Origin of the sequence: Mahella australiensis 50-1 BON (assembly GCF_000213255.1) — a bacterium.
Lineage (GTDB): Bacteria > Bacillota > Clostridia > Mahellales > Mahellaceae > Mahella > Mahella australiensis.
On sequence record NC_015520.1, the window covers coordinates 2,648,180 to 2,705,850 of the forward strand.

Genomic DNA, 57,671 nt, shown 5'->3' on the forward strand with positions numbered 1-57,671 from the left:
TGATGTCCATTCCATCGGTACATCTCCAGCGTGTCCAACGCCACTACTGCTGGGTAGGTAATACCTACTCTCCACAGATACTTTAATACGCGGCACCTTGAATATTTTACACAGCAAAGGATTACTTGCTGCAACCGCCAAATATTCAGTTTACAACGTAGGACATAATGTACTGTAGCTACCTTGCCATTTTGCGCAACATGTGAATATACGGTACACCATTCCACATGGCATACACCTGTGTACAGGCTACAAGACTACACCTTGATTATACCATAATATGTTTTTGATGGCAAGCAATTAATGCCCAGCGAAAACGGCTCTCATCTCTCCAATAAATTGGAGAGGATTCCCGCCGCACATCCTAAGGCCTGCTCGTATAATGAAGATGTCCAAAATTTCATGGAATTTGGAGTAGCGGTTCCTGCCTCTAAAGGTATATAATATACTTATATCAGAGAAACAAAATGAGGAGGAACCGTTTAATGGAAGTATATCACAAACTAAAGTAGTTGACAAGGGATCTTTCACCTCAAACAGAGATTTCGCATCTTTTCCTCAATTGAAAAAGTAACTTCCACCCCTATCACATCCAATAGTGGAAATTAATCTTACAAATAAAAGGATAGACCTTAATTATACAAAGTGTTATACTATATTTGGCATTTGTCCATACAGTAATACCTGCCTGTATTTGAGGAGGTTTTGTTATGCCCAAGTCTAAACATCTTACTCTCAGTGAAAGAATCACGATTGAAAAATCACTTAATGATTCTATGTCATTTAAGGCAATTGCTAGATTACTCGACCGTGATTGTACTTCTATTGCTAAAGAGGTCAAAAAACATATCGTATACAGAAAAGCTGGCTGTTACGGTAAGTCATTTAATGATTGCATACATCGTTTCGATTGTCAGCATTCCTACATCTGCGACAGCTCTAGCTGCAGAAACCGCTTCTGCCGGTTTTGTCCTAAATGCTATACAGTATGTCCTGATTATGGGAAGTATGTATGTCCCCTTCTGTCTAACCCACCTTATGTATGCAACGGTTGCAGTAACTTCAGAAGCTGTACTCTTGAGAAGTCCATGTACATTGCAGCTGAGGCTCAAAAAGAGTATAAACTATGCCTTTCTGAGTCGCGTAAGGGTATTTCTACTGATGAGCAAGAGATCTTACGTCTGGATAAAATCATCACTCCCCTCATCAAAAAGGGTCAATCCTTACACCATATTTGCTCTAATAATAGGGATGCTATTATGCATAGCGAGAAGACCATTTACAACTATGTTAATTGCGGCCTCTTTGCTGCCAGAAATATCGACCTGCCCAGAAAGGTAAGATACAGGCTCAGAAAGAAGTCTGCCACCAATTTCAAGGTTGATAAATCGTGTAGGATCGGCCGTACTTATGATGATTTCCTTGCTTTCATAAACGATAATCCGGATACCTCTATTGTTGAGATGGATAGCGTGGAAGGCTCAAAGGGTGGAAAAGTGCTTCTGAGCATACATTTTACTGATTCTCAGTTTATGCTGGCTTTTATTCGGGAGGCTAACACCTCTCAGTCTGTTATAGATATATTTGACAACCTCTATTAACGACTGGGGCCAGATACCTTTCGGGAACTCTTTCCGGTCATCCTCACTGATAACGGTAGTGAGTTTTCTAATCCTTCTGCTATCGAATTCGATAAGGACGGCAAACGAAGGACACGTATCTTTTACTGTGAGCCTTCCTGCCCATATCAGAAAGGCGCTGCAGAGAATAACCATGAGTTAATCCGGAGGGTTATCCCAAAAGGTCATAGTTTTGACATGTATAAGCAAGAAAACATCACCCTTATGATGAATCATATCAATTCATATGGCAGAAGGAAGCTAAACGACCAGTCACCGTACTCGGTATTCAGCTTCCTTCATGGAACTGATGCCCCCAAGAAGTTAGATGCGGACTATATCTTACCAGACGATATTATCCTAAATCCTACACTTCTGGGAGCATAAAACTAAATGGGCAGGTATCGCTGTTAGGTATTACAAATGCCGTTATATAGGGCTCTGTATAGGGTGGAATTTACTTTTATAAAAAAAGCGGTTATTTTTCACCTTCTATTTCCTATACCCAAAAAACGGATAAAACCTGCTCGTTTCACTAATAATTATATCAAATCTACCACAAAATAGTAGAATTAAATGATTCTCATTTCAAAAAAATTACCCTGACCCCTATGCTAGTGGAAGTTAATCCTACAAAGTGGACGTTACTTTTTCATTTCACCCTAAAATGCCCAGTACCGTTAATTAATATCCGTTTCATGAAAATATTTACCCGCGGAGACTCGCTACTTGAGTTGCGAGAGGAGCGGGTTCCTCCTTTCTTTGTCGTATTGCCAACCAGAGTTTCTCTGCAGAACTTGCATATATTTCCATGATACCCCTTGACAGAGACAATTGCCCGTACTGTCTTTGATGTCGAAGTACCCACTTGATCTTACAGCAACGCGTCCTGTAAAGTTACCCTGATATTTGCCATTTGGTATGTTAGCTTTAACTATATCTCCTGTTTGGAACCCAAAGTACTGCTTCCGGTTTTTACGGTAGCCCTTTGGGAAACCGTATTTGTCTGTCCTGCACATCTGCCTAGTGCCTCTTCCTATGGCTGACCATATTGAAACATATTCTGTTGAAATTGTTATTTCATCAGATGTGCTGGCGCCGACACAGCATGCATCATAATAATGCGTTTTAGGCAGTTTGTGCGCTAGTCGCTGTTTCTTTGTCATGGCACCCGTGCCGCATTCAACCGGCAAACCAAACTTTTTCAGATTGTCGTACAATGCCCATCTGGTTGCATTCATCATTGCAGCGTCTTTAAGCGGTTGTTTAGCTTGTTTTTGTATCTCTGGATAGCCGAATTCTTCTGCTGTCATATTACCTTTCTTTTGGTTACATTTATGACAGGCTATTGTTAAATTGCTTATCCTGTCAGTGCCGCCTCGGGATTTAGGGATTATATGCTCTACTTCCAGCGGTACATTCTCTTTGCCGCAGTAAGCACATTTACGCCCCCATTTCTCAAGCAGATACTCTTTAACCTCATAGCCAAACAATTCTCCATGCTGGTACTCCACATCGTTGATGTCCGGGTTTTGCATTAACTGCGTATCAAACTTAACATGCTCTGTGCTGATTGCTGTTATAGGCAACAACTTACACAGTTTTGTTACGCAGTTAATCGTCTGATTAACTCTGGCCTGTAACGACGGAGGTAAACGCTTTTCACGATACCCGTTATCAACATAGTTCCTTGCTTTTTGGCACGGCCTGCAATATCGGCTGCCATGTTTTGCGTTTTTACCACATGCAACGCATTTCGCAGGATGCCTGTTGTTAAAACGTGCCTGCCTGTATCTTGTCTTGCGATTACGTCTGCTGCTTCTCAACGCACGTCTGTCTTTAAGTTTTTTCTTAATATTGGATTTATGATGTATTTCTCCTAACCATATGGCCTTAGTATCATCTGCCAAAACAGCTGCACCTGTCGCTTTGCTGCCAGGGTCAAGTTTCAATCTTAAGGATTGCAACTGACTTTCTTCTTCCGTCCTGTCTTTAAGCCGTATTGTAAACGGTTCTTTTTTGTGGACAACTGCTCTGCTGCGTTCAAGCAATAATCTCGCTCTTTTCTCTGAACATGGCATTAACGGCTTCTTGTGTTTATCTAGTACAAATACCATAATTTTCTCCTTTCGGAGCCCCTTACGGGGCTAGTAACGCTGCCTTCCGGCAATCTCTCCGCGCCAATGTTATATAAGCTTTTTGCGCTTAGCACACTGCCCATACCCTCGGAACTGTTTAATGCTGAGCGATAGATCTACGGACTGGAGAAGCATCCATAGGTATCATGACTTATATAACGTAGTCAGTTAAGACTTAGGCTGGTCAACCAGGCTCTTTTACAAGCCTACCTCTTTAGAGGTGGGTAGTTGACATTCAACTTTAACGGTATCTTTAGGCACATACAGCTTAATCTGAGGACTTAACGAACTAACGTATAATGTTTCCTCAGGTTTAAGCGAAAGCTTTTCTGCCAGCGGCTTATACTCTGGATTATCAGTATTATTCTTAACAATTGCATATGTTTCCCCATTAACTTCATACCTGAAAAGCCTATCGGGTTTATATTTCACTCCATTGATATTAATTGCCTTCGACTTACCCTTAACTACGAAATACTTGTATTGATACACCATTCTTGGTTGGCTATTATTTTCTACAAGATAGACCTTTTGAGCATCGAGTTTGTCCAGCAGATATTGATCCGCCCCGGTTTCTTTATATACATAATAATAAGGGTGCTCACCGATAAAACCATACCCGATCCCAAATACAGCTGTCCCTTTGCCTGATATCTCGTTTCCCAGTTCCATGGATTTAATATTAGCTACCTTGATTTCTACTGTTTGAATTTCGCAGTTAGCTACAGGCAATGTCAGTTGATAAATCAGAATAGCCCCCGAAATTATTGTAATCACTATTATAATTGTGGCCATAACCAAGAAATCGTTTCTCATAAAGCTTTCTCCTTTCTTTTTTTTGAAAAATAAGGAGGTAAGATTTCGCTCTTACCTCCTATATTCTATCACTTTGCGGCAGCGCCTGCAAAAAAGGGTAATAAAGACAGCAATTGCAACATTATTGCTGTCTCCAGACCCAGCGAAGGCGCCAATTACCGTCGGCAGAACGGTTTACCCATGCTTGGCTGGGATAAATCTCAAACTCTTTGCCCTGCCGGCCGGCAAGAACAAGATATCTTTTCTCATCTTCGGCAAGCACATCAAGCACAAACCAGCCGTCAACAACAGCTAATCCGCGACGGTATACACGAGCTAACCAAACAGGCGGAATAGTAACAGTAATAATTGTTTTTTTCTGTGTTACGGCCATACCGCATATGTCCGGCTTACCAATACGGATCCGGTCAGTGTTGCCAGGCCATTCTTGACGTTTGTATGCACACTTTCCCAGTGTTATATGTGCCAGTGTTGTTGCCTTTTCTACAGTACGCTCAAATATCGGCGTATCGAGCGGATCACAATTGTATTTATTACTCGCTCGTTGCCACAACTTTTTCATTCTTTTGTCAAACGCCGGGCGTAGCGCAGGCGGCAGTGTTGCCCGGTCTTTTTGTTTCCATGCCTCAAGTATTGCAAGGCAGCGTGGAAGCTTACCGCCAAGGGCTACAAGAGCACGCTCGGTTATCAGATCGGGATGGTCGTGCAGCACTAACGCCCCGCTTTCTGTCAGGGTTATGGTATGCATGTGCCCGCTGCACCGTACCCGGCATTGCACTTCTTCCATTGTTTTTACTCCCCTTCCTTTTTAACTGTTACTATGCTATTTCCCCTCGAAACCCAGCGAAGGTGCCAATCACCGTCGGCAGAACGGGTAATAACGGCCGGCCATAAGTTAACTTCAAACCCACGGCCTTGTCGTCCTGCTAAGACAGTAAACCCCTTCTCATCTTCGGCAAGCACATCAAGCACAAACCAGCCGTCAACAACAGCTAACCCGCGACGGTATACGCGGGTAAACCACGAAATGGGAACAGTAGCGCTGACGTATGAATTTGTGCCTGTCCACTTGCCATTTTCACTCCGTACCTGTTCGGAACCGCCACATATATGCGGTTCCCCGACCCGGGCACAGGCAATGTGGTTACCCCCTGCCCAGCGGCTTTGAGACCGCCGGTATGCGCATTTTTGCAGTAGATCCTCTGCTATCTTTTTAACCCGTTCTTCCGCACGTGTGCGGAATGAAACAGACAAAGGATCTGTAAATGTGTTCCTCATCACCCGTTCTTTTGTCTTTTTCTGGGCTTCGTTAAGCGCCGGGTGTAGTACAGGCGGCAGTGGTGCCCGGTCTTTTTGTTTCCACGCCTCAAGTATTGCAAGGCAGCGTGGAAGCTTACCGCCAAGGGCTACAAGAGCACGCTCGGTTATCAGATCGGGATGGTCGTGCAGCATTAACGCCCCGCTTTCTGTCAATGTTACAGTATGCATGTGCCCGCTGCACCGTACCCGGCATCGCACTTCTTCCATCTTTCATTTCTCCTTTCTTTTTTTAGAGAAATAAAAAGGCAGCACAAACACAACTGGCTTGTACTGCCTTTTAGTCTCAAGCTCACCTTTAATTTTTACCGCCGCAATATAGGCATATTCACACCTTTGCTGACAATTAGGCTATTTTAATAGTCTTTGCCCAGGCCGGTGCTTCTTGGTCGCTCATCATGCCAACTATTACTTTGGCTTTTTGTGGCGGTATGCCGGGCCATGGTGTATAGCCGTCAGTAAGTACTATTACAACCTGCGGTCGCGGTTTAAGCTTTAATGCCGCTTCTATTCCGCTGCCCATATTTGTACCGCCTCCGCCTACCAAGTTCACCTGCTTTACGTTAAATACTTTTTTGCACGTGTGAACACTGGCATCTGTGGCTAGTACAGTGACTCCACGGGACCCGCAGCTTTTGAGTACTCCTGATACCTCGGCTAACGCTTTGGTTAGCATATCGTTTGATATACTGCCCGATGTATCCACCACTATAGCCACCTCGGGTATTGGTTGGCATAGCGACGGGAGTATTATTTTGTTATCACGAAACTGCCCTTGCCGCCTGTTTGGCCTGTTGTAACTGTAGTCTACAGTACCGCTTACCTGTGCTACAGCGTTTCGTACAACAGATGCCATCTCACGCCTCCAGTCTACCTTAGGCTGTAGTTTGGCATTTGCCCAGCGTACCAAGTGCGCCGGTATGTTGCCACAACTTTTTGATGCATGGATTATTTGCACAGCGGTATCCCGGCGTATAAGCTCCGCTTCGGCTTGATTTATACCATTGCTCGAGTCAGGAGGATCGTCTTCCCATGACTCCTGCTGACCTGTTGCGCATGAACCGCATCGGCCGGCACAAGGCGCCGGTGTTTGCATTCCGGTCTTGTTCTCATCAGCCGGGTTGTCGCACACACCAGCTCGCAGCAATGAGATATGTTCCGCCTTAGCTTCTAAAGCAGCGTAATATTCTTCTGCCAACAGGTTGTCAGGCTGTCTGATACTGGCCGGCGTAACCGGATTTTCAGGCAGTTTCACACCTTCATGAATCAAATCGTCGTTTATTTCCGCATCTGTCGCGATATTTGCGATAGTGTGATCGAGATTTTTCATTCGTGAAGCATGATCCCTGATTAGATGGCAGATCTCGTGGTAGAGCACACCGGACATTTCTTCTGCTGTCCAGTGCTCAACTACCACCGGATCATAATACAGCCGCCAGTACTGGTCTACTGCCATGGTTTCCAATCCCGGTTTCTCGACCGGATGAAGCGCCAATGCAGCGGATGCCAGGTATGGACGCTCTTCTACTAACCGCAGGCGAGCAGCCTGCAGGTCTTCCGGCATAGGCATTATATCAAACCTCCCTTCTTAAGTAGTGGGATAAATTCCCGTACCTCTTTTTGCGGTAACGGGAGGTTTGGCTTCCGTGCTTCTACTAAGGCTTTTGCAGCAGCTGCTGCAATATCTTTTGCGCCCTGTTCAGCGGCTTGGGCTAGTATCTGCCATGCTGCTATCCACCGCTTTTCAGTCAATTTATTGACTGCCGCCACTACAACAGCGGTTAATACGGCGAATGCCTGGTCACCACGGAGCGGTACCTGAAATTGATCGTGATGTTCCAGCAGATCCTCCGGGTCGGGCAAATCCAACGCTTTCTTCCACGAAAGGAATTCGAGCGCGGGACCTGTACCGACACAGCCGGACAGGAGTGTTGCTTCTGCTTCTTCGCCTACATCAACGCTTTCTGCTGCTGCCAGTAGGCGTGCAGCCATGTCCCAACTCCGAGGGCTGGGCCAAGCTTTGCCGACCAGACTATCCTCATTAGGCATTTGAAGCAGCAGATGTGGCCTGTGCCGGATAAAAGCCGCTATCGCAGCTTTTGCCTGCGGTATTTTATCCTGCCAGTCCTCTGGCAGTTCCGGCATAGGTTTATTTTTAAACCCGCTTACCATGCCGTTCACCCATTCGGTAGGATTTAATTCCCAATCCAAATGACAGAATCGGTTAGCAAGCGGTGCAGATAATTCCCATCCGCCTGCTGCCTGCTCTGGCGGATTGGCTGCTGCTACTATGGCCACTTCGGCCGGTAGCGGTTGATCGCCCACCACTTTATCTAACACTACTCTCAGCAGAGCGGCCTGAACGGCTGGCGGCGCAGTTGATATTTCGTCCAAAAACAAGATACCCTTGCCTGCTTGAGCTAGGCGTTTGGCCCAGGCAGGAGGTTCTAGATGCACCCCGTCATCTCTAATAACCGGGAGCCCGGAAAAATCACTGGGCTCCCTTATAGACGCTATAACGACTTCAACGGGCAGACCCATTTGATCCCCCATCGCCTGTATAGCGGACGTCTTGCCCGTTCCTGGGGCTCCCCATAAAATAACGGGTACTTTCGTTTGGATGGCTATTGCCATCGCTAATACTTCTTCCATTGTTTTAATTCTCCTTTCTTTTTTTAACAATCATACATGACACCATGGCTATTAGTCTTAACCCAATAGCCGCTATTGCTGCGGCCTTCCAGTTCTATTGGCCGCCGTATGTTTGTAGTTGCTTCTTTATATGCCCGGCGAGTGGCTTTTCTCATTAGCCTCTTCGTACGGGCATAATTTTTTTGAGACAAATGAGAGTTGTGCTTAAATCTTGCCAGTTTCATTTTTTCTCCTTTCTTTTTTGAAAAAATAAAAAACGGTCTAAAAGCTTTCTTTTTTGCTTTTAGACCGTTTCCTTCTTATTTTTTAGATAAAACTGCGGGGAATCGAACCCCGGTTCCGGGTTGTGCACATCGGCCTTTTCACCCGGATGAAGCCTTTCAGCCCCTAAACATAAAAAGGCAGCACAAACACACTGGCTTGTACTGCCTCTTTAGACCTATTCCTTCTTCATCTTCACCGGCAGAATGTCCGGCATTAACATAACACCCCTGCTCCTCGCATGGCGTTATTTGCTGCCATCCGTATGATACGGACCCGCATTAGGTTGCGGCGTTGGACAGCTCGGGCTTCCAAAGCTGATTCAGCTTTGTTATCCCAAACAATACTTTACACTTGTAGTATATCACGCTTTCTGAATTTTGCAATTGTTTTAAAAAAATGTTATTATTCTATGATATTGGTACTCAATTGAAAATGTAAAAACCGCTGATTATTGCATTTAATCTATTAGTGGCATATAATTTTATATAGAATTAAGGATGAGAGAAGAAACGGGAGAAAAAAATGGATATAATAATCATTATATTGGCTGTTGTTTCTGTTGTTATGGCTATTGCTGATTTAGTTGGGGCTGCTGTTACTTTAAAACCATGGTTTTATCCTTTAGATTCTATTATATTAATATTTTTTGCCATCGATTATTTCTTTCGTTTATTTACCGCTAAAGATAAAAAGGATTTCTTTAAGCGTAATATCTTTGATTTAATTGCAATTATTCCATTCGGGCCGTTATTTTCGTTTTTCCGTGTATTCCGCATATTCAGATTGACCAAACTTGTTAAGCTTTTCAAAATAGTTCGTTTTATCGGCATAAGCGGCAGATTCAAACAAAGAATCGACGCTTTTTTACATACCAACGGATTGATTTATGTTATTTATATTAATATTGCGTGTCTATTAGTCGGATCTATAGCAATATATATAACTGAAAAAGGTCTTACTGTCCAATCATTCGGAGACGCTGTGTGGTGGGCGTTTGTAACTACTACTACTGTAGGCTATGGCGATATTTCTCCTAAAACGGGTATAGGCCGAATTATTGCTGCTGTTCTTATGATGTGCGGTATAGGATTAATTTCTATGCTTACAGGAACTATCGCTACTTATTTTACGGCCATTGCTAATCAGGATGCTAAAACAAAAAAGATGGATGAATTAAAAACTATTGCTGATATCCTCACTGCTGAGCAACTTGATGAATTGATAAACTTTGCCAATAATATATCTGCCCGAGATAAAATTGTGCAGTAATCTACATATTGATCGCCGTCACATTCTCATCATTTTACTGTAAAATATTTATAAGCTAATAATTGAAATCTCATGCTTTTCCTAGTTTCAATGGTATATAGTTTTATAGCAATAACATAATTTAATATTTCATCTTCATCTATAAAAATCGTTATTCTTCCTCGATCATTTCCGACAGATAATTCTGACAATAAACCCTCCACTGAACCTTGTCAAACCCGTTTGGCGGAATAGAATAAAACTCAAATGCGGCTTTTTCTCCGGAGCGCACCTCTTTTGCATACCATCCGGCAGGCCATGTAGTTTGCTCGTCTATCTTAACATCATCGGCATATATTTCCAATACTATAATAGGTGAATATATTACGGTATCATTATCATTGGTTGCTACCCCTGTTATTGTTATTACGCCATCTTCGTATTCTGCTTTTGTTTTTAGCAACACCTTTCCTGTACGCGGCGGCATTGACGGAAAAAGTTCTTCGGGACCGTAATCTTTAGGTTCAGGTTTTGCAGTTTCAGGCGGCATCGTTTTGTTTAAATACCAATTGCCTATCATTCCTAATACTATAAATACTATTACCGATAATATAAAAGTTAGACAGCCATTTCCTTTTTTTCTCTTCTCCCCGGGAATTACAACCTTACTCATTCGCAATCCGCCTTTATATTATTGCCTTGTAAGCAACATAAAGTCATGTTTAGTTATTTCCCTTGTACTTTGTACAAACCATGACCATTTTTTAGAGGGATCACGACCTTGGAATGCATCCAATTGTTCCCTTAAATCTGCGTCCAGAACGACCGGATTTTCGGTATAAATATTAATTGATTCTAATTCAATAATATACGGGTATTTGTCGCTTGGGCCTATTAGAGGATGAGTGCCTTTTGCAGGAGGCGATTTTACCTGCGCATGAGCAATTATACCCTTCCCGGCAGCATAAAAGCATACCCCGTCTCCTTGTTTGATTCTTCGTAATGAAGAACGCTCGCTTGTTGCATAAACTTTAGCGTCGAGAAGCTTTTCTATCCATTTATCAGCACTTTGATCGTCATGCGATGCACCCAGCGCAAGATAATATTTTGTATTATCATTTTCAGGAGGTTCGGGATTCGGTTCATCCCCTTCGTCTGGAGATTGTACTTCTACATCAATCTCTTGTGCAACCAAAGAAGATATTAATTCTACAAGAGAATCTATTGTAGGCCCCATCGGTTGTAATACGGTTAAAACCGCTTCATGTGCCATTTCATAATCCGCTAACAATTCCGCTAGCGAAAGAAGTTTATCAACTGTAATAATGCGTAATTTATCAGTGCGTTTTTCTGCAATAATAGTGTTCTCCAGTTGTTTTATCCCATAATCGTTGCGGCCGATAACATAAAGACCAAGAGCATGATCCCAATCCGGTATTACATGCTCGGATATTAATTTGTCTATATAGCCTATTAGAGTGGAAGTATGAATAGTATATACATCACTGGTTTTAACCTCTATTACTATATAAAGGCCGGAAGGCGATTTCCATATACCGTCATATCCGATTTCCCCTTGCACACCTCTATATCTGCCAAAAGTTACACCAAAACCGAGCAAACGGCCTAAATGATTGACAAGATCCTGCAAGGCTTTATTATACTGATCTCGGGAGTACGCAGGCATTCTTCCATATAGTCGCGCATATCGCCTATTTGAGTCAAGTTTTCAGACAAGAAAGTCCGAAACCGTTCTCTCGCCGGATTTTGTCCTTGTGCGTCATCAAGTTCTCCTACCAGCATTAATACTTGCTTCAGTGGTATTAGTTGTTCCATAAAATATCTCCTTCGTTATTATTGTGGCGGGCCACACACTTTACAAGGCGTATACCCCTTAGCTTTGGCCTCTGATAATTTTATCGGGATTTTGCTTTTTTTCAAGTATCTGCACCCATCTTTATGGTATTTTTCCCCCGAATCAGTGATATAAACTGTCACATCATTTTTAGATGGTTGCAACGGTGCAGGTGTTACTTTTTCTTTAGATGGCGCAGGTACAGGTACCACAACCGTTTTATTCTCCGAGCCGGAAGATGATTTGGATGCGGTGCCGGAGCTTACGGGTGGTGCCTGAGGTTTAACCGGCGATGCTTTTTTGTCTATTTTTATCGTGTTCCCGTCGGATGTTATTACGATGGTTCCGGCTTCATCTGTTCTGTATATTTGTACTCCGGTAGACGCTAACCCGGCTAGAGTTTCCGGTGCCGGATGCCCGTAACTATTGCCTGCCCCAACACTAATCACTGCGTATTTTGGTGATACTGCCTTGAGAAACGCAGGTGTTGTTGAACTGTTGCTGCCGTGATGACCTACCTTGAGCACATCGGCTTTGAGATTATATCCTTTAGCCAGCATTTCCTGCTCTGATACATCTTCCGCGTCGCCATCCAGTAAAAAAGATGTCTTGCCGTATGTGAGCTTAATTACCGCTGAATAGTTGTTCAAATCGTCATAACTGCTGCTGTTGGGTGCTAGTATATCCGTTTTTACAGTCGGGTCAATGTCTATGGACATACCTCCTTTGGCCGCCGTTATTTTTAAACCCTTTGATGCTATGGCATTTAGTACATCCTCATATGTCTTTGTTGTAGTAGTGGCCCTTGGCATGTATATCTTCCCTATCGGGAAGGCGTTTATTACAGTATCCATGCCTCCGATGTGGTCTTCGTGCGGATGTGTACCCACCAACACATCTATTTTCTTAACATCTTGGGTTTTGAGATATGACAGCACGGCATTACCGTCTGCGTTATTGCCGGCATCAACCAACATCGTTTTTCCTTTTGGCGTCTGCACCAGTATGGAATCGGCTTGGCCGACATCTATAAAATGGAGTTTTAACACTGAATTGGAAGATGTCTCCACCATAGTTTCAGTTGCCGCCTGCGGTTTTTCTTCCGGTACAGGTGTTACTGTTCCGGGTTGGTCTTCAGGTTTTTCTTCCGAGACGGGTTGTACTTTCTCAGATTCCGTCTCCGATACTGGTTCGGTTTTCTGTGCAGGGTTAACCTCCTGCTTGTTCGCCTGTGTTTGTATTGAAGCGGTATCCGTCGGCGCTGCATCAGGCATGTTGGCTAATCCAACCGTTGCCACAGCAAGCGACAACACAAGCGGCAATAACGCTTTGGTTAGCGTAAGACCTTTCTTCTTATGTCGAATTACGTCAACAAATGAGAAGAAAATAAAAGGTGCGGCTAAAAACAATAAACCCATACCCCAACTGCTTGTGAACATAAGTAAAGCAATTAGGTAATACAATACAGCTATTATCTTTTTCCAGCGCACGTTAGACCTGAAACCAGGTATGTATCGTAATATATTCATGACCATATCTCCTCTGCACCATTATATCACTGCGTATGCATATAGTAATAACATTACCTCACATATTTTATCGGCAAATTCCGTTTTCTTATTTCATTCATAGCTTTATCATAAACCGAATGGCTTAGATAAGCCGTGTTAAACAGCACTACGTCAGCATTATCGAATACTGCCGTATCAAAGTTTTTAGCATCCGCGCTAATAAATATAAAATCAGGATATTTCTCTTGCAGCCGCTTTTGCCACCTTTCTCTGCCACCTATCACTATGCCGCGATTGTACTGCTCCGATATTTGCTCTGTTCTTTCGATCTCTTCTTCTTGACTGAGATTGAATACGAACTCTCTTAACGCAAAAAGCTCTCGTTCGTTCAGTTTAACTTCTGCAAGCTGTTCCTGCAAGTTTTTAACTTGGTTTTGCAGGCTGCGTATTTCGTCTTTATAAGCCGCTTCGGCTTTATCATACGCTTCTTCAAGCCGGTTTTTTAGTGTATCGTTTTGTATAGACAAGAATTTATTTTGCGATTCAAGCTGCGCGATTTTGTCGGCTTGATTTTTCATCTCAAGATACATATTCTCTTTGTTGTTTTTAAAGAAATATTCTTTAACTTCTTTATACGCCTTAATCAGACCTTTAATTATAATTCCTGGTATAAGGAATTTTATCGTTTCATCCACATTCTGGTTTTTATATATCAAAAAGTACGATGCCAGTATCTCGTTGATATCCCTGTCGGTATAATCAATGTTTTGCAATATGGTTGTGGACAAAAGTTCAGTATCAAATAAATACGTATAAACTGTAAATACATCTCTGATTTCTTCATTTTCTGACATATCGATATCCATATACCCTTTGATAGGATATTTAGCATCATATATGCGCTGTTTCAATGATCTCGCCTTTTGCTTAATCTCAGGACTTAATGTATTCCACGTAAACCTTGTACTGTCATCGAAGTAAAACCGTTCGCGCAGTACGAGCATACTTTCCAGCACTCCCAGGGCATGGTTATTAACCACTTCTTTGTTAAATATATGAGCAAAGAAGTACAATACGGCTAGTTCGGAGTTTAGCTCATCATCCGTCATTCTATCTATATCCAGATAATTGGCAACATATTCCTCAAAATCAACTTTGTCTGCGTTGTTTAAATAAGCATAAACCTTTGGCCACCCCTCCTTCATCACATTTATAAGCGCATCTGTCACTTCCGCATCTTCTGTCGCTTGTGCGTACTCCAATATCCCTAATGCTTTGCGGGCATATTCTTCCTTGTATATGTCACCATCCTTTATAATCGGATGGTCATAGCATTTTGATTCTTTAGCGTATTTATAAAACACATCTTTGTGATTAGAATAAAGCCTGTCAACATCTGCCCGTATATTCTGATTGGTGCCGAATGCTTCTACCAAAAACGGCAATAAATTTATCATTGTTCCCATTTTTTTTGCTCCTTTAACACCTCTTCCACTGATTTGCCGTCACCATACAGCCACTCTTCATCGTATCTGGTTATAGTTATTATTTCTATCGGCTGCGGCACAATAGTATCCGGTATTATTTTATACCAAAAATACAAATCGCCTACCCTTTCACCGTCACGCATCGGCACCGTCCATAATGCTCTATAACCCGTTATGATTTTGCTCCAATCGAGTTGACGCCACAAGTCTATTCTTTGCAGCAATGCATCTGTATCATAATTGGCAAATAACGACTTTATTACAGCATCGGTATACTTTTTTAATGATACATCCCCTGCTATAACTATTTCTGTATCATACCCCACATCTGTTTCGCCCTCATCCAACGGTTTCCAATAATCTTTCAACACCCAAAATCTTTTATCGAGTAATAATTCAACGCCTTGATACACATCTTGCGGACGCCCCGGAAGTATAGTTGTATCAACTTGAGGTTCGCCCCATATATCCGGATCGGCAAATGTGTCGTCATGCACTACATCAAGCTGCAAATTCCACCGCCCTCCGCTCGGTTGTATCCATGGCACACCAAATTCCAACGCTTCTAATCTCATTTTATTCCGTGTATAAAGTCTGTAATCTTCCGGCGACAAACTGTTTTCAGCTATAGTAAATAATTCCTTATTATTTTTCATTTGCCGTTCAAGCTCGACATCTACGGTAGAAGTAGCATCTATTATAACTTTTTCGGCACTTTGGTCTACAGGATGCCCCATAATAAATGCTATTACGGCATCTATATCTCTGGTTATCCCGATAGGGATTTCTTCAAATTCAAACACATCTTTTTGCGGAGTATATATTGATGAAAATAAAGGGCGTTGTATATGTGGTTCATCTTGTGATTGTTCCACTCCTGCATCTTGCAGTGCCGCATCTTGTTTTTGTGATATTTCATTATCCTGTAAAACAATATTTTGTTCTTGAGGAGCCGCCTGTTCTGCCACATCTTGCTTATGCGCATCACCTGTCATGTTTTGTTGCGTATCTGTTTTATCTTGCTTTTGAAGCGTTAAGGTAACAGCGTCTTGAGACGAAGATATATTGTTTTGTTGAGCCTCTTTTTCATCCTTGACGACCGCATCTGGTACTGTGATCCTTGGTTGATTAGCTAAACTTGTGCCAATAAAAGTACCTGCTACAGCCGCCAGAGATATTAATATTATTGGCATTAACTTCTTCATTCGTATCTCCTTCTAACCACCCAATATTATTATTTTATTATAATTATACTGCATAACGCATAATTTGCAAAGAAATTTTTTCCTCTTTTCCCCTCGCGGGAGTTCGACAGTTGTAGATGAATAAAATCCTTACAAAAGCTGAATTTATCATGTTTTCTTGTCAAAATTTTTTGATTTTTTTGTTGTATGGTGTTGTATTTTTTATATATCCGTGATATAATAGAACATATAGAGAGGATGGCATACGCATGAAATTATACTATGATAGAAAATCCAAGGACCCTACATATTTTATCCAGATGGGATTCCGCAATGGCAAGAAGACATCAACCAGGAATGTCAAAAGAATTGGTAAGCATTCTGAGCTATTAGCAATTTCCCCTGATCCTCTTGCTTATGCCAAGCAAGAGGTACGCAAGTACAATGAGGCTTACAAAAGCAATAAAGCTGAATTAAATATAAAGATCGATTTTGATGAGAAGTTATCAGCTACCAATTATGTTGCCTCCAAGTCAACCCTCTTGAATATCGGTTATTTTGTTCTGCAGAAAATCTATCAGGACCTAAAGATATCGGATTTCTTTAAAGATGTTCAGATGGATAGCAAGGCCACGTTTAGCTGCAATGATATAAATAGGTTTCTGACCTTTGCCAGGATATTAGATCCTAAGTCTAAATGGGGAACATTCGATAAGCTGGATACATATTTTGAGCAGCCATCCTTTGAGTATCAGCATATATTACGCTTTATGGACATATTGGAAGATAATTATGATAGTTATCTGGAGCATCTTTATTTAAACAGTGAAAATATCATGCCCAGGAACACCTCTGTATGTTATTTTGATTGTACAAACTATTATTTTGAAACCGAGCAAGAAGACGACGATTTTGTAGATGAGGTAACGGGTGAGATACTGAGAGGATTTCGCAAGTATGGACCTTCAAAGCAGCATCAGCCCAGCCCTCTTGTGCAGATGGGGCTTTTCATGGACGGTAACGGGATTCCCATCTCAATGTGCATTAATCCTGGTTCTGATAATGAGCAAAAATCCGCTATACCGCTTGAGAGAAAAATCACTAAGATGTTTAAGGGAAAACCGTTTATCTATTGTGCGGATGCTGGGCTTGGTTCTCTTAACATCAGGGAATACAATTCTTTCGGTGGAAGGACTTTCGTTGTAACACAATCCGTCAAGAAACTCTCAGAGACACTGCAGCAGGCTGTATTCAATGATTTTGGGTATCATAGGCTCTCAGATGATTCCCTTGTTACAATCCACCATATGAAGGAATTCGACCGATTCAATAAAGATAACTTGTCTTTGTACAACGATGTAGCTTACAAGGTAATAGATGTCGACAGTGCGGTAGATGTTGGCCTGTATGAGGAAAGAGTATTCAAAAATGGAAACACAAAAAAGGTAAAATCCAAAGCAATTCTTAAGCAGCGCATCATCGTTACCTTTTCCAGAAAAATGATGGAATATCAGCGGAGCATAAGGAATGCACAGATTGAAAGAGCTAAAGACATCATTGAGCATAAGGCTGTGGAGGATGTGAAAAAGGGGCCGCACGATGTGACTCGTTTCATAACGAGGATATCGGTGGGAAAGAATGGTGAAAAGGCTTCTGATTATTACAAGCTCGACCATGCCGCCATCGAAAGGGAAGAAAGATATGACGGGTACTATGCCGTAGCAACAAATCTTGAAGATAGCGCAAAATCAATATTAGAAATCAATTCAAGACGCTGCAAGATTGAAGATTGTTTTCGGGTATTAAAAACCAACTTCCGTGCCAGACCGATTTATCACAGGAATCAGAGTAGGATAATAGCACACTTTATGATTTGCTATACTGCTTTATTGATTTACCGGTTATTAGAGAACAAGCTGGATCAATACAGCAAGCATTATACTACCGAAAATATTCTGACAACGCTGCAGAACATGAATGTTGCAGATATGAATGGTATGTACTATATGGCAACATACACAAAAAGCGAGGTGTGTACTGCTTTAAACAGCATATATGGCATGCGTCTGGATAACAAAACCCATGCTCCGAAGGACTTGAATAAAATAATCAAAAAAATTACCAAATAGAGTTCCCATACAACATTTTTATAGAGCTAAAAAAGTCTTAGAATCCGCTAAAAATAGCGGATTCCATATGTCATATTCTCTTGCAACTGTCGAAAACGGGATTATATAACATATAGTTATATAATGCAATTAAAAAATTAAGCGCTCCTTCCCATGGCTAAAGCCAGGGGCTACCGCGCTTGCTTTGGCTTCTGGTGTAAATATACGTATACCGCATGATATGGCCGATTGGCTAAGGGCTTTTGCAAAAAGTCATGATACTACCGTATCGGCTATATTAACCGATTATATAGCATATATTCGCGAAAACTATGATTACCGCCGGTGCGGGAACTGTTCGATGTATGCTGCACCAACAGCTGGAACACGCGGCCAGTGCATGGGCAATAACCTGCTTTCCGAACCCGATCCTGAACGTGATGTATGCCGGTATTGGAAACCCAAAAGCGGTATACTGGCTCGCCTTGAGAAACCCCGGCCGGTTTAAGAGCCGGCTGCTTTGCTTTCTTTTAACCCCTCGTAGAAGGTACATATACATAAATGAAGTTTTCAGGCAGCACTCGGATTCTTCCTTTTAACCCCTCACAGAAGGTATGTATACTTATAAAAGCAGCTATTCGCGGTCGCCTTAAGAAGCTCTTTTTAACCCCCTCATAGTTGGTATTTGTACCCGTTGCTGACTTCTCCCCGCCACAAGGCGAGGCTTTCTGCTAAGTCATGATGTGCAATAGCGCTCTTTGGCCAGTATTTCGATAACAAATGCTTAACTATTCTATTAATTGGACTGCCGGCTCCTCGCATTCCTCGATAAAACCATTAATAGTTTCCCATAGCTTTTTATCAAACCGGGATTCGGGTGTTATAACCTTAAATTCGCTGTCCCAACCGCTGCCGATTAGCGTTATGCCGGGACCGCTGCAACGCGATAGGGCGGTATACAACATATTGCGGCTGCATTTGCCGGCTTCCGGTTCTATAAATATCACATGCCTGCTTTTGCCCCCTTGGGCTTTGTGTACTGTCATGGCATATGCCGGCTCTATATACCATAAAAGCTCTACCTGATTGTATTCGGCTGTTATTTCCCCGACCGGTGTTTTATACCTGACTGTTATAACTTCGTCACCCAATGCTGTTATCATACCACGAGTACCGTTAAATATTGTCGGCCGGTTACCACGTTCTTTCTTGATTGTCTCAAACTGTTTTTTTAATGCTGATGGTATGCCGGAAACCGTGATGTCTTCATAATCGTTTCTTATCGCGATCACGGGGTCTCCAACGCTTATCCTGTCGTTAGATGGGTTTATAGCCTGCTTGAGTTTTTGGTTCAAACAAATAGTGCCTTTCCTTATGTTCCCCCTGTTGCGCGCTAAAACAAGTATGTCATCGTACGGCACTCCTGTCCGTACAAGCTCTGTCACTGCTTCTACAGCTTCATCTGCTGCATCCTGCCATGACTGTACTTCTATAATCTTTATACCATCATTCGGCTCAAGATACCCGGTATCGCGCAGTATATTGGCTGCATAATTTATATTATCCTTCATACGGTAGCTGCTTTCCAGGTCAATATGTGCTATGTCGCAATCTTTTGCTGCCCTGATTAACGCATCAAATACCCCGCCCGGCCCGATAGGCGGAAGCTGGGCTGGATCTCCGGCCAGCACCAGTTTTGATGTTGGCTTTATAACTGATAAAAGCGCTGAAAATGTATTAACTGTCATCATACTCATTTCGTCTATTATTATCACTTCGGCAGGTTCTTCTGCTTTCCCGGATAACTGCTGATCGAAAACACTGCCGTCTATTATGCCGGCATATCGGTGGACAGTATAATAATCACTGCCGGTTTCCGCCGCAACACGCTGGGCAGCTATACCGGTCGGCGCAAGTACGGCATATTGTATACCCGTCATTTTTAAAGCATATAATAACCCTTTTACTGCGGTGCTTTTGCCACTGCCAGCTTTACCGGTAAGAAGAGTTATTTTATGTTCTGCCACTGCTTTTATAAAGTTTGTTTGTTTTCCATCCATCGGTGTGTTAGCAGCTTTTCCCCATTCATTCGCAAATGATATTAGCTTATCTGCATCTATAGATATAGCTTCCTTTGTTTTTAATATCAATGCTATCTTTTCTGTGGCGGTTTTCTCCATAAAATATACCGGTGATATATATACGGCTGTTTTGTTGTCTGCTGCGCCGACTGAATCTCCTTTTTCCTGAGTTAAAAATTTTGATTCGTATAATGCCTGGGATATCGTGTTTAGATCTGTTTTCAGGTATGCCGCCGCCCTGGAAACCAGCAGTTTCCTGTCTATATATGTACTGCCATTTTTCATTTCCGCCATGCAAATACCGGCAAGACAGCCTTCTATCCTTTTTGAACCGGGTATTATATTAAAGGTTTTGGCAATACAGTCACAAATATGCAGCATATCGGTTACCCCAATATCCGGTATTCTATGCAGTATCCATGGGTTTTGCAGTATCAGTTCTTCTACAGTTTTCCTCTGCCTTGCAGCTGTGCGTTTAAGCTGGTCTATTATATTTATCGCATCAGTTATATCCAGCCCTACGCCACTTTTTATAAACATATTGTAGACATTCAGTACCTCGGAATCCCGGATTATGGTACTTAATGCGGAAAAAAGCTGGTAGGCCATATCTTCACCGATTGCAGATGCTATTTTATCTTTCGCATCTTCGTCGGTATATAGTTCATATACCGTATTTACGCCAGCAGCCTCTATTGCTCTTTCAATTATATCCTGCGATATACCTAAGGCCGCTACATCAGTTGCAGCAATTTCCTTTACTATACCATTGGCTTTATTGACTATAAAGGTGTTGTCCTTGCTAAAGTACCCCATCAGTCTCACTGCCGTATTATACCTGATCGGCGGCATTATGCCTGCCAATGCTGTAAAATTGATTTCTTGTCCGGCATTATTCCCTCTGGTTATATATACTTTGCCGGTACGCCTGTCTTTAGACATTTTTGTTATCTTGCCATAAATATACATTGTTCTTTAGAAGCCTGATCCTTTCGGCTTTTCCTCCTTTTTGCTTTTTTGTTGCCATATGCATTTCGGCTCGGATTAATTTGCCATATTTAACACGATAAAATGGCCGAATATGCCTAGTGCAACTATATAGGCATCGCCAAAATCCGTTCTGTATATACTGAAAAACAGATAGTTGGACAACTTAGTTGATGTATGCAGATAGTTGTTAATGATACTTCTGGATACTAATCCAGTGATTGAATCTAGAATAGAATTTGGATCCATCTCTTGCGCCATTTCTTGTTCAGCTACATCCTGTGCCCAATTTATATAATCCTGGCGTGATGGATTTGTGAAAATAGCTATCAGCATAACTGCTATTATGCATAAGATAAAAATATTAAGTTTATTCATTAAATTATCATATCTCCTAATTAATAGTTATTGTTTTTATATTGTAATGTATATATCTCCCATTCCCCAGGCTTTCTTCATACCAACCCCGCATATGGATGCGGCCTCGAGAAAATATAATATTAGCAGTTTTAGCTCGGGCGGTGTTGATAGTTTAAATTGCAAATATACTTTGCCTTTGAACCCTGTTACCATTAACTCTTCAGTCAGTCGGTATTTGCCTTTTTGTAAGTCTGTTGCTGTAAACCGGATGTATTTTAAAATATCACTTGTTGAAAATTCGGGACAGCCAGGGATAATCCTTCTATAGCTTTCTGTTATACTTTTTATAAACACCGGCCCATAAAACTCCGGCACGTATCCGGTATTGTATTTAAAAGCCGTAGGCGTCCGAAATTGTATTGTAACACCTTTTAACCCGTAAAGCGGGGGTAATTCGTTCTGCGGCAGGTATATGGGCTGACCAACCGTGTGAAATCCTTTCGTTTTAAGCCGCTCGGTCACCGTGTCTGTCGGCAGCGCCAGATATGAGGTTATGGCAAATCCGTTCATGTTAAAATCTTTTATCGCAAACGGCGGCGCTTCTTTTGCTTCGTGCGCTTTGTTAACCGTTTCTATGTCACGGAATATATCATATACTGTAGCTAAAGCATTTTTGGGGTATGGTACGTGCCCCTTTACTTGAATCTTTACAGCTTGCGGCCGTGGATACGGATAACCTGTCATTGGTCTTCACCTTCTTCCGATATAGTATCAGGTTTTTTGTTATGTTTCAATATCTCTTTTAAGACTTCTGCCGGTTGTTTGACAGGCCACCAGTGCCAGCGTGGCGATACATAGCATATCGTCGCTTCTTCATAGTCCCAATATGGCGGTTTATATGTTCCTCTTTGTACCGGCCAGCGAATATCTCCTTCTATTTCGTCAACGGGAATATTCCGAGCCGGATAACCATCTTCCGCTATTAGGCTGTAGTCCTTTGACGGTTCAATTGTTATTTTCCTTACTTGGCCGTAACCCGCATTTGCACGCACACCTATGCCGCGGCCTATGAGTTTTTCCAGCGTGTGTTTAACTGCCTGTCCGTCTCCACAAAAGTAAAAGTATACTTGTGGCGTGTCGATTAAGTGGAGATATCCGGCAGATGATTTATATACCCCTTGGCCGTTCCTTATCTGTTTGTTAAAACTGTCGGGAAATAATACGCGACCGTAGTCCAGCCATGTCTGTGTTCCCATCCATGGTTCTCTGTATACTTTGGCAGGTGGTTTTATCATCATGGATGACGCTTTATATATCATTTTGGTTTTTCCCCATTTCTCCAGCGGTAGTTCTATGTCTTCCGCTGTTAGTCTGCTGTAATCAAAAGACCTGGCTTCTTCCGCCATTATTCTGGTAAGCAGTCCGTCGAAATGGATCGGGAATATCTCGTTTTTGTTGGCCGGTATCGCAATCGGTATATCAAGATATACCGTTACAATATAGTTTTTATATAACATTTATCTTTTTTATTCCTCCTTATCGCTGCCGACTTCTCCCCGCTACAACCGGCGGGGCTTTCTACTAAGCTGCGGGTAATTCACCTGTGACAGGATATCTATACGCAATGCGTGGAAGGATTATGTATGTCTTCAGTATGGTTTTTAACCCCTCATAGAAGGTATCTGTACAATCCGAGCGCTGCCTGAAATTTTCATTTATAGTGAACTTTTAACCCCTTATAGAAGGTATTTGCACTCGGCGCATCACACAGCAATTTACTTTCCCATTCATCTTTCAACCCTTCATAGAAGGTATCTGTAACAGCGGAGATATATAGGCACCTAATTCGTCAAATACTTTTAACCCCTCATAGAAAGTATTTGTATCTAGTCGTCCTAAGTAGGAAGCAAATGATGGGTAAAGCTTTTAACCCTTCATAGAAGGTATCTGCACCAACATCGGCCTATAAGTATTCATCTTCATCCATCTCCCTTTTAACCCCTCACAGAAGGTATCTGCACGTGCGAGTGCCCAAGAAGGCGTTGTTGGAGTGGCTACGACTTTTAACCCCTCACAGAAGGTATCTGCACCGGCATAAGGAGGTGTTCTCAATGCAGGTAGCAACAGCTTTTAACCCCTCACAGAAGGTATCTGCACCCGTTAACAAATGCCTGTCTCATGCACAGTTGACAGCCTATATTACTCTTTTTTGTCGTCGATGTCCAATAACGTATTTTTGCCGGTATATCGACGACATCTTCTGTTTATTGAGAAGTAGATGACTCCGTTAATGCATCGTCTCCCGTACCGTTGTTCTTTTTGTTCTGTTTGTTCTTTTTGGTATCACTGGGTTCATTTTGTAAAATGTTGTCCAGCCCCAGCAGTGTTTGTTCTATCTTTTCTTTGTTGCTTTGTATGCTTTCCCAAAAAGGCAGGCCTCGTTCCCTTATTTCGTCTTTCTCAGTTTTTGTTCCGTTGACAAGAACCATTGCATCAAATTCGCCGCATCCTTTTGCAAATGCAGCGCCTAAAAAGCCATCATCTAACAAGGTGCTGAGAAAGGCATAATAACACGATTCTGTTAATGGTGACGCTGTCGGTTCATTCAGCACTATGCGGCTTATCAGGACAGTCCCTATGGGCATAGCCTGCATACCGTATATCATTTGCCCCGATGCACTCGATTCGGTTTCATCGGTTAAACCTCTGGTGCCCTCTAATGCGTGCCGTGCATACATTATGACATTGTTGTTTATCGCTTCGTTTAACGATAGCAGGTCAGGATATACATCCGGGTCTGTATTCAGCCCCAGTTTGTCCATAACCTTGCTGTGGATGGGCAGGGTTTCTTTTGTGACCGGCAGGCCAAAGCCTACTCCCATGCGGCCACCTAAAAAATGCCCTTTGTAACTGCCTCCAAATAAGTCTATGAACGGCAGGGTCTGCCTTAGCTCGGCATATACGTTCTGACCTACCGGTTTGGCTTTGGTATTGCCTGTAGTGCCCCCCGCCAGTATGAAGTATATGGCGTCTAGCGGTAGTGTGATGTCATTTAACTCTTGCAGCATTTTGTATCCTTGTACCCTGCGTTTGGAACAGCGTATGCTGTTGCCCGATACGGCCGGCAGCTGAATCAGCTCTCCGTATGACGTGATAAACGGTATCTTCCGCAGTTCAGTTATGTTGCCGCGTTTTCCCTCTCCCTGTACGTCCGGCGTACTGTGCGCCAGAGGTGATCTTAAAGTCATTACGATATCGGCTTTAATCATGATTTGTTACTCCCCTCTAAATATGGCATTGTTTTATAAAGTTTCCCTGCTTTAAGATCAGCCAACCAAAAAGCTAAAGCCCAGTATGGATCGGCCAAGCATAAATCGCGGAATTCCCGGATATAGAGCTCGTCTTCGTGCTTTTTCAGCGTTTCTGTCAGGTCAAGCAGTTCTGTTGGCTCAAAGTCTACTGTATATATTTCTTCACCGGCAGGGCTTATTTTGATGTATTTGCCGGGTGTGTTGGATGCTATGCGTATCTTACGATCCCTACCCATTATCAGGCCCGCTCGCACGTGTTTGGCTGAATATGACACAGGCAACACAAACGGGTAGTTCGTCCGGACATATGTGAATGCTATTGTCAGGACAAAAGGCGGTTCGGGCAGGTGTGCTAAGGCGTTCATTATATCCTGTTTCTCCACGAACGGCTTAAATCCCGCCGATATGGACGCAATAAATCCTTTGTTCAACTTAAGATTGCCTCTTGCGCTTATGGCGCTGCGTAGATATAAACAGGCTCCGCATACTTGGTCGGAATAAAAAGCCCGCACGGTGTTTTCACTATTCCAATTACCCCATTCGGACTCGCTGTGCTTTCTTGAGCCGCCTATCAGCGGTCCGCCACATATCCTGCATGTCCCGGGCTCGGTCGTTATGTCACCTGTTCTGGATATATATATTACCTGAGTGGCCGATAACGGTTTCCCCATTTCTGAACCTCCTTTTTCTGTTTGGCCTTTAAATGTCGAGTATTTCTACCATTCGGCCTTCTTTTTCACGTGCGGTTTGTACTAATCCTGCCGGGATTTCGATATACTCGCCATCTTTTGTTTTTATCATGTTGTCAGTGCCGGGCAACTCGTCTAAGATATAATATTCCGCGTAACTGCTCTCGTTCTGCCACCGCGACCAAACCCGGCGATAAACGACGTATTTGCCTTTTTTTGTCAGGTATAATTCCCAGTCCACGCCCCTATCGTCACGGCTGTTGGTTTGACCTTTAAAAAGCGTCATTTCTCCCAGACTTACGCCTGTAAACGCCACTTTCTTTGTATTGCTGTCCCCATGGTTGGGCCATGTGCCTATTTCGAGGATTATTTCCCTCATCCCTGAATCTTCTGATTCTTTACGCCTGACATAATCGCGTACCGCATCGGTTATGATGGATGATAAGCTGTCTCCCGCTATCTCGGCCGCACGCTCAAATATCGGCATATCCTCTTCTTTCACGTATATTGTTTTGGTCGGCATGTTCTTTTGCCACTCCTTTTTATATAATATACATATAATATGTTATACATATAATATAACATACGTATACGATTTGTCAATAGTTTTTTTGCCAATTATATCAATCCCGAATACTTCTCAAACAAATCCGTTAGTTTCTTGATGATCTTTTGTTTTCTCACGGTCCTGTCATCGCTGAAACGGGATATGGGAGGCATGAATCTGTCAATAGCCGTACCGGTTGTTTTAAGTATTCCATCCCGGAAAGCGTTGTTGATAAACCGGCGGGCTTCTTCAGGCTTTAGTTTTTCTTCTTCTATAATCGCCTTTATATCCGCTTCTTTACGCTCCTGCAAAAATCTATACCATTCCTCGTCTATCTCGGTTGAGGCATCAACTTGATCAATAAAACTGTTAATAACATCTTTCTTGTTGCGGAGTTCAATGCTGGAATTAATGGCTTTATCAATAGTTGTGCGAATGGTTTTATCTGTACAGTTGGTTTTTTGGTATTTGGCTACAAGCTTAAGAATATAATCAATGTTTACCTCTATCTGTTTAACTAACTCTATCTCAAAGACTACGTCATCATTGATAGTTTCTTTATTACCTTCGGCACTTTTCCTGTATTCCTGATACAGATCAATATAATCGCTTTGATAATCCTGAAATTCCTTCTCGGATAAAATCTCTTTCCCGGCAAACTCGTCGAAACAAGTCAGAATATTTATAAGCCGAAGGATTGCCCCATATAACTGTATAAAGTCTTTTTGAGCCGTTTCTCCAATAATCCGTTGGCCACGGGGATACTTTGTTATAAGAGTCTGAATTAATTCTTTGTAGCCCGGCTTATGCTCACCTTTATCGTCATAACCGTTATAATATTCGTTGAATGTTTTTAACAGCACAATACTGCTTGCGTCTTTATTGCCGAATAACGCAATGGCTTGGTCTGTTTCTTTTCTCAAGTCCCTGAAGCAGACAATATTGCCATAGGTCTTAACACTGTTCAAAATACGGTTTGTTCTCGAAAACGCCTGCATAAGCCCATGCTGCCTGAGGTTTTTGTCTACCCATAATGTGTTTAGGGTTGTGGCATCAAAGCCCGTCAGGAACATATTGACAACAATCAACATGTCAATCTCCCGGTTCTTCATACGACGAGAAATGTCTTTATAATAGTTCTGGAACTTGTCCGGGGAAGTATCATAATTGGTGTTAAACGTCTTGTTATAATCCTGGATAGCCTCTTCAAGAAAATCCCTGTAGCTTTGGTCAAGGTTTTCCATACTGAAATCTTCGTCAGGCAGCAGGCCGTCCGGTTCTGCTTCATTAGCGCTATAACTGAAGATGGTTGCGATGATCAGGTTACGGTTCTGTTCCGATATCTGTTTCTTAAACTCTTTATAATACTTGATTGCCATCGGGATAGATGCAGTGGCAAATATCGAGTTAAATCCGGCAACCTGCCTTATCTCGCGTTTTTCTATTGTCTGTTTGGGGGCTTTTTTATCCGGTTCATCCCATTTCGCAGAGAAGGTATAATAACTGTTACGCTTTGTCTTTTGGTCGAAATGTTCGAGCACATAAGACACAATCTCGCTGATCCGCTGCGGATTGGCTAATATGTTCTCGCGGTCGATGGTACGGGGCAGTTCGTCTTCCGTATAACCGGGCACCTTAATGGTGTTTATAAAATCTATCATAAACGGCAGAACATTCCCGTCATTAATGGCGTCTACAATAGTGTAAGTATGCAACCTGTCGCCAAAAGCCTGTTCGGTTGTACGGAGTACCGGGTTGCCGTTCGGATTGGAGTTTACAGCAAAAATCGGTGTTCCCGTAAAACCAAAGATATGATAATTCTTAAAACTTTTAGTGATAGCCCGATACATTTCCCCGAATTGTGAACGGTGGCATTCATCAAAGATTAGCACTACCTGTTTCTTATAAATTTCATGCTGTTTGTTCTTACGGATGAACATATCCAGTTTTTGAATAGTGGTTACAATGATTTTATATTCGTGAGGGTTTCCCTTTTCATCCTTGTCTTCCAATTGCCTTTGGAGAACCTTTGTAGACGTATTACCGTTAGCAGCTCCCTTTTCAAAACGGTCGTATTCTTTCATAGTCTGATAATCCAGGTCTTTACGGTCAACAACAAACAGCACCTTATCTATGCCGGGTAAGGCAGATGCTAATTGAGCCGTCTTAAAGCTGGTTAATGTCTTACCGGAGCCTGTCGTATGCCAGATATACCCACCAGCTTGGGTTGTACCCATTTTCTTGTAGTTGGTTGATGTTATAATGCGTGATAAGATACGTTCCGCAGCAGCGATCTGATAAGGACGCATTACGAGCAATAAGTCCTCAGACGTAAAAACACAGTACTTTGTTAAGACATTTAAAAGCGTGTGTTTGACAAAGAATGTTTTAGTAAAGTCCATAAGATCGGGGATGATCTTGTTATTTGCATCCGCCCAAAAGCTTGTGAATTCAAAGCTGTTGCTTGTTTTTTTGCTTCCCGGATATTCACGGCGGTTTTGCTCTTTTATATGGCAATCCCTTGTGGTGTTGCTGTAATACTTTGTATGGGTACCATTAGATATCACAAATATTTGCACATACTCAAATAAACCCGATGACTCCCAAAAACTGTCGCGCTGGTATCTGTTTATCTGGTTAAATGCCTCACGGAGAGCAACACCGCGCCGTTTTAACTCCACATGAACTAACGGCAGGCCGTTTACGAGGATGGTTACATCGTAGCGTGTTTTATGTTTGCCGCCCGTTTCTTCGTACTGATTGATAACCTGCAAGCGATTGTTATGGATATTATTTTTGTCGATAAGATAAACATTCTTTGTTGTGCCATCTTCACGTTTTAGATTCTGGACATAGTCGTCCTGAATTTTCCTTGTTTTTTCAACAATCCCCTCGTTGATATTTGCAATATGCTCTGAGAAAAAATTTTCCCATTCACTGTCAGTAAAGGTGAAGCCATTAAGCATTTCAAGCTGTTTCCGCAGGTTGTTTATCAAACCGGCCTCATTATGGATTGTCAGATATTCATACCCTTGCGAAACCAACTGTTGGATGAATTCCTTTTCAAGCTCTGCTTCAGTCTGATACTTGCCTGAGCGGCCGCTCTGTTCCGCTGTGTATTCAGATACAACCGTTGCTTCGTCAGTACTGGCAATGATGTTATACATGCTCATGCGGTTGCCTCCTTAAAAGATAAAAGCTTATCCCTGTAATATTCATACTGTTTTTGCCGTGCTGTAAGCTCTGCTGTAAGATCTGTTGTAAGCTCTGTTGTAAGCTCTGTGAAGTTGTCTAATATGCGGACAATTTCCTGCTGTACAGGCAGAGGAGGGACGGGAATAATAATATCAACAAGCTTATCCGGTGTAACCTCTATCACCTTTGTTCCGTGTGCAAGTTTAACCTTTTGCTGATAGAACAACGAAGAAGATAAGAAATATACAAGATACTTAGGATTTAATAAATGATGAATAATGGCCGTGTGACCACCTACTGCTATTTTCCCTTTCCCAAGCCATGCGATACATTTGCATACGTCATCAATGTTTTCACTTGTAACCGCCATGACAATATCATTTGTTTCAGCAAACTTCTGCTTCTTTGCTGTTTCTTTGCTTATATAGCTTATGGTTTTGTCTACAAACAAGTTATAGTAAGTGTGTATCTGACCATAATGGATGCAAGGAACTTCGCCATCTGCCACACAGTCCTTTTTCTGGAAGTTTCCACCTCTCGAAATAGTTGCAACGTCTCCAAGCTTCCTGTATTCCACACCATCCGGGCAATATTCAGCAATCAGTTTGTCTAACTTACTCATTTTTGCCCACCTGCCGCTACCTTCTTGAAAGATAAAAGTTTATCCCTGTAATATTCATACTGTTTTTGCCGTGCTGTAAGCTCTGTTGTAAGCTCTGTTGTAAGCTCTGTTGTAAGCTCTGTGAAGTTGTCTAATATGCGGACAATTTCCTGCTGTACAGGCAGAGGAGGGACGGGAATCGTGAACTTCGAATATCTGCTTATCCATTGCCGTTCGTGCTTTGAAAAGTCTGGTTGATAGCGAGTGTTGCTCATTGCGTAGTAAAGATAACGGAAAACGGCAATGTTTGTATTCTTAGGTGTCAATATTTTTATTGCTGACGACTTTACTTTAAACTCAAAATCAACCCAATGTAACGATGTTGTGAAATCGTCAAAGATTATCACGGGTTTTTCTTTACTTGCACGATACAAGCCATCGGTTTCGTCTGTATAGCCAAGGATAAACGACTGTCCTGCCGTTAACACGGGTATCTTGTAATTGTTATCGTAATCGGTACTACTAACGATGTATTTGGTCGGCTGTTCGTAGTCGATAACCTCGGCAAAAGATACATATTTTACTCCATCCGGGCAAAGCTCCTCAATTAGTTGTTCTAACTTACTCATTATTCCACCTCAATTTCTGCGATAATTTTGTCTATTTCATATCTTAATACCTGCTCTCTGGCAACAATTCTTTTTATCTCAGCATTAAGGGCAGTAATATCAATTTTTTCTCTTGTGTCTTCTTTTTCTACATATGTCGAAACAGACAGGTTGTAGTCTTGTTCAGCAATTTTACTGTTCGGTACGAGCTTAGCCAAATACTCAATGTCTTTTCTGTCTTTAAATGCGTTAAGGATAGTCTCAATATTTTTCTGCGTCAGCTTGTTATTATTCGTAGCCTTGACAAATTCCTTTGAAGCATCAATAAACAATGTGCTGTTATCCCTTTTAGACTTTTTCAGTACCATAATGCAGGTGGCAATGCTTGTGCCATAAAATAAGTTATCCGGTAACTGAATAATGCAGTCGATATAGTTATTGTCGATCAAGTACTGCCTGATTTTCTTTTCTGCGCCGCCGCGATACATAACGCCGGGAAAACAAACAATAGCTGCTGTCCCGTTTGCCGCTAGCCAAGCCAGACAATGCATAATAAACGCAAGGTCTGCTTTGGATTTGGGAGCTAATACTCCCGCCGGCGCGAAACGGGGATCGTTAATTAAAATCGGATCACTGTCGCCTTTCCAGCTAATGGAGTATGGCGGATTTGATACAATAGCTTCAAATGGTTCGTTATCCCGATGCTTTGGGTCTGTTAATGTATCCCCAAGGGCAATATTGAATTTGTCATAATCAATGTCATGCAGAAACATATTGATCCTGCACAGGTTGTAAGTTGTGATGTTGATTTCTTGGCCGAAGAAACCAAGCCGTACATTGTCTTTCCCCAGGATTTTAGCAAACTTTAAGAGCAAAGACCCGGAACCGCAAGCAGGGTCATATACTTTATTGACTTCTGTTTTACCCACCAGCGTAAGGCGGGTAAGCAGCTCAGAAACCTCCTGCGGCGTATAATATTCACCACCGCTTTTCCCCGCATTGGACGCGTACATACCCATCAAATATTCGTAGGCATCGCCGAAAGCATCAATGGTATTATCTTTATAATCACCTAGTTTCATTTCCGCAATAGAATCCAGTAACTGAGCCAGCTTTTCATTGCGCTTTGCCACAGTGCTGCCCAGTTTATTGCTGTTGACATCAAGATCGTCAAATAAGCCCTTGAAATCTGGTTCGCTTTCTGTTCCTTGTGCGGATGCTTCTATATTGCGGAAGACCCGTTCCAGTGTTTCATTCAGGTTTTCGTCGTTCTTCGCACGCGCTCGGACATTCTCGAAAAGCTCGCTGGGCAAGATAAAAAATCCTTTTGCCTCCACTAGATCTTCCCGTATCTTTTCTGCTTCTGCGTCGGATATCTTTGCATAATTAAATTCCGGCCGGCCGGCGGCCCATTCGCCGGCATTAATGTAGGCGGTAATGTTTTCTGATATGTAGCGGTAAAACAGCATACCAAGAACATATTGCTTGAAATCCCAGCCGTCTACACTCCCTCTCAGGTTGTTCGCTATATTCCATATGGTACGGTGTAATTCTGCACGTTCTTGCTCTTTTCTGTTATCTTCCATTCTCTTTTGTTCCCTTTCTCCTTCCATGCTTTGGGTCTGACTCTATGCCTCTGCTTATTATGCGTATAATATAATATACATATAATATTTTGTCAATTGGTCTTTGCCTTATGCTTTGTTATCGAACCTTTTTGCCATGTTTCTGCCTATATTAACAACTCTCTACAATGCGGGCAGGAAACGGTGGTAATGGTAAATTGGAGATAAGCAGTTCTTGCCCCTGTGTACGCACTTTGGATGCGCAGGTATAGTCCAAGAAAAACGGCTGATATTGAGCGCCAGTATTACTATATAATCCGCAAATAAATGGTGCATCATCATAGCTGATAATCCAGTCAAGGCGATGTACGTCACGGACATAATGAGCAAGAGCTATATGGTCTTGATTCGTATAATAGTGCCTGTAAATCTCTGATCCTTTTTCGTAGTACGGTGGATCGAAATAGGCAAAACAGTTTTGACGTAGGAAACGGGCGTTTTGGGTTCGCATAAATTGCAACGCATCATTGCAATTTACTTCAATCACATCTCTGTACGCTGATAATCGAAGTATGATTTCAATAATCTTTGCTTTATTAAAGCGACAATCAATACCGTATCGAGATGTTTGGTTTATGCCGCCGATAGGATTAGCCTTAAGGATTCCAGAAAAATTAGTTCGATTGAAAAATAATCCTGCAAAGGCCAAATCCAAAAGGTCGGCTTGATCTAAAGAGACGACCTCTCGATACTGATTTTGTTGTTGCCATGTCTCAATAGTAATTGGCGTATCTTGTATCTTATTGCATAAAGCATCTGTGTCTCTAAAAACACACTCCCAAAATGCATAAAGCAAAATATCCTTTTCACAGAGTACTAAGCCGCCAATATGCCCCCGCTGGAGCAATTCAAGACCAACCACAGCACTCCCTGCATAAGGCTCGAAAAAAGTACAGCCTTGAAGGTGATTCGCATCCAAAAGAGCATCAATATAATTTACCAAAGATCTTTTTGCTCCGGGATAGCGAAGTGGATTTATTGTTTCTGGCACAAAACCACCCCCTATACAATTAAGTTTATGATTCCTTGAATAAGCGCATACATGCCACCAGCCGCAATTGCCTCTAATGAATCTGCCGTAACATTAATGTTGCCCGGATAGTGTATGTTTGCATTCAAAAAATCACGATGCGTTGCAGCAATAACGCGGTCATAAATAATAATCATACCTTGATCAGGAAAAACGGTTGCCTTGTTTGTATCAAGATTTATGAAATCTTCCATAGTTTTGAGCGTAGGCAAAGCCCCATTTCTTAGTTGGCAATACGCCCCCCAAAGATTGACTTGCATCAACCGGAGACGTAATGCCTGTTCATAAACAGTTCTCAGAATCATGCCCGTGGCAATCGGAAAAGTTCTGTATGCTTTTTGTCTGCCACAGCTTGTATTAGATAAGGCATAAAGTTCATTTATCGCATACAACAAACCTTGATGTTGTTGATTGGTAGGATTGAGTTTATCACGCCAACTTATCGTTTCAAAAAACGACCTTGGAGGCGGCCCACCGGGGCGAGGTCCACCGCTTTGATCTCCATTATCATCACCAGTATTCCCGTCCTGCCCAACTGCACTACCTCCATTGGCACCGCCTTGTGGAGGATGTTCTCCATTGCCACCATTTGCGGGCGGCTGCTGAGTACCATTCGCTCCTGCTGCAGCACCATCTCCAGAAGATGTATCTCCATCGTTTGGAGGACTGACATCTATACTATCCATGACGGCCTGTAAAAGAGGGCGAATTTCTTCTATGTCGGACAGAACATTACGGGTTGTGATTCTCTCTTCTACAATAGATTTCTCAAAAACCAGTTGAGTAATCTGTTCAAATAGTGCTGGGGGAAGTGCGCTGACAGTATTAAAAGTATCATCATAAGAAATCTTAAGGAAGTCTTTGGGATTTACTTTCATACCGACAGGATATTCAAACTTTGCCTTAAAGATACGCCAAAAAGGATCAATTTTGAGTACGATAATTTCCTTATCAAAATCTGGATGAGCGGCACAATATTTTTTGTAAACATTGAAGAAAAACTTATAATCACGGATGTCCTCTTTAATGTCTCCCTCTTTAATGCCGGTAATTCTTGATAGGTTTTGCACGCTCTGTCCATCTCCATCATTATAATTAGCAGCAAAAAACTGCTTTTTTGCGAGTGGCTTCCACTCTTTAACACCTTGAATATGACGCTTTGTCATCAGATCAAGAGCCGAATTCCTATCAGGTAATACATCAACTTCAATGCGGTGGCAGTTTTCAAGTATTTTTGCGGATGTATGTGGTATGCGATGAGCAAACCCATCGGGAATAAGATTACGGGACAATAGTAGTTGTAATGAGCAGGTACGGCGATTCCCTTCAATAACAACATACTTTTCGTTTTCCTGTAAAACAACTATCCTTTCACCGGGCAGTAAACTGCCATACTCATTAATAGCTGCCGCGAGTTGACAGACATCTTCATATGTAACCAGATATTTTCGAATGTCCACTTGTTCTCGTCTTGCCAAGATAACAAACCGGGGATTTTGAGTATCTAATACTAAATCCAAAGGGGATATGGTAATTGACATAAAAAATACTCCTCCTCAAGCATAGAATAAAGCTTATTATAAATATACCATATTATATCGAAAAACAGAAGAGTTTTTTGTTTCTTCGGGACAAATTGGAGATTGTAATATTAAATGTCGTCCTAAATAATGGCAATCCCATATAATGTATCGTACAATGTCCGTAGTTGGTGGACGTCAAGGGTGAGCAAAGCGAGTTCATCTTGACCCTTGACGTCCATACACTATATATCCTGGTGTCTTCCGGTCTGTTATGCTAGGCCGGTTGCCTTCCGGCGAGGACGGGGTTTGGGGTAGGATCCCATCGTTTAATTATCCGGCTATTTCGTCAGGTGTCTTATAACCCAGTATCCTCCTCGGATAATTGTTCAGCCATCTTTCTGTTCGCTTTATCTCATCGTTACTCAATTTCCCTATCTCTGTTCCCTTGGGCACAAATCGCCTTATCATTTTGTTCAGATTCTCGTTCGTACCCCTTTCCCATGTGCTGTAAGGATGAGCATAGTATATTTTTACCCTCTGTACTCCTGGGCTTGTTGTAGAGCGCTCTAAGCCCTTAAAATCCAAAAATTCGCTCCCGTTATCTACGGTTATGGTCTTAAACTTTTTGCAGAATTCTTTCCCATATTCTTCTTCGAGGGCATCCATTGCCTTCCCCACAAATTCTTGCGTCTTAGATGGTATCTTGATTATTATCTCTTGCCGACTCTTTCGTTCGCTTAATACCAATAATGCCGCTCCACTGCCACCCTTTTTGCCCAATACACAGTCCATTTCCCAATGCCTGTATTCTTCCCTTTTCTCAATATCTTCAGGCCTTTCTTCAATGCTAGTTCCTTTAAGGTTTTTATAGGCTATCTTAACCTTTCGATAGTCGCCTTTCTTCCTGTATTTCTTCACCTATTTCTTCACTGGTAAGTCTTTATTGCTAATATTAGCAAATACTCCTTTGTCTAGGTAATTATATAACGTCTTCGTACAGATACTGGCTTTAAATTTTAGGCCTTTAGCCTTTATTTCCCCAATCACCGCATCCGGTGAGTATTCGTCTTTAATAATTCTATCTTCAATATACTGGGCCAGTTTATGATCGTTGCCTATTTTTAGATCAGGCCCTTTATTTTTGCCTTTTTCGTTGTGTATTCGCTGGCCGGCATCGGCGCAATATTGATCGCGATAGGTTAAATCGCTATTGAGGAGCTTAATAGTACCTCTTTTTACCTCCCTTTCAATAGTTCGTTTATGGCAACCAAGCTTCAGCATTATCTCTGAAGGCGCTTTCCCATCTTGTAACAATGTTTCAATTGTATACCGCTCACGTTCTGTAAGATGTTTACCTTTCCTCTCGTTGATGTTATAATAATCTTGGCTCATGGTTTACTCCTTTATAATGTTTTTGGTTTGTGTACAAACATTATACAACGGATTTGCCATGAGCTGCAATTTTTTATCCCTTGCGGCATTTTATTTTACAACTTGCCACCCTTGACGTCCATACACTATATATCCTGTTGTCTAAATTATCAAACATATTTGACTACCTTCTTTAATTCATCCCCACCACAAGTGGCGAGGCTTTCCGCTAAGCCTGGCTGTAAAAATATTTCTTTCCGTGAATTACATCGCCAATAAATCGGCAAGTTTCGAATTGGCGATGAAACTATAGTCATGTACTACTTGTCTTTGAATTCAAACAATATGCCCATGTTTTTTGCCACTTCCCCTCCTCTTTTTGGATGGACAGCGGCTTGACCCCCTAATTTCGGAGATTATGCACTAAATGCTTCGATATTCACAGTATTGCTCATGAATGCTTCATAAAACTTGTTTGGAGCCATGTATTTTATACTGCCATGCCTTCTTCTTTCGTTGTAGTATCTCATATATTCCGTTATAGTTGCATATGCCTCCATAAAGCTGCTAAACTCGTATCTGCTGTAGCATTCATTCTCCAGTATAGCATGAAATGATTCTATGTGAGCGTTCATATTCGGCGTTTTAACCGGTATCCTTTCATGCACCATACCTAATTCCTCCACAATGTCGCCAAAGACCTTAGAAATAAACTGCGGGCCATTATCTGTCCTTATCTTAGGCAGCTCCATCCCCTTTCCAATCCCTCTTTTTGCTAATGCGCTCTTAAGCACTCTGCAGGCATCTTTGGCCGTACAGGATAAACCTAGATGATAGTCTATTATTGAACGGTCAAATACGTCTATAACCGACAGCTGGAAGAAGAACTCATCTGTACCTGCTATATAGCCGTATTTAATGTCCATTTCCCAGAGTTGATTGGAACCATCCACTGTATCCATTTTAGCTAAATGTTTAGGATGCCTTGAAAGTATTCTTCGTTGAGGCCTTAAGATCCCCATCTCATCACATAGTCTGTATACCTTTTTATGGTTTATCGCCATGTTATAATCCTCTTTAAGGCATACTGTAAGCTTACGGTACCCATATGGGAAGCCGTCACCCTCGCTAAGCTACTCCTTTATTTGTTCATCGGATACCTTTCGGCCGCCTTTGTCCAATGAATATCCGGGTATTGGCCTGCCATGTTGATTATCTTCAGCTTCTTGAGCTGATTCTTCATGTTCTACGGATGGTTTATTCTGTCTGCTAATATTCCCGTAATAAGTGGATGGTGTTAAACCGACAAAGTCCAGTATAAGGCAAGCCCTATACCCCCGTGCAATCCACTTGCTAGCTATTTTAACTTTGTCGGCTACCGAGGGTTTACCGTATCCCTCAGTTCTCTTAAAACAGCTAATTCCAGCTCTTTTTCACCTAGAAGCCGTTTTAAGGTAGTATTTTCCTTGCTCGTGCTCTCCAGACGCTTTTCGATCTCCGAAAGCCTCTTAGCCTCATTTCTGGGCAAAGGTTTAACAGAACCCCTCTTTTTGGTGGCGCTTATCCAGCCATAGATTGTATTTGAGGATATGTCGTGCCTGCGGGCCACCAGGGATACATTTCCAACATCATTGCATTCTTTTATCACTTGTTCCTTGAATTCCTGACTATACTGCTTTTGTGCCATATTTCATTTACTCCTTCCCTAACGCTATTTATATGTTATCATATACAAGGACTTTATCCAAGTCCGTTAGGGGGCTAGATAGGAATGAAGATGCTGGTTGATTATATCTATCAGGAGAAGTACACCAACAAGGTTAAACGGCTGATGAAAGGCGCCCACTTCCGCATCCCTGCAGCCGATATACACGACATCTACTATGTTGATCGCAACCTTGATCGGGAGCAGCTGATGGAATTGGCCACGTGCCAGTTCATCTCCAATTGCAGAAATGTGACATTCCAGGGTTTTACCGGATCGGGGAAGAGTTTCCTGGCTTGTGCCTTAGGTAAGGAAGCATGCAAACATGGCATCCGAACCTGCCACATCCGCTTCCCAGATCTTTTGCTAGCATGGGAAGAAGCGAAGCAGGAGCAGTACGATGTCTCCAAGTTATTGAAAAAATACAGTGCCTGCACGCTTCTGATCTTGGACGAATGGCTGATCCAGACACTTTCTGAGGAACAGCTCCACTTTATTTTCGAACTAATTGAGCGCCGCTATGATGAGGGCTCAACAATATTCTGCACCCAATACAAAAATGAGGATTGGCATGCCAGACTCGGCGGCGGCATCCTGGCTTATTCGATTCTAGACCGGGTGGTTCACCGAACAATCCGTGTTTATTCCGGTGACACAAATATGCGAGAGTTCCTTGTCACCCACAACCTATAAATGTTCTGATTTCTGGGCCTGTGGTGTGCCTTATGCAATCACCGTGGGTAACCGGTATCCAATGCTGTATCCGCAGTATCTATTTCCGTACTGGCAGTATCATTACTGTGAACCGCCAGTACGGAAATCATGAAATATTCAGTTTTTTTTAATACTATTATATTCACTGCCTGTAATAAACCCTCTATTATATGCTTCTAATAATTTTTCTTTACATACATCTAAAGCTACTACCTCTTCGATAAACTCTGTACCTTGATTAGAAAGTACCTCAATTAATAAATTTATTAGTTGACTTACTAATGTTGCTTTTTTTGTGTTACCGTCTATAACTGCATACATCTCTTTACATATCTGCATACACTCAGTATCATCTATTTTTATTTCATTGTTCATTTCTATACCGCCTCCCAACCTTAAGCTCTATTACATCTGTATGCTGCTACCTATAATTAAACTTCACGCCTTCTTTTAAGAAATAGCAAAACCTGCCACACCTTTACAAAAAATAAGCTAGATACTCATAAATAGAATACCTAGCTTGTAAAATACCTTAACAATTATAATAACACTTTCTATAAAACTTCTATAAGCAACTATTTACTCTAACTAAAACTAAAAACATAATTTACCATTAATAGTAATACTTCAGTAACCTGCTCAAACCAGCTTTTTTCAGTATCCGAACTCTTTGTGTCAACTTTATCATTCTCTATTTCAGCTTTATCATCACCTAAATCACTTTCATCTATTTTGCTTTCGGTTTTAGTTGATACCTCTGTATCCTCTTGCTTGTCCTCACTATCAAAAGTATATACTTTCTCTGGCACATTAAATGAATACGTGTGTATATACCACTTATCTGTATCTATTAATATCCGTATATAAGTATATACATAACCTAATTTAGTATAATCAATTGTACAATCACTATTAAAATCCTTCCAATCTGCATTATTTATATCATCATTAATAGGCACCTCTGTATAGGATATAAAATATTGCTTTTTAAGCTTACTATACTCACCAAAATCATATTTTATCCTAGCACCTTTCTCGCCATTTGGTAATGGTAACACCTCATGTGTCAACTGCTTAAGCATATCCAACACAAGTACCACCACTGGGTCAGTTTCTTTTACTGTATCTTGTACAGAATCTGTAACTAGTTTACTTCCATTTGCAGTTGACTTACTTCCATTTGATGTGGTTGACTTAGAAGAACTACTTGATTTTACATCCTGCTGTGCTGAGGTTTTATCTTGTGCTGGAGTTTTATCTTGTACTGGTGTTTTGTCATCTGATTCCTTCTTTGGCTCAGTAACTGGTTTACTAGTAGTTGGAGTATTAGCTCTAATCCAAGCTGGTATTTTTTCTGGATGTTGTGTCAAATCCTCATTCATGGTAAGCTTATTATTAACAACTCCATATACTTCTACTCGATGCGTCTTTATATTATAAACCGCAGCTATATTAACATTGTCTGGTGCTTGATTTGCAGCCTTATAAAGTGGATAAGCCTTAACTGCCTTAAAATAATCTGACATACGATTACACGCAACATTCCACTTATCATAAGGAGATAAAGTTGCTTCATAAATTGTACTCAAGTTAAACTTCTGCAATGCCTTACTTACATATATTCCCCATATTGCTTTACTTGGTATAAATGAAAGCAAAGTAACAGTTACATCATACACATGCTCTCCATCAGCTGCAGTCCAATTAATATTATAGTACATTTCTATTGATACGTTTTCACTATCGCCAGAATACTTTCTAACACGATTCGTAACTATCACATCATAAGCCTTACCAGCACTCCCACTAAGTTCTCCGTAGCGAGCATCTTCTAAATATGCCACATTATTAAATCCATCTAAAGTCTTATACTTAACTAAACTTTTAATATTAAATGGAATCTTTACATCTGAATCTAAATTAAATATAAAATATTGACAACCATTTGCATTCCACTTAGCCAAAGTTGAACTAGCTGCACTTGCACTTACACCTCCAAATAAACCCACCAGCAACGCTGCTATTATTAATGATGAAAAAACCTTTTTCATATATCTAACACCTCTTTGTACTAATTTGAGTACTTTCGGAAACTCCGAAAGCCCTTGAAACCTACGTTCTAGGCTCGACTGTTTATGTCTTACCTCTAACATTCACCATATATACCCATCTTTATTCCCAGGTATTTATTACCTGCAGCTCTTACCTGTCCTTTGTCCTTTAAACTTGATTAAAAGTTTTCTTTGCATTTTTACCTATTATATCTCATTTATGTCAGCATTCTATTTTGACTTTTTCAAATCCGCCCAATAATTGAATTGGTCTAGTAGACAGGTCACCGTTTGGCGTCACCTTCCGGTGCCTGTCCCTCACAGAACCGTACGTGCCCTATTTAGGTATATGGCTCTTCAGAGGAACTTTGGCTTGGATTTCCACCTATACCTTTACATTTCTGTACCCAGCTTCTTTGTGCTCCAAGCGCACTCGCTGTTTCCTTGTAAAGGAATGCTCTCCTGTCCGCTCCTTCCCTCCACGGTCATTACTCGCCTCTTCGGTATTATGAGCGAATCCGACTTCTGACAGGCCTTTGGTTAGCGCTCCGTTTATAAAACGTTATCGCTTAACCTACCTTTGCGGAGCCTCTCAGACCTCCCAGGTACGTGTGTATTACCTTTATATGTTCGCCACGCTCTCCGACCCCGGCGGAACCTGCATGCTCTCGCGCTATCGAGCGATACATTAATGCCTGCTACTACTATCAAAGCATCGGCTTCCGCATATCAGTCTAACGGGGCTCAATCGCTTCACACTTTCGTATTGCAGCTTTCATACTCCCATGCCTACGCTTAAAACTAGCCTCGCGGCTTCGGCTCCAAGGCTTGTACCGGCTGTTCGCTAAACTTTACCGGGTTGGGTCTTTCACCCAACTATATTACACACGCCGAACTAGCGCACGATAGTTTGCCTGAGAATCATCCTGAACGTGTGTTCGAAGAGCTGCTTGCACGCTCTGTTGTCGATGATTCAATGAAATTGGGCATATTGGGCAATCCTCAATGTTTTGCTGTAGCGGCGGATGGTACTCCTTTTTATTCTGGCGGTAATCCCGGAGGTACCAAGGTTTGCGATTGTAAGTCCCCCAGGCGTTATTCTGATATGGACGCACGCTGGGGTTGGAACAGTTACCGTGATCAGTGGTTTTACGGCGATAATCTCTTTTGTATCGTTGCTGCTGACAGTCCTTATGATCTCCCTGTCTATCTGCGCATATGTCAGGCTTCTCGCCATGATAGTGTGTTATGCATTTTCGCTCTATCTGAGCTGAGAGAGCTTTATCCTGATATGCGTATTGCTGAGGTTATCGCTGACGGTGCTATGGATAATTACCCGACTTATGAGCTTCTCCATAGCTGGAATATCACTCCGTTCATACTGCTTGATTCTAACGCTAAGGCTAAGTTCTCAGGTGAGCTGCCATCGGGTGTTTTATGTCTTGATGATAAGGGTAATCCCGTTTGCCCTGCCGGTATCCCTTATCAAAACTGTGGTTATTCGCATCCTAAGGGTATCAAGTACCGTTGTTGGTTTGCTTGTAAATGTACTGATTCGCCTTATGGCAGAACCGTTTATCTTAAGCCCGGGGATGATTTAAGGCTTTATCCGCCGGTACATCGTGATAGCAAGGCTTTCCGCAAAAGGTATAAGAGGCGTACTACTGCTGAGCGGGATAACAAGAGGCTGTTTATCGATTATGATATTGAGGCATATGGTAGCAGGAGCTCTAAGATGAGGTTTGCTTTAGCTACCATGGCTGCGATAAACATCCACTTGGATGCATGGCTTAAGTTTACCGGCTTCAGTATCATAGACCTGCTGGATATGGATTCTGCAGCGGCATAAACAGCATATAAGCATAAGCAGTAAGGCATTAAACTGTATACCGAAATCTGCCTGTATTAGGTGGGTTAGCTTTGCTATGCCCTTTTTCAGCTTATTTTTGAGCCAGTCACGCAATTATGAGGTTGTCAATGTACAATTATGCCAACATATGGCATGCCGTGTTAGGCTTTGACCTTTCGTCAACCATTGTTTTTATGCTCTATAGCTCATGCTGGAAATTTGTTGAATTCCCAGTTAGTTTCGAAAGTACTCTTATATTATATACTTAGGCCAATTTGTAGTGCAAGTTTTATGCGATTTCCTCATGTACGGATATTAGCTCCGTATTTTTGCATGTTTTTAGCCTGTATAACTTTCTCCAAACCATTGAAATCAGTGTCCTGCCGCTGTATCATACCCGCTACCCACTTGTTCTTTTTTACAGACGATTCGGGCAGGGGGTACTGCTCTTCCACCGCTTTTATAAAAAACCCCACTGTATTGGTTATGTTCTCTGCCTGGCAAAATTTGCCGAAATTAGCCGCATAATACCTTATACGTCCTTCCCCGCAATGCTCAAGCAGTTTGGTTACCGCTTGCTTTGTGATTTTCCCGCCCGTCGCTCTTTCTATCACCTCTTTTATCTCTTCAACCGAGCTTTTCTCTTGGCCCTCCGGAATCTTTTTTTCGCCCGATTCTTGACAACCACTCCCGTTTTGTGCTACCATATCGGTAGTTGAATAAATTTGTGGTTGTCGACGCGGCTCTGTCAGTGTATTTGGCGAGCCGTTTCTTTTTTGTGTCGGTTCATCTCCTGTTGCTCCTTCGCCAACAACAGCATCGTCAGTAATCCTGTATTTGCTTTCAGCATGGTCTTGGCTTCGTGAAATCTCATGAACAACAACATCGTTATTGGTTCTCGTTCTTCTGTTGTTGTTGATATCATTATTGTTAAGATCATTATTAGTATTATCTTTATTTAGTAGTGGCGGGTTATCTTGAATTAGGTTTTCTTGATCAGGAAAACCCGGAAGTAGGTCGGATTTTTCTATTTCCGGATTTTCCGGAAGTAGGTTTTCATCTTCATACGGCACCTCTGGCACCTCATAAACCGTATATTCCCAACGCCCTATCCGGCCGTTGACATATATACGCTCGCGCTTGACATATTTGTACTTGATTAATTCGTTCAATCCCGAATAGACCGAATCGCGCCCATCGGTGGATTGATTAATCAAATCCGATATCATTACTTTCCAATCGTCCGGTCTGGACATCAGATATGCATGCAGCCCTTTCGCTTTCCAGCTCAGCCTGTTGTCGGTGAATATCGTCTTATTGACGATTACATATGGATTACTCGCATCGTGCTTAACCCTTATGATTGTGTTGCTGTTATTTGTCATCTTTATCAATTCCTCCTCGTTTTTTCGGTATATTAAAAAACCGGAGGCATCTCGTTCTTTTTTTCAGATGCCTCCGGGACTTCGGTTTTTTAATGATGCGGTTTTTTGTCTGTACTATTGTTCCGTTTCTATATTGCCGTTTCGCATAACATAAAACGTGACCGGGTCAATGGTGCAGTACCTTACCGGTATATTTATATCAAGCTGCTTTATGCTGTTTATATCTTCTACTGCAGCTATTATCCGTTCTACATGCTGCGCACGGTTTATTGCCGCGCTCATCATGGCCTCTTCTCCGCTTTTTATCAGCGTTACGTCAAATGTCTTATTGTGCATGTAAAACGTGATGTAAAACGGGAAGTCCGCTCTTAAGTGCCACTCAATGTCTTTCTTGAAGTGTATCAACACAGCCATGGCTTTGATCATGTTCATGTCCGGCTGATGGCCTACGTAGTACACATCCCCGTCTTTTTGTATACGATGGGTATGAGTTATCCTGTCTAACAGCTTGTCCGAGGCCCCGGTAAAATCTTTGATTTGCCGGGCTGTTACGGTCCGGTATTCTTGTATGAATGATATTATGCGTTTTTCTCTGTCGGATTGTACGTATACCATCTTTACGACCTCCTGATCAATCTTACCAGGTTGCCGTATATCCTTCTTTTGTTCATGTTTATTTCCCGCACCTTGACCAGCACTTTATTACCGGTTGCTATCTCGTCGCCTGACCATGCCGGATTGGGGCACAGGACAGATACTCCCTGTTCTAACTCCGCAAATATGCCGAATGGCGGTGTTCCTGTTACCGTAGCCAGGTATTCGCCGCCCAGCTTATATTTGTTCGGCACATGATCAAACGGATCAGGTTTGGCGTCTTTCAGCGATAGTTTTACTTTGGGTTCGTCTCCCGTCAGATCTATTTCTTTTATGACGGCTTTTACCCTGTCTCCTATCTGTACGTAATCACCCGCATTGCCTACATATCCGTAGTCTATCTCGTTCCTTGCTATCCGCACTTCCAAGCCGTAGCAGTCTACTATTACAGAGTTTCTGCCTACACCAACTACACGGGCACTTATTATATCACCTGCTTTGTGTTTCGGCAGTTCCAATGTACGCCGCAGCTCCTGTGCAGCTTTGCGGGAGGCGGCTACCACGCCTTCTTCCGTGTCTATGCCGTACACGATGAAGTCTATCTCGCTGCCTATCATAGAGCGTATTACCTGCCAGTCTTCTCTTACACCCATCTCATCGGCCGGGATTATTACTTTTATATCATTGCCGTAAAATACTACTCCGCAGTTGCTCTCTTTGCCGTTTAGCTTGTACTTCTCAATTGCCGATAAAATACCGGTCAGTATCTTCCTGCTCTGCCGCGATGCGTATATGTCGCGCCAGCTGTCATTTACCAGTATAGTTTCTGTTATTGCCATGTCGTTTTTTCTCCTCTCTTATTGTTTGTGTTACCAAAATTTATTATTTTCATGCCCTGAGCCTGCATCGAGCATGGCTGGACTCTCTGATACCGGCGTGTTGTCACATGCCCATTCTTTCTCTGTAGCTTGTTGCGGTACCAGCTTCTTTGCCAGAGGGTGTTTTGTGTAATCCATCTTATCCAGCAGAAGCGGTCTTTGGCCCCGCAGAGATAATATGGCTTTCTCCGGGGGCAGCCGTAATATCTCGTCCGCGTTTAGCAGATTGCGTTGCGAAGTACCGTATGAAATGTCTCCAAAATCAAACATGCCTTCCAGTCCGGCTTTCTTGCGTGTGTTGATTGTCCTGACGGTGCTCTTGCCCAGCAGATCCGCCACAAATTGCGATGTCATCACATCCGTTGCTCCTAAAAACAGTCTGCTGTCGCAGTTGCCTATTATCTCCTGCCATGCGTCGTTCGGATACCTGTTCTTCAGCTGCGCTATGTTCTGAAATATTATGCTGGCATGTAATCCCCGCGACCTCATGGTGCTTATCTTTTTGGTAAAGTCCGGTATGGATCCGATATTCGGAAATTCGTCCAGCAGAAAATATACTTCCTGTTCTCCTTGCCCGCCTTTCGCATCCGCATATCTTGTCAGTTTCATGAACAAGAATGAGAAAAATAAGCCGGCTAAAAAGTCGTATGTGCTGTCCGTATCCGGAAATACCGCGAAATATGCGCATTTCTTCTTGCCCGGTAATGTTATGTCCATATCGCTCGTATCAGTCAGCCGTTGTACAAGTTTATTCTGGAATACCTGCAGCCTGGTGCCGAGCCCTATCACCACACCGGTTCTCACCTTATCGTTTGCCTGGGCATATATGTTGTACGGCATCTTGGCCGGATGGGCCGTGGGCAATTTTTCGAAGATTTTGTTTAGCTGTTTCGGATCAGCTGCCGCTAGCATACCGTATACCGATGCCAGATGCCTGTCCCGAATCGGCATTTCTCTGACCACGTACATCACCAGCGCCTTAAGCAGGTTCTGCTCCGCCCTGTCCCAGAACGGATCGCTGCCTTTTGTCCCGGGCATCTTTGTATTGGCTATTACTACTTCGGTGAATGTCTGCGCGTCCGTATCGTCCGTCACTTCCGCTATCGGGTTCCATCTGTCCGAGCATGTCATGGCTACAAGATTGAACGCTTTGACGTTATATCCCGATTGCCTCAGAAAATTGCCCGTGTCGCGCAACAATTCCCCTTTCGGGTCGGTTATTACCATGCTGTGCCCGCAATGCGCTAATTGTAATATGTTTGTCCTTACATATGCCCTGGATTTCATGCTGCCGCTTGCGCCGAACACCGCCACATGACGGTTCAGGTATGTCGTATCCGGCAGGCTGACCGGCCGGCCGTCAAGCGTGCCGAATATTATCCCGTTCGGCCTGCCTAAGTTCAGTATCTTCTCTGCCTCGCTCTTCGTCATAAACCCTGCCGTTCCATGTGTGCCGACTTCCGGCAGGTACTCTATACCGTTTTTATCCCTGTACGAATAGGCCATTATCCCTATGCCGCCTAATATGCCTAAACTAATTATCAGCCACGGTACGTACAGCCTGTCCTCCACCAACACAGCCAGACATAAAAACGGGTCTTTGTACAACGTCATAACATATGACAGATCCGGCAGTTTGCCTCCCGGAGCTTCCGCGCTTGCTTCCTTCAAAATGTTGTACCCTTCTATAAGCGGTACGAGCAGCCATATACTGATGAACAGATATGCTGCTATACCCAGGCCGATTAACCATACCTTTTTGTAGTTAATTTCTCCCATCCTTAATCTCCTTTCACCTAAAGCGATGCAGCAGTACTTTCCGTTTCCTCCCTTCCGTCAGATTCGCCGCCGGTTTGCAAAGGTATCTCCAGTGCAGCCGTCATCGTTTTCGCTCTCATGCATCGTTGTTTACCCCCTCTCCGTCAGTTCGTGTAGTGCATATGTAACATATGTTGCTTACATGTAACGTTTATTGTAAGTAACATTATACAGCATATGTATCATATAGTCAACAGATACGAAAATAATTTCGTATCTGTTGACTATATGATACGAACGATGTAAAATTACAATAGAAGGGTTGGTGAATCTTGTGGCTGAATTTGACAAAGAAAAGTTCGCCGAATTGCTGAATACCGCAAAGGGTAATAGAAGCATAAGAAAGTATGCTGATGACAGCGGAATCAGCCCGGCTCATATATCACGGCTGCTCAGAAAGATAACCAAAGTTTCCCCCGAACCGGATACTATCAGAAAGCTGGCAGAAGCTGCTTATAATAACGTAACGTATGAGGACTTCATGATAGCTGCGGGCTATATTGATGCTGCTCCATCGACCAGCCGCGATAATATTCCTTCTATTCCTGCAGAAGATATCGAAAAATACAAGATATCAAGACGGGATATTAAGCAATACGAAGACGTAATGCAGCATACACGTGCCTTTTTCATGAATGACAAGGTTTCAGACGAAGATAAAGAGCAGCTTATGTACAGTCTCATGGAAGTCTTCCTTCACAGTAAAAAAATAAATAAGGAAAAATACGGCAAAAAACAAAAAAGGATAATAAGGAGTGAGGTGTATACCGCATGGTTAATATTCGCATCCGAGTGAAAAACCTTATACGCAAATACGATACGAGAAATCCGCTGAAAATTGCAAAAGAAACCGGTATACAGGTCATCTACTGGCCATTTCCCGATCAGACCAAAGGATACTCGGTTAAAATGCTCCGTAATAAGTTTATAGTTATAAATAGCCTGCTGGATGATGTAAGCAGAGAGGTAGTGGCCGCTCATGAACTCGGCCATGCCATATTGCATTCATCCTGCGATACATATTGCCTGCGTGAATATACTTTGTTCCCCATAGGACCGTATGAACGACAGGCAAATATTTTTGCTGCGGAACTGTTAATCGATGAAAAAGATCTGAATGAATACATACTCTGTAATATGTGCAACGAGGACATTGCGTCTTGTTTCAATGTCCCTGTTCAACTTATCGAATATAAGCTGGAATCTTTACGTTAATGTTATAGATCAAAATTATTATAATGGAGAGGTGCCCAATGAGAGATTATTCACTTGATGACGGTGCAGTATCAAACGCATTGAAAGATGAGCCGGAATTACTGAAGTTTTAGAATAATATTAAAAATACAAATAATTTTTACCTTCATCTTACTCTGGATGATAATAGTGTTTTAACTCCAAAAGATATTAAAACTGTTATTAGTCTTATAAAATCTATTGAAGACAGAGAAGGGCAAACATCCGGCGCACCAAACAGATATTAATAATAACAACATTATTTACAAGGAATGAGATAATATGCAGTATTGTTTGTACCTTAGAAAATCAAGAGCCGACCTTGAAGCAGAAGCCCGGGGTGAGGGCGAAACCCTTAAAAGACATGAGCAAATATTGCTGGAACTGGCAAAAAAGCTGAACCTGAACATAACAAAAATATACAGAGAAATCGTCTCGGGCGAAACTATCGCCGCACGTCCTGTTATGCAGCAACTCCTTGTCGACGTTGAACAAGGAACGTGGGACGGCGTACTGGTCATGGAAATAGAACGTCTTGCCCGCGGTGATACTATCGACCAGGGTATAGTCGCTCAGACATTCAAATATTCAAACACTAAAATCATCACACCCATGAAAATTTATGATCCTAATAATGAGTTTGATGAAGAATATTTTGAATTCGGTTTGTTCATGAGCCGCAGAGAGTATAAGACCATAAACCGCAGGCTTCAAAACGGACGCATCTCTTCTGTTAAAGAAGGCAAATACGTGGGGAGTATTCCTCCGTATGGCTATGTTCGCAAAAAGCTCCAAAATGACAAAGGCTATACGCTGGAGCCCCTTCCTGCACAGGCTGATATCGTCCGGCTGATTTTTGAACTTTATACTAAAGGCGAATTGCAACCGGATGGGAACTATAAACGCCTTGGTACCAGTCTTATTGCACGAAAACTTAATGATTTGCATATCCCACCCGCAAAAGCCGACATATGGGTTACTTCTTCTATACAAAGCATATTGCGCAATCCCGTATACGCCGGTAAAATACGCTGGGATTGGCGACGGACGGTAAAAAAAATGACTGACGGACAGATAGAAAAAACACGCCCCAAAAACGGGCCTAATGAATATTTGTTGTTTAATGGCATCCACGAAGCACTCGTGGATGAACAAACATGGAACCTCGCACAGAAATTTCTTTCGAATAATCCGGCTAAACCTGCGCCTAAGGGTATGCCCATCAAAAATCCACTGGCTAGTATAGTGGTATGTGGCTTTTGTGGCCGCAAAATGGTGCGCCGGCCTTATAATAACAGTGAGCAGGCCGACACCCTTATGTGTTATTCTACCGCATGCCCCAATGTAAGCGCTCCGTTACATCTTGTTGAGGAACGGGTGTTGCAATCTCTGGAAGAATGGCTAAAGAACTACAAAATTAAGTGGAGCACAGATAAAAATAAAACTGCTGAAACTACCCAGTTGGAAATTAAAAAGTCTGCCGTTAATAAGCTGAATGAACAGATCAAAACTTTGGAAAAGCAAATGAACAGCCTGTATGATTTGTTGGAGCAAGGCGTTTATTCAACAGACGTATTTTTAGAACGTTCCAAAGTTATCAACGATAGACTCGAAAAAGCACAAAAAGACCGGGATGCTTTGCTCGATGACTTAAAACTTGGCCAAAAGATGGGGGAAGAGAGTATTGCCATACCCAAAATCGAGAAAATCCTCGAATTGTATAAGTCTACGGATGATCCCGCACTTAAAAACAAGCTCTTGAAAGAGGTGCTCGAGAAAGCGGTTTATACAAAAACCGTTAACGGGCGTTGGCATAATAGTCCCGGTGATTTTGAACTCGTATTATACCCCAAATTACCCAGATAGTTTATCATTGATAACATATCGGCACCAAAGAGCTCGCCCATTTTGAAATGATAGGCTCCATGGTATATCAGCTCACAAAAGACGCCAGCATAGAACAGATAAAGGCCAGCGACACCGGTGTCTATTATACGGATCATGATAAGGGCATATACCCCAGCACCGGCACAGGCGTGCCCTTTAACGCAGCCTATATACAGTCCAAAGGCGATCCGATGGCTGATATACACGAGGATATGGCTGCCGAGCAAAAGGCGCGGGCCACATATGAGCATCTGCTCGATCTAGCCGATGATCCGGATGTTATGGACCCGCTTAAATTCCTGCGTGAGAGGGAAATAGTCCATTTCCAGCGTTTCGGCGAGGTAATGGATAAGCTGCAGGAATACCTCGACTCAAAGAAATACTTTTAACACACAGCCGGTACTCGCTTTAACGAGGCCGGCTGTTTCTACAACGCTTTTTATCTAGGGCTGTTCAGCAAACTTTTGCACCCTTTCCCCGAATCTCGGGCTAGCTGAACTGCTGAAAAATAGACCACCTATCAAAGATAAACTTCGCTTCTCCGGATCTATTTAAAACAGCTAAATTGTAAGTTAACCCTCTTTATCCTCGGTTTGACGTCTAGCTTTTAGGCCGTCTAAGAGCACCGATATAGTTTGTTTTTCTTCTTGACTCAAGCTTTCTAAAGCTATTATCTGCGAGGCAATATAAGGTCCTATCACTTCTTTTAGCTTGTCGTCAATAGTTTTTTTTGCCGGATATCTTATATCAGTACGACCCATAAGGTAATCTATCGACACGTTAAAATAATCAGCGATCATCTTTTTAATACTGTCATCTGGTATGCTTTTATCATGCTCATACAAAGATACAGTAGATTTTACTATACCAAATAGTTTGCCAAATTCTTCTTGAGTCATGTTATGTTCTTTTCTTAGTTGTTTTATACGCTGGCCCAAAGTCACCATAATTTCACATTTTACCTCGCATTAAGTATAATTCAGCTTTAATTATAGCAATTAAAGCCGGATTATAGGCTGTGTTTAAGAAAGATTAATTATTTATAATAAAAAAGCTTGACAGTCGAGTATAATTAAACTATAATACATAAAGAGTTTTACTTATATGCACATAATGCTTCATAAGTTTAAGCATGATAAACTCGGATGCCTTTAGACATATTATAAAAGATATACTCATATATTTTTCGTGTGCATATAGTTGGGGGAGGATGAGAATATGTAAAATACTAGACTAGCAGAAATAAGAAATCGAATACTAGCAAAGGAAGGTGGGAGAGCTCGAGTGCTTGAAAATACATTTACAGAAAGAAAAAATACATTTCGCGAGAACAAGGTAGTATGGAAAAATAGAAGAACAGGGATTATGTTTATCTTGCCGTGGTTGATCGGTTTCGCTATTTTCAGCATATATCCTATAATAACATCTTTTTATTATAGTTTTACTGAATACAATATACTCAAACCACCACAGTGGATAGGCCTGGGTAACTATATTCAATTGCTTAACGATGATCCGCTATTCTGGAAATCACTTTATAACACTTTGTATTACGCTGTATTTTCCCTGCCTTTAGGCATGGTAGTCAGTCTGGTACTAGCCATGCTATTGAATACCAAGATCAAGGGATTGGCCATATATAGAACCATCTTTTACATGCCAACTATAGTACCTGCTGTAGCATCATCTATATTGTGGATGTGGCTTTTAGACCCGCAAATGGGTATAATAAATGCCGCATTATCCTATATAGGCATAAAAGGACCTGCTTGGTTGGTCGATCCTGCATGGGCCAAACCGGCTCTTATATTGATGAGCCTATGGGGCGTAGGGGGGTCTATGGTTATATATTTAGCTGGATTACAAGACGTTCCAGAAGAGCTCTACGAATCAGCAGAATTGGATGGGGCAACATGGTGGCCTAAAATCTGGCATATAACCTTGCCTATGATAAGTCCCACGATATTCTTTAACCTTATAATGGGTCTCATCGGTTCGTTCCAATACTTTACTCAGGCTTACATAATGACCGGCGGCGGCCCTATGGATTCCACGCTATTCTATTCATTACATCTCTTTAACAATGCATTTAGATACTACCATATGGGTTATGCATCTGCCATGGCATGGATACTATTTATAATCATACTGGCTGCTACCCTATTGGTCTTCAAAACATCAGCGCGTTGGGTATATTACGGTGGTACAAACCAATAAAAATTTATACTGGAGGTAAAATCGATGATACGAAAACGTTATATTGTATTGATGGCATCTTTGCTGGTTATAATTATGGCTCTATTATCCGCATGCAACAGCAATCAGCCAGCTGGTACCAATGAGGATGGAGAAAACTCGTCATCCACAAATAAAAACGACAATTCTAGCAGCGGAAACCCAGAGCCTGTAGAAGTGACCTACTGGCATATGTGGACAAGTGATTGGGGTAAACTTATAGATGAAATAGTAGCAGAATTTAATAAAACTCATCCCAACATCAAAGTTAAGGCATTATCCCTACCTACTGACGCTGAGACCAAGTTCTTAGCGGCGACTACCGGTGGAGATGCCCCAGATGTATTTACCGAGTGGAACATGATCATAGGTTCATGGGCTGAAAGTGGCGCCATACAGCCGTTAGACCAATTTATAGATGCTGATGCACCTGATATGCGAGAATGGATGTATCCTATATGTAAAGAGATAGGTACTTACCAAGGTAAAACATATGCTATACCTATGTCTATGAATGTCTTCATGCTTTGGTGGAACAAGGATATCTTCAAAGAAGCAGGATTAGATCCGGATAAGCCGCCTGAAACTATAGAAGAATTAGATGCCATTCAAAGCAAGCTGTGGAAAATAAACGACCGCGGTATAGTAGAAAGGGTAGGATTCTTCCCAGGTGGTTGGAACTTCTGGATGCCACCATTTGGCGGCGATATATATGATGAACAAAATGATAAGGTTACCCCTACCAACCAAAATATAGTAAAGATGTTCGAATGGTTCCAGTCCTATGTAAAGCCAAAGGAACAAGGTGGTAAAGGATATGATATACAAAAGGTCGATGCCTTTAATAAAAGCAGCGCTAGCCGCGAGAATGCCATGCAACCTTGGCTTATAGGTAAACAAGCTATATGGACAAACGGTATGTGGATATTAGAAGATATAAAAAATTACAATCCTGACTTAAATTATGGGGTTGCATCGTATCCATACCCTAAAGACGGTGGTAAACCTAATTCCAGTTGGATCAACGGGAATTTCAACGTTATACCAGCCAATGCTAAGCACCCAAAGGAAGCGTGGGAATTCATAAAGTGGCTCGCAGGATACGGAGCAGAGGCTGATGCTGCAAAAATACTGCCCAAGGGCGGCTGGATACCGGTATCACCTAAAGTAACAGAGCAACCGGAATATCAGAAGTTCTTGGATGAGGTGCCTGTACGGCGTCAATTTGTCGATCTTATGTCCAGCGAAAACGTTCAGATAACACCCGTTCTACCATATCAACAATATTTAAGCGACCGCATGGCTCAAGCTGAAACCAGGGTGTTGCATAATGAACAAACGCCTTTAGAAGCACTACAGCAGGTAGAGCAAGAGGTAACTAAAGAAGCAGCGAAATATAAGAAATAATCCTAGAGGAGGCAGAGCCTCCTCTAGGTTATAATAGAAAGGAGTTTTGATTTCATGGCAGCAGAGGCAGTTTCTATATCCAGCAACCTTAAGTATACTTCTAAGAAACGGCAAAAATTAATAAGCAATATTATAGTATATATAGTTTTAACCGCATTGGGCTTCCTGTTTTTATTTCCTTTTTTATGGATGGTTACGACATCGATAAAAGCTGATGCTGAAATATTCACATGGCCCCCTACATTGATACCGCATAGCTTTAATTGGCGCAATTATCCTGAAGCTCTTACGTTTATACCATTTTTTACTTACTTAAAGAATACATTGATATATTGTTTTATGACGGTAATAGGAGTTGTATTTTCATGCACCTTATCTGCTTATGGGTTCTCCAGGATCAATTGGCCGGAAAGGGATAAGGTATTTATGTTAGTTTTAGCTACGATGATGTTGCCCTCTCAGGTCACTATGATACCCTTATTTGTTATATTTAAGCGCCTTGGATGGACAGGTACTTTACTACCTCTTATTGTACCATCATTTTTTGGCAGTGCATTTTATATTTTTTTATTGAGGCAGTTTTTTATGACAATACCATTTGAATTATCTGATGCCGCCCGTATAGACGGATGCTCGGAATTTAGGATATTCTGGCAGATTACGGTACCTTTGGCTCGCCCGGCTATAGCCACTGTGGCGTTATTTCAATTTCTAGGAGCATGGAATGATTTTATGGGGCCATTAATTTATCTAAACGATCAGACCAAATATACCATATCAGTCGGACTTCAGCAGTTTGTAGGCCAATATGGAACAAAATGGGGCCTTTTAACAGCTGCTTCTACAGTAGCCACATTGCCTGTAATAATTTTATTCTTCTTTACTCAAAAAACATTTATACAGGGGATAGCTATGACAGGTATCAAGGGATGATAATATATTTTTTGTAGATAAAAAGTTCGCTTATTGATATAATCATATATAAATTGAATATGTTTGGGGGTTATATATATGAGAGATTATACTCAAAAAGACAAGAATGTGTGGATACTTAACTCACCGGACGAAAAGATAGTTGTAAAAATAGCATTAGATGGGCATGGCCAACTCTATTACAATGTACTAAAAGATGCTAAAACAGTATTCTATGATTCTCCTCTAGGTATCAGTACAGACAAGGCTAACTTTTCATCTGAACTATCGTTTTTATCCGAGCGAAGACAGACTATATGCGAAAGCTATACATTAATGACCGGCAAACGAGCTAACTGTATAAACCACGCAAATGAACTAATACTGAGGCTGAAAAAGAAAAACCATATAATGGATTTTATTATGCGTGCCTATAATGATGGCATAGCATACCGATATTTCATACCGCATCATGGAAATATAAGCGTATATAATGAATCAAGCTCCTTCAAGATCCCTAAAGATAGCATAGGATGGGCTCACGAGTTTGTACCCCATTATGAGGGCTTTTATAATTATAGAACTTTTGATGAGCTGTGCAAAATGGAAGCCGGCATGCCTATTTTGATTAAAACGACGGATGATTGTTGGGCTTTAATTGCTGAGGCTGGTGTATATGGCGATTACTGCGGGTCGCATATATTAGGAAGCGGCAACGACGACGGTTTACTTAAAGTAGTTTTTGCTCCTGATCAAAAAAATGAGATTCGTAGTGTTTGTCCATTTTATACACCATGGAGAGTTGCGATTATAGGCACAAAACTTTCTGCCATAGTGGAGTCTGCTTTGATCGAAAACTTAAGCCCCGAGTGCGAACTTATCGACACGTCTTGGATAAAGCCAGGTAGAACAGCATGGTCCTGGTGGTCCGGAGACCCCACGGATGATTACGGTACTGCTACTGGTTATGTCGATTTCGCAGCATCCATGGGATGGGAATATTATCTTTGCGATGCTGGATGGAATGAGGATTGGATCCCGCAGCTTGTGAATTATGCCAAGGAAAAAGGAATTGGGATATGGTTATGGTGTCATTATAAAGATCTGGACACCGATGATGAAATATTTGATAAGCTCGTCCGGTGGGCAAGTTATGGTATCAAAGGAATGAAAGTGGATTTCTTTGAAAGCGACAGTCAAGAAAGAATACGTTTGTATGATAAGCTTGCTAAAGCATGTGCAAATCTAAAACTTATGCTTAATTATCACGGTGCTACAAAACCGGCAGGGGAAAGAAGAAGGTGGCCACATATTATGACAAGAGAAGGGGTATTAGGGGCAGAATATTATAGATGGTCCGATGGCCCTACAGCCGAACATAATTGCACGCTTCCATTTACGAGAAATATTATAGGTGCCATGGATTATACACCTGTAACATTCAGTAACAACAGAGAACAAACTACATGGGCTCATCAACTCGCTTTATCAGTGATATTCGAATCAGGTATACAGCATTTCGCGGACAAACCGGATGGGTATTATGCTATAGGCGAAGCAGCTCAATTTCTTAAGGATTGCCCTACGGTATGGGACGATACAATATTACTGGACGGCTATCCCGGAAAATATGTTAGTATAGCCAGGCAAAGAGCCAACAAATGGTTTCTGGCTTCCATCTGTGGAAATAATATGTCCAGAGATATTGAGCTCAAGTTAGATTTTCTAGAATCTGGCATTTGTTATAACGCAAACATATACAAGGATGGGGATAATGCGAAAAGCATTATAGTCGAACATAATACAGTAAAAGCATCAGATCGCATTAAAATTCAGTTAAACAAAAATGGTGGATGTTGCATAAGCTTTTATCCTACTTCACCAGGCTTATAATTATTTTACGTATAAGGGGCTTAAAGCCCCTTATACGCGTTTCGATGCTCTGAATTGTCCAGGTGACATACTTTCGTACTTTTTAAATATTCTCATAAAGCTTTGAATGCTCAAACCGATATTCTTGGCTATCTGTTCCATGGTCATATCAGTATTCTCCAAAAAATATTTAGCCCTTTCTATACGCTTAATCGCGATATATTCGGTAAAAGTCATACCAGTCTCTTCTTTGAAAATCCTGCTCAGATAAGATTCACTGGTATATAGTTCCTCGGCCACAGCAAGCAGGCTAAGCTGTGAATCCTCAAAATGTTCGTCCACATAGGCCTTGCATTGTGCCACTATATTTCTGTTACGGCCTTTATGTTTCTCGGCCAGAAAGTTTATAACTGCATTGCATATCTCACTTAGCCATTGCGTAGCATCTTTCAATGTCTTAATACTGTTAATCTCCTTGAGTAAAGAGCGAGCACCGAATATCTCTGTCTCGGTATAACCCATATCATATACGGATACCATTATATAGCCTATAAGCTGGATAAAGAATTGCTTAATATATTCATATGACTTATAAGTGGCGAGATGGCTTGTTATGTCCTTCAATGCCATATTCGCTTTGTCGACATCCATGGCCTTTATATATTTAACCAATTCCTGCTCTTTATCGTACGGATAAGTGCTCATATTGTCGGATCCGGGCTCCGCATCCTCTATAAATGTGAGTGAACGGTTGCCATATAGTAAACGATACTTTATAGCTTCCACCGCTTCCGAATAGGCTTTATGCAAGTCATTGGAATCATGATACAACCGGCTTATACCTATGCTTATGGTAAGTTTTATATGCTTTTCTATGCTGTCCATTATTTCTGTACATAAATAACCGAGCGTACGCTTATAATCGAGATAATACTCTGCCTGAGGTAGATTCACCACCGACAATACCGTATAATCCTCCGATGTTACAAAGCCGTCATATTCCG

Annotated in this window: 47 protein-coding genes and 3 pseudogenes (1 of these 50 cut by a window edge); 14 read left to right on the top strand and 36 right to left on the bottom strand. The window is 41.9% G+C overall.

The features are described 5' to 3' along the window. The first annotated feature begins 710 nt into the window (after positions 1 to 710). Positions 711 to 2,006, top strand: a pseudogene (locus MAHAU_RS16240) (IS30 family transposase). Positions 2,007 to 2,344: 338 nt separating this feature from the next. Here the strand turns inward: MAHAU_RS16240 and iscB are convergent. The 7 genes from iscB to MAHAU_RS16055 all read right to left on the bottom strand — a co-directional run bounded on the left by iscB (position 2,345) and on the right by MAHAU_RS16055 (position 8,697). Then, positions 2,345 to 3,736 (bottom strand): RNA-guided endonuclease IscB, encoded by a 1,392-nt coding sequence (gene iscB, locus MAHAU_RS12545; protein ID WP_013782096.1) that lies wholly within the window; start codon positions 3,734 to 3,736, stop codon positions 2,345 to 2,347. Positions 3,737 to 3,955: 219 nt separating this feature from the next. Then, a complete protein-coding gene (locus tag MAHAU_RS12550; RefSeq protein WP_013782097.1) occupies positions 3,956 to 4,573 on the bottom strand; it encodes a hypothetical protein in 618 nt (205 codons plus the stop codon). Positions 4,574 to 4,694: 121 nt separating this feature from the next. Beyond that, positions 4,695 to 5,360 (bottom strand): hypothetical protein, encoded by a 666-nt coding sequence (locus MAHAU_RS12555; RefSeq protein ID WP_013782098.1) that lies wholly within the window; start codon positions 5,358 to 5,360, stop codon positions 4,695 to 4,697. Between the two features lie 5 nt (positions 5,361 to 5,365). Next, a complete protein-coding gene (locus MAHAU_RS12560; RefSeq protein ID WP_013782099.1) occupies positions 5,366 to 6,100 on the bottom strand; it encodes a hypothetical protein in 735 nt (244 codons plus the stop codon). Between the two features lie 136 nt (positions 6,101 to 6,236). Continuing rightward, a complete protein-coding gene (locus tag MAHAU_RS12565) occupies positions 6,237 to 7,460 on the bottom strand; it encodes a vWA domain-containing protein (RefSeq protein WP_013782100.1) in 1,224 nt (407 codons plus the stop codon). After that, positions 7,460 to 8,542 carry an AAA family ATPase gene (locus MAHAU_RS12570; protein ID WP_013782101.1) on the bottom strand — a complete coding sequence of 361 codons (1,083 nt, stop codon included), beginning with the start codon at positions 8,540 to 8,542 and terminating at the stop codon, positions 7,460 to 7,462. The genes MAHAU_RS12565 and MAHAU_RS12570 overlap by 1 nt, the downstream gene beginning before the upstream one ends. 23 nt (positions 8,543 to 8,565) lie before the next feature. Continuing rightward, positions 8,566 to 8,697, bottom strand: coding sequence for a hypothetical protein (locus MAHAU_RS16055; RefSeq protein WP_281004385.1), 132 nt, complete (start codon positions 8,695 to 8,697; stop codon positions 8,566 to 8,568). Between the two features lie 631 nt (positions 8,698 to 9,328). Here MAHAU_RS16055 and MAHAU_RS12575 point away from each other — a divergent pair. Further along, positions 9,329 to 10,075: an ion transporter gene (locus MAHAU_RS12575; protein ID WP_013782102.1), complete on the top strand. Its 747-nt coding sequence runs from the start codon at positions 9,329 to 9,331 to the stop codon at positions 10,073 to 10,075. Between the two features lie 151 nt (positions 10,076 to 10,226). On the opposite strand, the gene MAHAU_RS12580 is transcribed toward MAHAU_RS12575, so the two are convergent. The 6 genes from MAHAU_RS12580 to MAHAU_RS12600 are packed head-to-tail and all read right to left on the bottom strand — an operon-like array spanning position 10,227 to position 16,112. After that, positions 10,227 to 10,727 carry a hypothetical protein gene (locus MAHAU_RS12580; RefSeq protein ID WP_013782103.1) on the bottom strand — a complete coding sequence of 167 codons (501 nt, stop codon included), beginning with the start codon at positions 10,725 to 10,727 and terminating at the stop codon, positions 10,227 to 10,229. 18 nt (positions 10,728 to 10,745) lie between these two features. Further along, on the bottom strand, positions 10,746 to 11,636 hold the full coding sequence (locus MAHAU_RS12585; RefSeq protein ID WP_216086241.1) for an EVE domain-containing protein: 891 nt from the start codon (positions 11,634 to 11,636) through the stop codon (positions 10,746 to 10,748). Positions 11,637 to 11,680: 44 nt separating this feature from the next. Next, a complete protein-coding gene (locus MAHAU_RS15890; protein ID WP_216086242.1) occupies positions 11,681 to 11,890 on the bottom strand; it encodes a hypothetical protein in 210 nt (69 codons plus the stop codon). Positions 11,891 to 11,908: 18 nt separating this feature from the next. Then, positions 11,909 to 13,438 carry an MBL fold metallo-hydrolase gene (locus tag MAHAU_RS12590; protein ID WP_013782104.1) on the bottom strand — a complete coding sequence of 510 codons (1,530 nt, stop codon included), beginning with the start codon at positions 13,436 to 13,438 and terminating at the stop codon, positions 11,909 to 11,911. A 53-nt stretch (positions 13,439 to 13,491) separates the two neighbouring features. Further along, a complete protein-coding gene (locus MAHAU_RS12595; protein ID WP_013782105.1) occupies positions 13,492 to 14,886 on the bottom strand; it encodes a hypothetical protein in 1,395 nt (464 codons plus the stop codon). Further along, complete coding sequence (locus MAHAU_RS12600; protein ID WP_013782106.1) at positions 14,874 to 16,112, bottom strand: hypothetical protein; 1,239 nt, start codon at positions 16,110 to 16,112, stop codon at positions 14,874 to 14,876. Before MAHAU_RS12600 ends, MAHAU_RS12595 begins: the two co-directional genes overlap by 13 nt. Before the next feature lie 248 nt (positions 16,113 to 16,360). Here MAHAU_RS12600 and MAHAU_RS12605 point away from each other — a divergent pair, with 248 nt between their 5' ends. Both MAHAU_RS12605 and MAHAU_RS12610 read left to right on the top strand, forming a co-directional pair. After that, on the top strand, positions 16,361 to 18,220 hold the full coding sequence (locus MAHAU_RS12605; RefSeq protein WP_013782107.1) for an IS1634 family transposase: 1,860 nt from the start codon (positions 16,361 to 16,363) through the stop codon (positions 18,218 to 18,220). A gap of 184 nt (positions 18,221 to 18,404) precedes the next feature. Next, positions 18,405 to 18,707 carry a hypothetical protein gene (locus tag MAHAU_RS12610; RefSeq protein WP_041644146.1) on the top strand — a complete coding sequence of 101 codons (303 nt, stop codon included), beginning with the start codon at positions 18,405 to 18,407 and terminating at the stop codon, positions 18,705 to 18,707. Between the two features lie 280 nt (positions 18,708 to 18,987). Here MAHAU_RS12610 and MAHAU_RS12615 read toward each other — a convergent pair whose 3' ends face one another. The 15 genes and pseudogenes from MAHAU_RS12615 to MAHAU_RS12685 form a co-directional block, all read right to left on the bottom strand. Then, positions 18,988 to 21,222 (bottom strand): ATP-dependent DNA helicase, encoded by a 2,235-nt coding sequence (locus tag MAHAU_RS12615; RefSeq protein ID WP_171804984.1) that lies wholly within the window; start codon positions 21,220 to 21,222, stop codon positions 18,988 to 18,990. A 102-nt stretch (positions 21,223 to 21,324) separates the two neighbouring features. Continuing rightward, complete coding sequence (locus tag MAHAU_RS12620; protein ID WP_013782109.1) at positions 21,325 to 21,645, bottom strand: DUF4359 domain-containing protein; 321 nt, start codon at positions 21,643 to 21,645, stop codon at positions 21,325 to 21,327. 36 nt (positions 21,646 to 21,681) lie between these two features. Further along, complete coding sequence (gene cas6 / locus MAHAU_RS12625; RefSeq protein ID WP_013782110.1) at positions 21,682 to 22,371, bottom strand: CRISPR system precrRNA processing endoribonuclease RAMP protein Cas6; 690 nt, start codon at positions 22,369 to 22,371, stop codon at positions 21,682 to 21,684. After that, the gene (locus MAHAU_RS12630; protein ID WP_013782111.1) at positions 22,368 to 23,144 is read right to left on the bottom strand and encodes a hypothetical protein; all 777 of its coding nucleotides are present in this window, start codon (positions 23,142 to 23,144) and stop codon (positions 22,368 to 22,370) included. Before MAHAU_RS12630 ends, cas6 begins: the two co-directional genes overlap by 4 nt. Positions 23,145 to 23,891: 747 nt before the next feature. Next, positions 23,892 to 24,896 carry a hypothetical protein gene (locus MAHAU_RS12635; protein WP_013782112.1) on the bottom strand — a complete coding sequence of 335 codons (1,005 nt, stop codon included), beginning with the start codon at positions 24,894 to 24,896 and terminating at the stop codon, positions 23,892 to 23,894. Next, a complete protein-coding gene (locus MAHAU_RS12640; RefSeq protein WP_013782113.1) occupies positions 24,893 to 25,609 on the bottom strand; it encodes a hypothetical protein in 717 nt (238 codons plus the stop codon). Before MAHAU_RS12640 ends, MAHAU_RS12635 begins: the two co-directional genes overlap by 4 nt. A 28-nt stretch (positions 25,610 to 25,637) precedes the next feature. Continuing rightward, positions 25,638 to 26,150 carry a hypothetical protein gene (locus tag MAHAU_RS12645; protein WP_013782114.1) on the bottom strand — a complete coding sequence of 171 codons (513 nt, stop codon included), beginning with the start codon at positions 26,148 to 26,150 and terminating at the stop codon, positions 25,638 to 25,640. Positions 26,151 to 26,245: 95 nt separating this feature from the next. Beyond that, positions 26,246 to 29,347: a type I restriction endonuclease subunit R gene (locus MAHAU_RS12650; RefSeq protein ID WP_013782115.1), complete on the bottom strand. Its 3,102-nt coding sequence runs from the start codon at positions 29,345 to 29,347 to the stop codon at positions 26,246 to 26,248. Next, the gene (locus tag MAHAU_RS12655; protein WP_013782116.1) at positions 29,344 to 29,991 is read right to left on the bottom strand and encodes a restriction endonuclease subunit S; all 648 of its coding nucleotides are present in this window, start codon (positions 29,989 to 29,991) and stop codon (positions 29,344 to 29,346) included. Before MAHAU_RS12655 ends, MAHAU_RS12650 begins: the two co-directional genes overlap by 4 nt. Continuing rightward, positions 29,988 to 30,599, bottom strand: coding sequence for a restriction endonuclease subunit S (locus MAHAU_RS12660; RefSeq protein ID WP_013782117.1), 612 nt, complete (start codon positions 30,597 to 30,599; stop codon positions 29,988 to 29,990). Before MAHAU_RS12660 ends, MAHAU_RS12655 begins: the two co-directional genes overlap by 4 nt. Then, a complete protein-coding gene (locus MAHAU_RS12665; protein ID WP_013782118.1) occupies positions 30,599 to 32,164 on the bottom strand; it encodes a type I restriction-modification system subunit M in 1,566 nt (521 codons plus the stop codon). Before MAHAU_RS12665 ends, MAHAU_RS12660 begins: the two co-directional genes overlap by 1 nt. A 151-nt stretch (positions 32,165 to 32,315) precedes the next feature. Next, positions 32,316 to 33,194: a DNA adenine methylase gene (locus MAHAU_RS12670; RefSeq protein ID WP_013782119.1), complete on the bottom strand. Its 879-nt coding sequence runs from the start codon at positions 33,192 to 33,194 to the stop codon at positions 32,316 to 32,318. An 11-nt stretch (positions 33,195 to 33,205) separates the two neighbouring features. Beyond that, positions 33,206 to 34,774, bottom strand: a complete 1,569-nt coding sequence (locus tag MAHAU_RS12675; RefSeq protein ID WP_013782120.1) for a hypothetical protein — start codon at positions 34,772 to 34,774, stop codon at positions 33,206 to 33,208. Between the two features lie 312 nt (positions 34,775 to 35,086). Then, positions 35,087 to 36,148: pseudogene (locus MAHAU_RS12680) on the bottom strand (IS30 family transposase). Positions 36,149 to 36,543: 395 nt separating this feature from the next. Continuing rightward, positions 36,544 to 37,814 (bottom strand): annotated as a pseudogene (locus MAHAU_RS12685) (IS3 family transposase). Between the two features lie 84 nt (positions 37,815 to 37,898). On the opposite strand from MAHAU_RS12685, the gene MAHAU_RS12695 reads away from it, so the two are divergent. After that, positions 37,899 to 38,525 (top strand): ATP-binding protein, encoded by a 627-nt coding sequence (locus MAHAU_RS12695; RefSeq protein ID WP_041644149.1) that lies wholly within the window; start codon positions 37,899 to 37,901, stop codon positions 38,523 to 38,525. A gap of 138 nt (positions 38,526 to 38,663) precedes the next feature. Here the strand turns inward: MAHAU_RS12695 and MAHAU_RS12700 are convergent, their stop codons facing one another. Both MAHAU_RS12700 and MAHAU_RS12705 read right to left on the bottom strand, forming a co-directional pair. Beyond that, positions 38,664 to 38,921 carry a hypothetical protein gene (locus tag MAHAU_RS12700; RefSeq protein ID WP_013782122.1) on the bottom strand — a complete coding sequence of 86 codons (258 nt, stop codon included), beginning with the start codon at positions 38,919 to 38,921 and terminating at the stop codon, positions 38,664 to 38,666. 209 nt (positions 38,922 to 39,130) lie between these two features. Continuing rightward, positions 39,131 to 40,597 (bottom strand): hypothetical protein, encoded by a 1,467-nt coding sequence (locus MAHAU_RS12705; protein WP_013782123.1) that lies wholly within the window; start codon positions 40,595 to 40,597, stop codon positions 39,131 to 39,133. Positions 40,598 to 41,507: 910 nt separating this feature from the next. On the opposite strand from MAHAU_RS12705, the gene MAHAU_RS12710 reads away from it, so the two are divergent. Next, entirely contained in the window at positions 41,508 to 42,446 is a 939-nt protein-coding gene (locus MAHAU_RS12710; RefSeq protein ID WP_216086243.1) for a hypothetical protein, read from the top strand. A gap of 302 nt (positions 42,447 to 42,748) precedes the next feature. Here MAHAU_RS12710 and MAHAU_RS15175 read toward each other — a convergent pair whose 3' ends face one another. From MAHAU_RS15175 to MAHAU_RS12730, 4 genes are all read right to left on the bottom strand, one after another. After that, entirely contained in the window at positions 42,749 to 43,831 is a 1,083-nt protein-coding gene (locus MAHAU_RS15175) for a helix-turn-helix domain-containing protein (RefSeq protein ID WP_013782126.1), read from the bottom strand. A 114-nt stretch (positions 43,832 to 43,945) separates the two neighbouring features. Beyond that, positions 43,946 to 44,446 (bottom strand): DUF5697 family protein, encoded by a 501-nt coding sequence (locus MAHAU_RS12720; RefSeq protein WP_013782127.1) that lies wholly within the window; start codon positions 44,444 to 44,446, stop codon positions 43,946 to 43,948. A 2-nt stretch (positions 44,447 to 44,448) separates the two neighbouring features. Continuing rightward, positions 44,449 to 45,264 (bottom strand): S1 RNA-binding domain-containing protein, encoded by an 816-nt coding sequence (locus tag MAHAU_RS12725; protein ID WP_013782128.1) that lies wholly within the window; start codon positions 45,262 to 45,264, stop codon positions 44,449 to 44,451. 30 nt (positions 45,265 to 45,294) lie between these two features. Beyond that, entirely contained in the window at positions 45,295 to 47,082 is a 1,788-nt protein-coding gene (locus MAHAU_RS12730) for a VirD4-like conjugal transfer protein, CD1115 family (protein WP_013782129.1), read from the bottom strand. Positions 47,083 to 47,395: 313 nt separating this feature from the next. Between MAHAU_RS12730 and MAHAU_RS15180 the strand changes: the two genes are divergently transcribed. The 4 genes from MAHAU_RS15180 to MAHAU_RS12750 all read left to right on the top strand — a co-directional run bounded on the left by MAHAU_RS15180 (position 47,396) and on the right by MAHAU_RS12750 (position 50,630). Continuing rightward, positions 47,396 to 47,917, top strand: coding sequence for a helix-turn-helix domain-containing protein (locus MAHAU_RS15180; RefSeq protein WP_171804985.1), 522 nt, complete (start codon positions 47,396 to 47,398; stop codon positions 47,915 to 47,917). Then, the gene (locus MAHAU_RS12740; RefSeq protein ID WP_013782131.1) at positions 47,893 to 48,336 is read left to right on the top strand and encodes an ImmA/IrrE family metallo-endopeptidase; all 444 of its coding nucleotides are present in this window, start codon (positions 47,893 to 47,895) and stop codon (positions 48,334 to 48,336) included. Before MAHAU_RS15180 ends, MAHAU_RS12740 begins: the two co-directional genes overlap by 25 nt. Positions 48,337 to 48,636: 300 nt before the next feature. Further along, a complete protein-coding gene (locus MAHAU_RS12745) occupies positions 48,637 to 50,220 on the top strand; it encodes a recombinase family protein (RefSeq protein ID WP_013782132.1) in 1,584 nt (527 codons plus the stop codon). A gap of 47 nt (positions 50,221 to 50,267) precedes the next feature. Then, positions 50,268 to 50,630 (top strand): manganese catalase family protein, encoded by a 363-nt coding sequence (locus MAHAU_RS12750; RefSeq protein WP_049783367.1) that lies wholly within the window; start codon positions 50,268 to 50,270, stop codon positions 50,628 to 50,630. Positions 50,631 to 50,813: 183 nt separating this feature from the next. Here the strand turns inward: MAHAU_RS12750 and MAHAU_RS15185 are convergent, their stop codons facing one another. Continuing rightward, the gene (locus MAHAU_RS15185) at positions 50,814 to 51,188 is read right to left on the bottom strand and encodes a helix-turn-helix domain-containing protein (protein WP_013782133.1); all 375 of its coding nucleotides are present in this window, start codon (positions 51,186 to 51,188) and stop codon (positions 50,814 to 50,816) included. 337 nt (positions 51,189 to 51,525) lie between these two features. On the opposite strand from MAHAU_RS15185, the gene MAHAU_RS12760 reads away from it, so the two are divergent. The 4 genes from MAHAU_RS12760 (at position 51,526) to MAHAU_RS12775 (ending at position 56,688) form a co-directional block, all read left to right on the top strand. Beyond that, a complete protein-coding gene (locus MAHAU_RS12760) occupies positions 51,526 to 52,458 on the top strand; it encodes a carbohydrate ABC transporter permease (protein ID WP_013782134.1) in 933 nt (310 codons plus the stop codon). A gap of 24 nt (positions 52,459 to 52,482) precedes the next feature. Next, the gene (locus MAHAU_RS12765) at positions 52,483 to 53,883 is read left to right on the top strand and encodes an ABC transporter substrate-binding protein (RefSeq protein WP_013782135.1); all 1,401 of its coding nucleotides are present in this window, start codon (positions 52,483 to 52,485) and stop codon (positions 53,881 to 53,883) included. A 54-nt stretch (positions 53,884 to 53,937) separates the two neighbouring features. Further along, on the top strand, positions 53,938 to 54,816 hold the full coding sequence (locus tag MAHAU_RS12770) for a carbohydrate ABC transporter permease (RefSeq protein ID WP_013782136.1): 879 nt from the start codon (positions 53,938 to 53,940) through the stop codon (positions 54,814 to 54,816). Between the two features lie 78 nt (positions 54,817 to 54,894). Beyond that, entirely contained in the window at positions 54,895 to 56,688 is a 1,794-nt protein-coding gene (locus tag MAHAU_RS12775; RefSeq protein WP_013782137.1) for a glycoside hydrolase family 97 protein, read from the top strand. 30 nt (positions 56,689 to 56,718) lie between these two features. Here MAHAU_RS12775 and MAHAU_RS12780 read toward each other — a convergent pair whose 3' ends face one another. Then, positions 56,719 to 57,671, bottom strand: the final stretch of a protein-coding gene (locus MAHAU_RS12780) for an AraC family transcriptional regulator (RefSeq protein ID WP_013782138.1). It continues 1,318 nt past the right edge of the window; only the last 953 of its 2,271 coding nucleotides appear in the window; its start codon lies off the right edge, out of view; its stop codon occupies positions 56,719 to 56,721.

What these genes read in the sequence shown, in the direction of transcription:
- MAHAU_RS12705 (WP_013782123.1), bottom strand. Translation starts at nt 40,597, where the DNA reads ATGAAAAAGGTTTTTTCATCATTAATAATAGCAGCGTTGCTGGTGGGT.
- MAHAU_RS12745 (WP_013782132.1), top strand. Translation starts at nt 48,637, where the DNA reads ATGCAGTATTGTTTGTACCTTAGAAAATCAAGAGCCGACCTTGAAGCA.
- MAHAU_RS12635 (WP_013782112.1), bottom strand. Translation starts at nt 24,896, where the DNA reads ATGATTAAAGCCGATATCGTAATGACTTTAAGATCACCTCTGGCGCAC.
- MAHAU_RS12660 (WP_013782117.1), bottom strand. Translation starts at nt 30,599, where the DNA reads ATGAGTAAGTTAGAACAACTAATTGAGGAGCTTTGCCCGGATGGAGTA.
- MAHAU_RS12555 (WP_013782098.1), bottom strand. Translation starts at nt 5,360, where the DNA reads ATGGAAGAAGTGCAATGCCGGGTACGGTGCAGCGGGCACATGCATACC.
- MAHAU_RS12620 (WP_013782109.1), bottom strand. Translation starts at nt 21,645, where the DNA reads ATGAATAAACTTAATATTTTTATCTTATGCATAATAGCAGTTATGCTG.
- MAHAU_RS12650 (WP_013782115.1), bottom strand. Translation starts at nt 29,347, where the DNA reads ATGAGCATGTATAACATCATTGCCAGTACTGACGAAGCAACGGTTGTA.
- MAHAU_RS12575 (WP_013782102.1), top strand. Translation starts at nt 9,329, where the DNA reads ATGGATATAATAATCATTATATTGGCTGTTGTTTCTGTTGTTATGGCT.
- MAHAU_RS12605 (WP_013782107.1), top strand. Translation starts at nt 16,361, where the DNA reads ATGAAATTATACTATGATAGAAAATCCAAGGACCCTACATATTTTATC.
- MAHAU_RS12565 (WP_013782100.1), bottom strand. Translation starts at nt 7,460, where the DNA reads ATGCCTATGCCGGAAGACCTGCAGGCTGCTCGCCTGCGGTTAGTAGAA.
- MAHAU_RS12740 (WP_013782131.1), top strand. Translation starts at nt 47,893, where the DNA reads ATGGTTAATATTCGCATCCGAGTGAAAAACCTTATACGCAAATACGAT.
- MAHAU_RS12730 (WP_013782129.1), bottom strand. Translation starts at nt 47,082, where the DNA reads ATGGGAGAAATTAACTACAAAAAGGTATGGTTAATCGGCCTGGGTATA.
- MAHAU_RS12600 (WP_013782106.1), bottom strand. Translation starts at nt 16,112, where the DNA reads ATGAAGAAGTTAATGCCAATAATATTAATATCTCTGGCGGCTGTAGCA.
- MAHAU_RS12570 (WP_013782101.1), bottom strand. Translation starts at nt 8,542, where the DNA reads ATGGAAGAAGTATTAGCGATGGCAATAGCCATCCAAACGAAAGTACCC.
- MAHAU_RS12590 (WP_013782104.1), bottom strand. Translation starts at nt 13,438, where the DNA reads ATGAATATATTACGATACATACCTGGTTTCAGGTCTAACGTGCGCTGG.
- MAHAU_RS12675 (WP_013782120.1), bottom strand. Translation starts at nt 34,774, where the DNA reads ATGTCAATTACCATATCCCCTTTGGATTTAGTATTAGATACTCAAAAT.
- MAHAU_RS16055 (WP_281004385.1), bottom strand. Translation starts at nt 8,697, where the DNA reads ATGAGAAAAGCCACTCGCCGGGCATATAAAGAAGCAACTACAAACATA.
- MAHAU_RS15185 (WP_013782133.1), bottom strand. Translation starts at nt 51,188, where the DNA reads ATGGTGACTTTGGGCCAGCGTATAAAACAACTAAGAAAAGAACATAAC.
- MAHAU_RS12720 (WP_013782127.1), bottom strand. Translation starts at nt 44,446, where the DNA reads ATGGTATACGTACAATCCGACAGAGAAAAACGCATAATATCATTCATA.
- MAHAU_RS12700 (WP_013782122.1), bottom strand. Translation starts at nt 38,921, where the DNA reads ATGAACAATGAAATAAAAATAGATGATACTGAGTGTATGCAGATATGT.
- MAHAU_RS12665 (WP_013782118.1), bottom strand. Translation starts at nt 32,164, where the DNA reads ATGGAAGATAACAGAAAAGAGCAAGAACGTGCAGAATTACACCGTACC.
- MAHAU_RS12640 (WP_013782113.1), bottom strand. Translation starts at nt 25,609, where the DNA reads ATGGGGAAACCGTTATCGGCCACTCAGGTAATATATATATCCAGAACA.
- iscB (WP_013782096.1), bottom strand. Translation starts at nt 3,736, where the DNA reads ATGGTATTTGTACTAGATAAACACAAGAAGCCGTTAATGCCATGTTCA.
- MAHAU_RS12550 (WP_013782097.1), bottom strand. Translation starts at nt 4,573, where the DNA reads ATGAGAAACGATTTCTTGGTTATGGCCACAATTATAATAGTGATTACA.
- MAHAU_RS12645 (WP_013782114.1), bottom strand. Translation starts at nt 26,150, where the DNA reads ATGCCGACCAAAACAATATACGTGAAAGAAGAGGATATGCCGATATTT.
- MAHAU_RS12725 (WP_013782128.1), bottom strand. Translation starts at nt 45,264, where the DNA reads ATGGCAATAACAGAAACTATACTGGTAAATGACAGCTGGCGCGACATA.
- MAHAU_RS12630 (WP_013782111.1), bottom strand. Translation starts at nt 23,144, where the DNA reads ATGTTATATAAAAACTATATTGTAACGGTATATCTTGATATACCGATT.
- MAHAU_RS12750 (WP_049783367.1), top strand. Translation starts at nt 50,268, where the DNA reads ATGATAGGCTCCATGGTATATCAGCTCACAAAAGACGCCAGCATAGAA.
- MAHAU_RS12655 (WP_013782116.1), bottom strand. Translation starts at nt 29,991, where the DNA reads ATGAGTAAGTTAGACAAACTGATTGCTGAATATTGCCCGGATGGTGTG.
- MAHAU_RS15890 (WP_216086242.1), bottom strand. Translation starts at nt 11,890, where the DNA reads ATGGAACAACTAATACCACTGAAGCAAGTATTAATGCTGGTAGGAGAA.
- MAHAU_RS12775 (WP_013782137.1), top strand. Translation starts at nt 54,895, where the DNA reads ATGAGAGATTATACTCAAAAAGACAAGAATGTGTGGATACTTAACTCA.
- MAHAU_RS15175 (WP_013782126.1), bottom strand. Translation starts at nt 43,831, where the DNA reads ATGACAAATAACAGCAACACAATCATAAGGGTTAAGCACGATGCGAGT.
- MAHAU_RS12695 (WP_041644149.1), top strand. Translation starts at nt 37,899, where the DNA reads ATGAAGATGCTGGTTGATTATATCTATCAGGAGAAGTACACCAACAAG.
- MAHAU_RS12770 (WP_013782136.1), top strand. Translation starts at nt 53,938, where the DNA reads ATGGCAGCAGAGGCAGTTTCTATATCCAGCAACCTTAAGTATACTTCT.
- cas6 (WP_013782110.1), bottom strand. Translation starts at nt 22,371, where the DNA reads ATGACAGGTTATCCGTATCCACGGCCGCAAGCTGTAAAGATTCAAGTA.
- MAHAU_RS12560 (WP_013782099.1), bottom strand. Translation starts at nt 6,100, where the DNA reads ATGGAAGAAGTGCGATGCCGGGTACGGTGCAGCGGGCACATGCATACT.
- MAHAU_RS12615 (WP_171804984.1), bottom strand. Translation starts at nt 21,222, where the DNA reads ATGTCTAAAGACAGGCGTACCGGCAAAGTATATATAACCAGAGGGAAT.
- MAHAU_RS12595 (WP_013782105.1), bottom strand. Translation starts at nt 14,886, where the DNA reads ATGGGAACAATGATAAATTTATTGCCGTTTTTGGTAGAAGCATTCGGC.
- MAHAU_RS12765 (WP_013782135.1), top strand. Translation starts at nt 52,483, where the DNA reads ATGATACGAAAACGTTATATTGTATTGATGGCATCTTTGCTGGTTATA.
- MAHAU_RS12580 (WP_013782103.1), bottom strand. Translation starts at nt 10,727, where the DNA reads ATGAGTAAGGTTGTAATTCCCGGGGAGAAGAGAAAAAAAGGAAATGGC.